47 protein-coding genes and 1 tRNA gene are annotated in these 57671 nt (G+C 59.5%); 26 read left to right on the plus strand and 22 right to left on the minus strand.

Annotated elements, in window-relative coordinates:
- Positions 1–41: 41 nt before the first annotated feature.
- The 4 genes from EI291_RS03365 to EI291_RS03380 all read left to right on the plus strand — a co-directional run bounded on the left by EI291_RS03365 (position 42) and on the right by EI291_RS03380 (position 5331).
- Positions 42–704: a LutC/YkgG family protein gene (locus EI291_RS03365; RefSeq protein ID WP_125417953.1), complete on the plus strand. Its 663-nt coding sequence runs from the start codon at positions 42–44 to the stop codon at positions 702–704.
- Positions 679–1467, plus strand: coding sequence for a UDP-2,3-diacylglucosamine diphosphatase (locus EI291_RS03370; protein WP_125417955.1), 789 nt, complete (start codon positions 679–681; stop codon positions 1465–1467). The genes EI291_RS03365 and EI291_RS03370 overlap by 26 nt, the downstream gene beginning before the upstream one ends.
- A gap of 58 nt (positions 1468–1525) precedes the next feature.
- Positions 1526–2359: a hypothetical protein gene (locus EI291_RS03375; RefSeq protein ID WP_148103372.1), complete on the plus strand. Its 834-nt coding sequence runs from the start codon at positions 1526–1528 to the stop codon at positions 2357–2359.
- Between the two features lie 350 nt (positions 2360–2709).
- Positions 2710–5331, plus strand: a complete 2622-nt coding sequence (locus EI291_RS03380) for a S8 family serine peptidase (protein WP_125417959.1) — start codon at positions 2710–2712, stop codon at positions 5329–5331.
- 365 nt (positions 5332–5696) lie between these two features.
- On the opposite strand, the gene EI291_RS03385 is transcribed toward EI291_RS03380, so the two are convergent.
- Positions 5697–6503, minus strand: coding sequence for a M57 family metalloprotease (locus EI291_RS03385; RefSeq protein ID WP_125417961.1), 807 nt, complete (start codon positions 6501–6503; stop codon positions 5697–5699).
- A 395-nt stretch (positions 6504–6898) separates the two neighbouring features.
- On the opposite strand from EI291_RS03385, the gene ricT reads away from it, so the two are divergent.
- Both ricT and EI291_RS03395 read left to right on the plus strand, forming a co-directional pair.
- The gene (gene ricT, locus EI291_RS03390) at positions 6899–8470 is read left to right on the plus strand and encodes a PSP1 domain-containing protein (RefSeq protein WP_125417963.1); all 1572 of its coding nucleotides are present in this window, start codon (positions 6899–6901) and stop codon (positions 8468–8470) included.
- A gap of 11 nt (positions 8471–8481) precedes the next feature.
- A complete protein-coding gene (locus tag EI291_RS03395; RefSeq protein WP_125417965.1) occupies positions 8482–8970 on the plus strand; it encodes a gliding motility lipoprotein GldH in 489 nt (162 codons plus the stop codon).
- Positions 8971–9042: 72 nt separating this feature from the next.
- On the opposite strand, the gene EI291_RS03400 is transcribed toward EI291_RS03395, so the two are convergent.
- Complete coding sequence (locus tag EI291_RS03400) at positions 9043–9234, minus strand: cold-shock protein (RefSeq protein ID WP_125417967.1); 192 nt, start codon at positions 9232–9234, stop codon at positions 9043–9045.
- A gap of 137 nt (positions 9235–9371) precedes the next feature.
- On the opposite strand from EI291_RS03400, the gene EI291_RS03405 reads away from it, so the two are divergent.
- Positions 9372–10289 carry a hypothetical protein gene (locus tag EI291_RS03405; RefSeq protein ID WP_125417969.1) on the plus strand — a complete coding sequence of 306 codons (918 nt, stop codon included), beginning with the start codon at positions 9372–9374 and terminating at the stop codon, positions 10287–10289.
- A 54-nt stretch (positions 10290–10343) separates the two neighbouring features.
- Here the strand turns inward: EI291_RS03405 and EI291_RS03410 are convergent, their stop codons facing one another.
- The gene (locus EI291_RS03410) at positions 10344–11216 is read right to left on the minus strand and encodes a hypothetical protein (RefSeq protein WP_125417971.1); all 873 of its coding nucleotides are present in this window, start codon (positions 11214–11216) and stop codon (positions 10344–10346) included.
- A gap of 170 nt (positions 11217–11386) precedes the next feature.
- Between EI291_RS03410 and EI291_RS03415 the strand changes: the two genes are divergently transcribed.
- Entirely contained in the window at positions 11387–12172 is a 786-nt protein-coding gene (locus EI291_RS03415; protein ID WP_125417973.1) for a phosphatase PAP2 family protein, read from the plus strand.
- Between the two features lie 75 nt (positions 12173–12247).
- Here the strand turns inward: EI291_RS03415 and EI291_RS03420 are convergent, their stop codons facing one another.
- Both EI291_RS03420 and EI291_RS03425 read right to left on the minus strand, forming a co-directional pair.
- The gene (locus EI291_RS03420; protein WP_125417975.1) at positions 12248–13309 is read right to left on the minus strand and encodes a ComEA family DNA-binding protein; all 1062 of its coding nucleotides are present in this window, start codon (positions 13307–13309) and stop codon (positions 12248–12250) included.
- Between the two features lie 79 nt (positions 13310–13388).
- Positions 13389–14366, minus strand: a complete 978-nt coding sequence (locus EI291_RS03425; protein ID WP_125417977.1) for a hypothetical protein — start codon at positions 14364–14366, stop codon at positions 13389–13391.
- Between the two features lie 126 nt (positions 14367–14492).
- Here EI291_RS03425 and EI291_RS03430 point away from each other — a divergent pair, with 126 nt between their 5' ends.
- The 3 genes from EI291_RS03430 (at position 14493) to EI291_RS03440 (ending at position 22220) form a co-directional block, all read left to right on the plus strand.
- Entirely contained in the window at positions 14493–15065 is a 573-nt protein-coding gene (locus EI291_RS03430; RefSeq protein ID WP_125417979.1) for a DinB family protein, read from the plus strand.
- 269 nt (positions 15066–15334) lie between these two features.
- Positions 15335–21577: an alpha-2-macroglobulin family protein gene (locus tag EI291_RS03435; protein WP_125417981.1), complete on the plus strand. Its 6243-nt coding sequence runs from the start codon at positions 15335–15337 to the stop codon at positions 21575–21577.
- A 208-nt stretch (positions 21578–21785) separates the two neighbouring features.
- The gene (locus EI291_RS03440; RefSeq protein WP_125417983.1) at positions 21786–22220 is read left to right on the plus strand and encodes a hypothetical protein; all 435 of its coding nucleotides are present in this window, start codon (positions 21786–21788) and stop codon (positions 22218–22220) included.
- Between the two features lie 99 nt (positions 22221–22319).
- Here the strand turns inward: EI291_RS03440 and EI291_RS03445 are convergent, their stop codons facing one another.
- The 5 genes from EI291_RS03445 to EI291_RS03465 all read right to left on the minus strand — a co-directional run bounded on the left by EI291_RS03445 (position 22320) and on the right by EI291_RS03465 (position 25918).
- Positions 22320–22970, minus strand: a complete 651-nt coding sequence (locus EI291_RS03445) for a hypothetical protein (protein WP_125417985.1) — start codon at positions 22968–22970, stop codon at positions 22320–22322.
- 321 nt (positions 22971–23291) lie between these two features.
- Positions 23292–23618 (minus strand): 2Fe-2S iron-sulfur cluster-binding protein, encoded by a 327-nt coding sequence (locus EI291_RS03450; RefSeq protein ID WP_125417987.1) that lies wholly within the window; start codon positions 23616–23618, stop codon positions 23292–23294.
- Between the two features lie 93 nt (positions 23619–23711).
- Positions 23712–24728, minus strand: a complete 1017-nt coding sequence (locus EI291_RS03455; RefSeq protein ID WP_125417989.1) for an NAD(P)/FAD-dependent oxidoreductase — start codon at positions 24726–24728, stop codon at positions 23712–23714.
- Positions 24729–24986: 258 nt separating this feature from the next.
- Positions 24987–25060 (minus strand) — tRNA-Arg (locus EI291_RS03460).
- A gap of 147 nt (positions 25061–25207) precedes the next feature.
- Positions 25208–25918, minus strand: a complete 711-nt coding sequence (locus EI291_RS03465; RefSeq protein ID WP_125417991.1) for a TVP38/TMEM64 family protein — start codon at positions 25916–25918, stop codon at positions 25208–25210.
- Positions 25919–26092: 174 nt separating this feature from the next.
- On the opposite strand from EI291_RS03465, the gene EI291_RS03470 reads away from it, so the two are divergent.
- From EI291_RS03470 to EI291_RS03480, 3 genes are all read left to right on the plus strand, one after another.
- Complete coding sequence (locus EI291_RS03470) at positions 26093–27232, plus strand: cystathionine gamma-synthase (RefSeq protein WP_125417993.1); 1140 nt, start codon at positions 26093–26095, stop codon at positions 27230–27232.
- A 141-nt stretch (positions 27233–27373) separates the two neighbouring features.
- The gene (locus EI291_RS03475; protein ID WP_125417995.1) at positions 27374–28090 is read left to right on the plus strand and encodes an SGNH/GDSL hydrolase family protein; all 717 of its coding nucleotides are present in this window, start codon (positions 27374–27376) and stop codon (positions 28088–28090) included.
- Positions 28091–28722: 632 nt separating this feature from the next.
- Positions 28723–31467 (plus strand): TonB-dependent receptor, encoded by a 2745-nt coding sequence (locus EI291_RS03480; RefSeq protein WP_125417997.1) that lies wholly within the window; start codon positions 28723–28725, stop codon positions 31465–31467.
- Positions 31468–31550: 83 nt separating this feature from the next.
- On the opposite strand, the gene EI291_RS03485 is transcribed toward EI291_RS03480, so the two are convergent.
- Together EI291_RS03485 and EI291_RS03490 are read right to left on the minus strand one after the other, a co-directional pair.
- The gene (locus EI291_RS03485; RefSeq protein ID WP_125417999.1) at positions 31551–32999 is read right to left on the minus strand and encodes a T9SS type A sorting domain-containing protein; all 1449 of its coding nucleotides are present in this window, start codon (positions 32997–32999) and stop codon (positions 31551–31553) included.
- Positions 33000–33051: 52 nt separating this feature from the next.
- Positions 33052–34059 carry an OmpA/MotB family protein gene (locus EI291_RS03490; protein WP_240635348.1) on the minus strand — a complete coding sequence of 336 codons (1008 nt, stop codon included), beginning with the start codon at positions 34057–34059 and terminating at the stop codon, positions 33052–33054.
- Between the two features lie 162 nt (positions 34060–34221).
- Here EI291_RS03490 and EI291_RS03495 point away from each other — a divergent pair, with 162 nt between their 5' ends.
- The 7 genes from EI291_RS03495 to EI291_RS03525 all read left to right on the plus strand — a co-directional run bounded on the left by EI291_RS03495 (position 34222) and on the right by EI291_RS03525 (position 40924).
- Positions 34222–35274, plus strand: a complete 1053-nt coding sequence (locus EI291_RS03495; protein WP_125418001.1) for a class I fructose-bisphosphate aldolase — start codon at positions 34222–34224, stop codon at positions 35272–35274.
- Between the two features lie 255 nt (positions 35275–35529).
- Positions 35530–36417, plus strand: a complete 888-nt coding sequence (gene accD, locus EI291_RS03500) for an acetyl-CoA carboxylase, carboxyltransferase subunit beta (protein WP_125418003.1) — start codon at positions 35530–35532, stop codon at positions 36415–36417.
- A gap of 232 nt (positions 36418–36649) precedes the next feature.
- Complete coding sequence (locus tag EI291_RS03505; protein WP_240635350.1) at positions 36650–37387, plus strand: OmpA family protein; 738 nt, start codon at positions 36650–36652, stop codon at positions 37385–37387.
- A gap of 363 nt (positions 37388–37750) precedes the next feature.
- On the plus strand, positions 37751–38455 hold the full coding sequence (locus EI291_RS03510; RefSeq protein ID WP_125418005.1) for an OmpA family protein: 705 nt from the start codon (positions 37751–37753) through the stop codon (positions 38453–38455).
- Between the two features lie 89 nt (positions 38456–38544).
- Entirely contained in the window at positions 38545–39306 is a 762-nt protein-coding gene (locus EI291_RS03515) for an endonuclease III domain-containing protein (protein ID WP_125418007.1), read from the plus strand.
- 91 nt (positions 39307–39397) lie between these two features.
- Positions 39398–40381, plus strand: coding sequence for a radical SAM protein (locus EI291_RS03520; protein ID WP_125418009.1), 984 nt, complete (start codon positions 39398–39400; stop codon positions 40379–40381).
- Positions 40382–40408: 27 nt separating this feature from the next.
- Positions 40409–40924, plus strand: a complete 516-nt coding sequence (locus EI291_RS03525) for a gamma carbonic anhydrase family protein (protein ID WP_125418011.1) — start codon at positions 40409–40411, stop codon at positions 40922–40924.
- Between the two features lie 99 nt (positions 40925–41023).
- On the opposite strand, the gene EI291_RS03530 is transcribed toward EI291_RS03525, so the two are convergent.
- A complete protein-coding gene (locus EI291_RS03530; RefSeq protein WP_170172481.1) occupies positions 41024–42355 on the minus strand; it encodes a hemolysin family protein in 1332 nt (443 codons plus the stop codon).
- A 229-nt stretch (positions 42356–42584) separates the two neighbouring features.
- Here EI291_RS03530 and EI291_RS03535 point away from each other — a divergent pair, with 229 nt between their 5' ends.
- The 5 genes from EI291_RS03535 to EI291_RS03550 all read left to right on the plus strand — a co-directional run bounded on the left by EI291_RS03535 (position 42585) and on the right by EI291_RS03550 (position 47464).
- On the plus strand, positions 42585–44783 hold the full coding sequence (locus EI291_RS03535; RefSeq protein ID WP_125418013.1) for a protein-disulfide reductase DsbD family protein: 2199 nt from the start codon (positions 42585–42587) through the stop codon (positions 44781–44783).
- Positions 44784–44913: 130 nt separating this feature from the next.
- Entirely contained in the window at positions 44914–45123 is a 210-nt protein-coding gene (locus EI291_RS22590; protein ID WP_148103373.1) for a hypothetical protein, read from the plus strand.
- Positions 45124–45389: 266 nt separating this feature from the next.
- A complete protein-coding gene (locus tag EI291_RS03540) occupies positions 45390–45875 on the plus strand; it encodes an AsnC family transcriptional regulator (RefSeq protein ID WP_125418015.1) in 486 nt (161 codons plus the stop codon).
- A gap of 302 nt (positions 45876–46177) precedes the next feature.
- Complete coding sequence (locus EI291_RS03545; protein WP_170172482.1) at positions 46178–47065, plus strand: energy transducer TonB; 888 nt, start codon at positions 46178–46180, stop codon at positions 47063–47065.
- 93 nt (positions 47066–47158) lie between these two features.
- Positions 47159–47464, plus strand: a complete 306-nt coding sequence (locus tag EI291_RS03550; RefSeq protein ID WP_125418019.1) for a hypothetical protein — start codon at positions 47159–47161, stop codon at positions 47462–47464.
- A gap of 88 nt (positions 47465–47552) precedes the next feature.
- Here the strand turns inward: EI291_RS03550 and trxA are convergent, their stop codons facing one another.
- From trxA to EI291_RS03590, 9 genes are all read right to left on the minus strand, one after another.
- On the minus strand, positions 47553–47882 hold the full coding sequence (gene trxA / locus EI291_RS03555) for a thioredoxin (RefSeq protein ID WP_044003005.1): 330 nt from the start codon (positions 47880–47882) through the stop codon (positions 47553–47555).
- Positions 47883–48103: 221 nt separating this feature from the next.
- Positions 48104–48472, minus strand: coding sequence for a hypothetical protein (locus tag EI291_RS03560; RefSeq protein WP_125418021.1), 369 nt, complete (start codon positions 48470–48472; stop codon positions 48104–48106).
- Between the two features lie 122 nt (positions 48473–48594).
- Complete coding sequence (locus EI291_RS23005; RefSeq protein WP_205701556.1) at positions 48595–48990, minus strand: DUF1731 domain-containing protein; 396 nt, start codon at positions 48988–48990, stop codon at positions 48595–48597.
- A 24-nt stretch (positions 48991–49014) separates the two neighbouring features.
- Positions 49015–49524, minus strand: coding sequence for an NAD-dependent epimerase/dehydratase family protein (locus EI291_RS23010; protein ID WP_205701557.1), 510 nt, complete (start codon positions 49522–49524; stop codon positions 49015–49017).
- A gap of 87 nt (positions 49525–49611) precedes the next feature.
- The gene (locus EI291_RS03570) at positions 49612–50130 is read right to left on the minus strand and encodes a GbsR/MarR family transcriptional regulator (RefSeq protein ID WP_125418023.1); all 519 of its coding nucleotides are present in this window, start codon (positions 50128–50130) and stop codon (positions 49612–49614) included.
- A gap of 83 nt (positions 50131–50213) precedes the next feature.
- Positions 50214–50627 carry a hypothetical protein gene (locus tag EI291_RS22595; protein ID WP_148103374.1) on the minus strand — a complete coding sequence of 138 codons (414 nt, stop codon included), beginning with the start codon at positions 50625–50627 and terminating at the stop codon, positions 50214–50216.
- A gap of 86 nt (positions 50628–50713) precedes the next feature.
- Positions 50714–54430: a DNA polymerase III subunit alpha gene (gene dnaE, locus EI291_RS03580; protein WP_125418027.1), complete on the minus strand. Its 3717-nt coding sequence runs from the start codon at positions 54428–54430 to the stop codon at positions 50714–50716.
- 177 nt (positions 54431–54607) lie between these two features.
- On the minus strand, positions 54608–55393 hold the full coding sequence (locus EI291_RS03585; RefSeq protein ID WP_125418029.1) for a LysM peptidoglycan-binding domain-containing protein: 786 nt from the start codon (positions 55391–55393) through the stop codon (positions 54608–54610).
- 33 nt (positions 55394–55426) lie between these two features.
- The gene (locus tag EI291_RS03590) at positions 55427–57619 is read right to left on the minus strand and encodes a LysM peptidoglycan-binding domain-containing protein (protein WP_125418031.1); all 2193 of its coding nucleotides are present in this window, start codon (positions 57617–57619) and stop codon (positions 55427–55429) included.
- Positions 57620–57671: the final 52 nt, after the last annotated feature.

Raw genomic sequence — 57671 nt, forward strand, 5'->3', positions numbered from 1 at the left:
CCTGATTTCAGCCCCGCCCGAAACCCCGTACCTTTACTGCCATGTCGGATACCTCGCGTGATATAGTGCTGCGCCGCATTCGGGAATCGTTACGCCAGCCGGCTTCGCAGCCGGAGCGGCCGGATTTTGCGGAACCGTTGCATCCCCGGCCCGCTCCCGGCGACGACCTAGCGGTGCTGTTCGCCCAAAGCTTTGTACGGGTGGGGGGTGTTTTTTTCTTCTGTGAGTCGGTAGAGCACTTCTACGATCAACTCTTTGCCTACAAGCAGGAGAAAAACCTGGAGTACCTGTACGTGTGGGAGCCGGAGCTGAAAAAGCTGCTGCACGAGGGCAACATCGTATTTCAAGGCGACGAAACCGATTTTCAGGACCACGCGGAAGCCGGACTAACCACGTGTGAGGCCCTGGTGGCCCGCACCGGGAGTGTGCTGGTATCGGCCGCTACGGGTAGTGGCCGCCGCCTGAGCATCTACCCCGATCAGCACCTGATTCTGGCCCGCACCTCACAGGTGGTAACCGACATTGCCGATGGCCTGAAGCTGCTGCAGCAAAAGTACGGGACCGACAAGCTGCCCTCCATGATGTCCCTGACCACGGGACCCAGCCGCACGGCGGATATTGAAAAAACGCTGGTGCTGGGCGCGCATGGCCCGCGCAGCATTGTGCTCTTTTTACTGGATGACGCGCCCGCCGCAACTACCTGACCTGGCTTTGCCCCCCGGCCGCCGGGTGTACTTTGCTTCCGATTTTCACTTGGGTGCCCCCGATGCAGCCCGCTCCCGGGAGCGGGAGCAACGTATTGTGCGCTGGCTCGACGCGGCTGCCCGCGACGCGGCGGCCATTTACCTGCTGGGCGACATCTTCGATTTCTGGTTTGAGTACCGCCACGCCATTCCGCGTGGGTTTATCCGGCTGCAGGGTAAGCTGGCGGAACTCACGGACGCCGGTATTCCGGTGACGTTCTTCACCGGCAACCACGATATGTGGATGTTCGATTACTTCACCCAGGAGCTCAATATTCCGATCCTGCGGCACCCGGTGAGTCAGCGCATCGGTGGGCACCAATTCCACATCGGCCACGGGGATGGCCTGGGTCCCGGCGACCACACGTACAAAATGCTGAAGCGGGTATTTGCCTCGCCGGTGGCGCAATGGCTGTTTGCACGGCTGCATCCCAACCTAGGCATTGGCATTGCTAACCGCTGGAGCCGGCACAGCCGCCTGCAGAACGGCGTGGCCGACGAGCAGTATTTCGGCGAAGATGAGTGGCTGCTGACCTATTGCCGGGAAGTGCAGCAGCAGTTTCCCCACGAGTATTATGTATTCGGTCATCGCCACCTACCCCTGGATGTGGAAGTAGCTCCCGGCAGCCGTTACGTGAACCTGGGAGAATGGGTCAATTATTGCTCCTACGGCGTATATGATGGGCAACAGCTGGCACTTCGGCATTATGAAACGGTCCGTTAGCCGGTGGAAATGCACTGGGGCCGCGCTGGCACTGCTTGTCTTGCCGGTAGCTGAATTGTTGGCTCAGACTACTGCCCCGGCCGCCGATTCTGTTGCTCCGGCCGGGCAGGCGGCTCCGGTGGTGAGCTTGCCCGGCACCGCTGCTCCAGCCGGCGCAGGGTGGCAGTTGGTGCGCACCATCAGCCTGCCGCAGCCGGGCGCCGCTTCCCTCGACCGGCGCGGCAATTTCTACGTGACGGATGCGCAAAACAACCTGCATCAGTACAGTCCCGATGGGCAGGCCCTGAATACGTACTCGCCGGCGCAGCCAGGCCATACTATGCAGGTAGAAGCCTGGAATACGGCCAAAGTGCTGGTGTTTTATGATGACCGGCAGCAACTGGTGCTTCTTGACCGGTTTCTGGCCCCTATTTCGGAGCTGGCCCTCCCGGAGTATCTCGACGGGCAGGCCCGCGTGGCCACACTGGCCCCCGACGACCGGTTCTGGCTGCTCAACGAATCGGACCTGACGCTGCGGCAACTAGACGTCAACCAGAAGCGCTTCACCATTACCACGCCGCTGGATCTGCTGATTGGCCGCTCCCGGCCCGATTTCCGGTTTTTGCGCGAGTATCAGAACAACCTGTACCTGGTGGACCGCACCAGCGGTGTATATGTGTTCGATAACCTGGGCAACTACCGCAAAAAGCTACCGTTCACTGGTCTGACGCACGTGGGCTTCCGGGGCGACGAGCTTTATTATCAGACCGCCGACGAGGTGCATTTTTTTCACTTATACACATTCCAGGAGCGGATGCTGCGGTTACCCGTCGCGGGTGCCACGCAAGTGCTGATGAGTGAGCAGTACCTGTATCTGAGCTTACCTACGGGAGTGCAGGTGTACAAAATGTAGGCTGCCCGCCTGAGAGGCTACTCCCGGATAAAACGCAAGTAGTAACGTAGCCTTCTTCTGCGGGAAACAACTAGAAGTTGATTGCAGGGGCCAGGGTTGCTAAGATGGGTATTGATGCAGGCCGTGGTGCTACGGCTACCGACAACAGTTTTCATTGGGAAAGCAAAAGGTTATCCATTCGTTGGCCTTGTTGGTGAAGCCTGCGGTGCAACGAGTTGCAATGCCAAAATTTCGCCTTGGTTGGCAGCCCCTGGGCGAAACGAGCCGCTTGATTTCTGCCTACATTTGAAAGTAGCCGCCTTGGTGGCTACCCGCCGCCACTCTGCTCTGTCACAACCAACTCTGCCCGTATGTCCATTGCCGAATTTTGCCGCACTGGCACGCTATTCCTGTTGTTTAGCACAAGCACAGTGGCGGCGTGGGCGCAGCAAAAGGTAATGCCCTCTGCCAACCGGCTGGCACCCGGTCTGGATGTCGGCACCACGCGCCGGGTGCTGCGGGTAAGCGTTACTGATGAGGCGGCTTTTCGGCAGTGGCTGGGTCAGGCGTATCCGCAGGCTGTAGTGCGGCCCGAGGCCGGCTACGCCCGGCTGTTGCGGGTACAGCAAGTGCCCGCCTCGGTGCTGGCGGCCTGCCCCTGGGTAGGGTTTGTGCAGGCCGCTGACCGACCCGCCCGGCCCGAGCGCCAGCTCAACGGTGCCGACCTTACGGCCAACAAAGTAACCGCTGTGCACGCCCGCTACCCCCGCATTACGGGTCAGGGGCTTACGGTTTCAGTAAAGGAAAGTCCGTTAGATATCAATGATATTGACTTCAAAGGGCGTCTGGTAAATCCCGATCCGCAGGCCCAGTTGCTGAACTCGCACTCCACCATCATGACTACCCTGATTGCGGGCGGTGGTAATTCCTCTCCCAACGGCAAAGGGGCGGCCTGGCAGGCCCGGATAGCTCAATCCAGCTATGATAACCTATTGCCCGACGATGGACCGGGGCTGGCGGCGCAGGGGGTATCGGTGCAGAACCACTCGTACGGGGTAAGTGTGGAGAACTTCTACGGCCAGGAGGCCCGTGCCTACGACCAGCAGACCCGTCAGTATCCCAGCCTATTACACGTGTTTTCGGCCGGCAACTCTGGCAACCAGCCGGGACCAGCTGGTACGTACGCGGGCCTGGCGGGTACCGGCAACATTACTGGCGAGTTCAAGAATTCCAAAAACAGCCTGAGCGTGGGCGCTACCGATGCCCTGGGCCAAGTCGCGCCGCTCAGTTCCCGCGGCCCCGCCGCCGATGGCCGCGTGAAGCCCGAACTGGTAGCCTTCGGCGACGGGGGCTCCTCCGATGCCGCTGCGCTGGTATCCGGAGCTAGTCTGCTCACGCAGCACGCCTATAAGGAGCGGTACGGGACGCTGCCTTCAGCTGCTTTGGTTAAAGCGGTGCTGCTGAATACGGCCGACGACACCGGCCGCCCCAATGTGGACTTTACGGCGGGCTATGGCCAGCTGGACGCGCTGGGAGCCGTGAAAACAATGCTGGAAGGTCGTTTTCGGGAAGGAACAATTACGCAGGGCGACAGGCAGGGAATATCTATTCCGGTGCCGGTCGGTACCCACCGCCTGAAAATCACTCTGGCCTGGACCGACCCGGAAGCGGCTGCCAACGCGGCTACCGCGCTGGTAAATGACCTGGATATGACCCTGGTGGACAGGAACGGTACGCAGGTATGGCAGCCCTGGACGCTCAGCTCGTATCCGCACCTCGATTCGCTGGCGCTGCCCGCCCGCCGCCGACCCAACCACCGCGACAATGTGGAGCAGATTACCCTGGAGAATCCGTCGGCCGCAGGTGCCTATATGGTGCAGATCAGTGGATTTCGGGTGGCGCAGGGCCCACAGGCGTACAGCCTTACCTACGAGTTCGAATCGGACCTGACGTGGGTGCATCCTTCCAAAGCCCGTAACCTGCGGGCGGCCGAGTCGGCGCTGCTGCGCTGGCAGTGGGCGGGGCCGGCCACGGCAGCCCGGCTGGAGTACCGACCCATCGGGCAGACAGCTTGGAGTGTAGTCAGCCCTTCGCTGGACCTGGCCCAGCAAACCTTCCGCTGGACGGCTCCCGCCACCACCGAAGTTGCTCAGCTGCGGCTCCTGACCGGCGCAGGCGCCACCGAGTCGGATACATTTTTCGTGGCGCGCCCCCTCATGCTGGATGTAGGCTACAATTGCCCCGATGGCACCCTGCTTACGTGGAACCGGGTGCCCGGCGCGTCGCACTATCAGGTATATGTGCTGGGGGCCACCCAACTGGAGCCCTTCCGGCTGCTGTCGGATACAATGCTGCTGCTTACGCCCGCTGAGGCTGCGGCCCGGTACTATGCCGTAGCCCCGGTTATCCGGGGGCGCACCGGTGAGCGAGGCAGCACGGTAAATGTCACGCAGGCTGAGTATGGCTGCTACATCCGTTCGTTTCTGCCCCGGCAGGCAGTAATGGACACGGTGCAGTTCAATCTGATACTGGGCACCACCTACCGGCTCCAGACCATTGCACTGGAGCGCCGCAACCCCGATGGCAGCTTTACCAGCGTGCAGACCCTCACGACCAACCTGCCGCTCGCCACGCGGCTCACCGATCCGCAGCCGCTACCTGGTGGGGCGGGGTACCGCGTCCGGCTACAGCTCAGCACCGGCCAGACGGTGTATAGTCAAGTGGAAGAAGTGTATTTCGTGCCAACTGTGACCGATGTGCAGGTGTATCCGGTGCCTGTAACCGCCGGAGAACCACTTACTGTGGTGGGGCCTCCCGATAAAGCGTTGCGCGTGCGGTTGTTTGATGTGGTAGGCCACCTGCAACGTGACCTGACCACCGACGACAGCATTATTAAAGCACTGGATACACATGGTCTGCGGCCCGGGACCTACCTGCTGCGCATAAGCATACCGGGTGGCCGCGAAATTACCCGGCGCATCCTGATATTATAAGCCAGCCGGTTGGCTGTACAAAAACGGCTCCGGAGGTTACTCAACTCCCGGTATTCCACCCTGCAGGTTGCCGCCGGCCGCATCGGTAAACGATTTGCGTGAAGCTATTATGATAAGTAATATGTTGTAATTCAATTGGATGAATCAACTGCAGTGCCGAGGGGCGTAGCTGCATGTCGTAGCTGAGCAGTTTCATGCAAATGATGACACCCAAAGGAATATTCTTGTGCCGTGCTGATGGCTGTCTGAATCGCTCCTCACGGTAACGCAGGTAAACGGCAGAGTGAGCCGCCCGTACGTAAACACAAAACGCCCCCGACTCAGCTGAGTCGGGGGCGTTTTGTGTTTACGCTAAGCTGGGTAGCCTAGTAGAGGTAGTTGAGGGCAGTCCGGTCGTTGGTGTTGAACGGACGGCTAACGCCGTTCCCCACGCAGGCCAGCATCCACGAGTTTGGATCAGCGCCCGAAGGAGTACCGGGAATGAGGATAGCACCAACCGTGCTGGCTCCTTCGTTGGAGGCAGCGCCACCGCAGCTATATGCACGGTTGAAGTAGTCGGTGTGACGCAGACCAATGCAGTGGCCCATCTCGTGTGCCATGATGGTAGCAATGTAGCCCACGTTGGTGCTGTTGATTACCGAAGGCGACAGTTTGAAGCCGGGAGCAGGGTTGCCACCCGAGGGGAAGCCACCCGACTGACCGAGTACGCCGGCACCCAGGTATTGCGACGTGATGGGCAGATCAGCAGTGCCGGACGTGATGCGCGTGAAGCGCAGCTGCAGATTTTCGGCGTTGTAGCGGCGGATGGCTTCATCAACGGCCGATACGTAGGCAGAGGGGAAGCTGCCAATAAGCGTAACCGTCAGGGTGCGGGGCAGGCGCGTTACCAGATTGGTCGTGCGGTACTGCTCATCTTCACCAACGCGCAATACTTTGTAATCGGGCTTGCTGGCCAGCATTTCGTTGGTCAGCAAGATGTCGCCTTCTACGCGCACACCGCCGTCTACCTTCTGGGCACCAGCCGTCGTGAAGCCTAGTGCCTTGATCTGAGCCATGGTAGATTCCGAAATTTCATTCTTTACCTCAACATTGGCTTTTTCCTGACACGAAGACAGCGACAGGCTGGCAACTGCCAGCATAGCGAGCGGGGCGAGTACTTTAAGTGTTTTCATGTGTTTTGGTTGTGGATTGGTTGAAGAACGTGGTAAACATAGGTTTATATTGATGATATTTCAAAATATTGCCTGTATAATTATCAAAATTATATACGCAGTTTTTGTCTATGGTTGAGTTTGCTGGGCTGTGGTGAATAGTACTATATGGCTTTATGAATTTTTAATGAAAATAGCATTTGCACAGCCTGAGGCCCTGAAATTGGCGTGGCCGCAGGGGGGGGATACAAGCTCGTTCGGACTGGTTTCGTGGTGGATCAGCAGGTAAAAAAAAATATGCTGCGGATCCCCGGTTTTTACGCTCAGACACGGCCCCGGCTATTTCTCTATCTTTGTAAACAACCGATTTCGTGCGGCTCCCTTTCCCGGCCGCTTTACCATAGATCTTCCAAGCCGTGGCTTGCTCATCCTGCTCCTCCTCCGGTGGGGGCTGCTCTACTACTGCTAAGGGCTGCGGCTCTAAAGGCAGCTGTAGCAGTGGCTGCACCCGCCTTAATGTATTCGACTGGCTCCAGGACCTGGATGTTCCCAGCGACTTTAAAGAGTTTGACCTTGTAGAAGTCCGCTTCAAGGGCGGCCGCAAGGATTTCTTCCGCAACAAAAGCCGCCTGCCACTCATTACGGGTGATGCCGTAGTGGTGGAAGCGACCGGGAATGGCTGGCACCTGGGCCACGTGTCGCTGAAGGGCGAACTGGTGCGCTTGCAGATGAAGAAGAAAAAAGTGCCCCTGGACTCCAAGGATATCCGGCCCATTCTGCGCGTGGCTACCGAGCAGGATGCCGAACGGTGGCAGGCCGTGCGCGACCTGGAAACCGGCACTATGTTCCGGGCCCGGGCCGTAGTAGATGAGCTACGCCTGAAAATGAAGCTCTCCGACGTAGAGTACCAGGCCGACCGTACCCGCGCCACCTTTTTTTACTCCGCCGACGACCGGGTGGACTTTCGGGACCTGATCAAGCGTCTGGCCGATGAATTCCGCGTACGGGTAGAAATGCGCCAGATTTCGCTACGCCACGAGGCGGGCCGCCTGGGCGGCATTGGCTCCTGCGGACGGGAGCTGTGCTGCTCCACCTGGCTCTCCGATTTCAAGAGCGTAAGCACCACCGCTGCGCGTTACCAGAACCTGAGTCTGAATCCGGCCAAGCTCTCGGGCCAGTGCGGGCGCCTTAAGTGCTGCCTTAACTATGAGCTGGATACGTACCTGGATGCGCTCAAAGACATTCCGCAGGTGCAGCGCCCCTTACTCACGGAGAAAGGCGAGTATATGCTGCAGAAGACCGACATCTTCAAGCGCAAGATGTGGTTTGCCATCCGTGGCGACAACAACTGGGTGATAGTGCCCACGGAGCGGGTGCGGGAAGTGCTGGAGATGAACAAGCGCGGCGAAAAGCCCGAAAGCCTGTTGCCACCCGTGCGGGAGGAAGAAAAAGCCCCCGAAGTAACGGCCATCGTAGAAGGCTCCTTGGAGCGCCTCGATGATAAGATCAAGGCTTCTAAACGCAGCAAGCGTGGCAAAAAGAAGAAGGGCGATGAGGTAGCAACTCCGGCCGCAGCCAGCATGCCGGGCCGGGCCGGGCGCTCCGGCCGTTCAGGAGTAGCTCCTGAGCCCCGGGCCGCCAGCCTACCCGAAGCACCTGAGGAAACTGCCGGGGCTGATGCTCCGGAGGAGCGCGCCCGGCCCCGTGGAGCCGCCGCGCGGCCGCTCAACCGCCGTGGTCGTGGCCGCGGCGAAGGCAAACGCTCTGACACTCCCCGCTCCGCCGAAGGTGGTAGCCCGCCCTCTGATACGCCCCGGCCCACCCGGGAGGCGAGCAGCCGGCCGCCGCGCGCGGCCGGTGAAACCTCCGGCGGCGCGGCGCGTTCGGGTGGCGAGGGCAGCGAAGGACGCCGGGGGCGTTCTGGTCGTCGGGGCGGCCGCTCCGGTAGGGGCGGTGCTGCTGAAGGATCTACGCCAACTGCTTCCTAATCCGTGTTTTTATGCGTTTTCTGCTCCGTTTAACTCCGGTTCTGTTCGTTGGCCTGCTGGCATCCTGCAACCCGAATGAGATCTACGAGAAGAACCAGGACCTGAAGTCGGCCGTGGGAGATGCCTACGTGTGGGCCGTACAGGACAAGCCGACTTTCGAGTTCGAAATTCCGGATACCACGCAACGGTACGACGTGTATTTCAACGTTCGGAACGCGGCCGATTATGAGTACTACAACCTCTACGTGCGGCACACGCTGACCGGGCCCGATGGCAAGCCTGTGTCGCGGCTGCTGCACCAGATGCTGCTGATGGACCCCCAGACCGGGGAACCCCGGGGCGACGGATCCGGCGACATCTTCGACCACCGGTTTCTGGCCCTGCCCAACCAGAAGTTTCACCAGACGGGCCCCTACAAGATTATGCTGGAGCAGTACATGCGCCAGGACCAACTGCGCGGTATTATGGCCGTGGGTGTGCGGGTGGTGAAGCGTCCATAATGCTGCTCCATATGCCATAAAAAAGCCCATTGGATGCACCAATGGGCTTTTTTATGGCATATGGAGCAGCAGCTAAATCCGCTCCACCTTCACGGCGTTCTGGCCCTTGCGGCCGTCAATCACGTCGAAAGAAACACGGTCGTTTTCCCGGATTTCGTGAACCAGGCCGGTTTGATGCACGAAAATCTCCTGGCCATTCTCATCCTGGACGATGAAGCCATAGCCTTTCGATTCATTAAAAAACTTCACTTTGCCGGTTTTCATAGCGGGTGTAAGCGGTTGTGGGTTGAAAGAATGGCGGTAAATCTACACCGTTTTCCAGATTGGCAAAAGCCTGTGAGCGGAACGCCCTGGCGTAGGCTGCGTATGAAACGGGTAGTTTTCACTTGTCTCGCCGCACCATGTCTGACGCAACCACTCCCGATACGCCCGCCAACGAGCAGGCGGCCAATCAGAAACCTACCCCTTCTTCCGCTCCGGAGGCCAGTATGCCATCCGAGCTGCACACCCCCGCAAATACTACCGGCCAGCAACCGTTTGCCGAGGATGCCAACCACGAGCAAAACGAAGTAGCCGGAGCCAGTCGGGGGGAATTTGGGCGGCAGTCGGACCAGGGACTTACGCAGGGCGGCTACGGCAATGAGGCCAGCCGGGGTACGGCCACCTATGCCGGTACTGTGGATACACCGGCGGCTACTACCGGCTACATTGGCGAGCGGGAGCAGCGCCCGGCCGGAATTGCTTCCGAAGAGAATGGCAGCTTTGGGACGCAGGCCGCCGGGGCAGCAGTGCCGGCAGGCTCCGCGGTGGGCACCCACTTCGCCAACGATAATGCCGCACCCCAGGGTCCTGACTCTGGCTTTGCGGCTAACTACGGTACCTCCTCATTGGGCGGCACAACTGCTTTCGATGCTCAGCCTGATGCCGGCCGGCGCAATCAGCGCGAAGACTATACCCCCAACCACCCCGAAGGCGGGCCGCAGGGCCTGCGCACCGGCGCGGCACCTACAAACAACACGGAGGATGCGGCCGACGAAGCCGAAGGAGCGCCTGCCACCGGGCCTCGCAGCGGGTACACTGCTGCCGGATCACCCGACGCGCAAGGCGGCACTGAAAAGGGCTTTGGCTCCAAAGGCGGCTCCTATAACGATGAGTACGATGCCGCTGCTCCCGATCAGCCAAGCGGCTCACCTGCCCGGGGTGATTTCGACCGGAAAGATGGAGCCCGAAATTACGGCGGTGCTTCGGACGACCGTACGCAGGTTGAACAGTCGCCGGATTACGGTGCTGCCCCCGGCCATTCCGGCTCTCCTGACTAGTGGGATATACAGTCTGTCACTGTACTACCATCAACCAGCCTGCCTGCGCCAGCTTTACTGCTGAGTTGGCAGGCTGGTTGATTTCCGACTAGTGAGAAACAGTCGGCCTTTCTCGTTGCTGAAAATAAAATCGTGGTTGTTAATGAATACCAGCGCTTCGGCCTGTCCGGATTTCGGAATGGCAACCGTGGTTTTCAGCCCATCAAACAGTCGGCGGCCAGGCATCCGCTCAAATTGAAATACGTAACCGGCCCCTAATAGTGCCACCCGATGCCCATCGGGACTAATATCGGCGGCGGTAACCCAGGTAGGCAGGCGCAGGCTGTCAATGAGGCGGGCAGTGTAGCGGCCTGGCTGGGCGGGCACCACATATTGCTTTACCATGCCGCTGGTACCCCGGTTTTTAGTAAAGAGGTAGAGGCTATCCTGATAATAATAAAAGGCCTCACAATCGAAGTTTCGGCGGGGCTTGCGGGGCGGAAAGGCGTGTTGATCGGGATAAGTGATATGAATAGTATCTACCTGCCGAAGCTCAGGGCCGCTGAGCCGGTACACCCGCAGGTTGCGGCGCTTGTTCTGGTTGTTCCCGAAGTCGCCGATGTAAAGGCGGTGAGTTTCATCCTGCGTCAGATCTTCCCAGTCGATATTCTGCAGCGGCTCCAGGTCTAGGGCCTGCAACAGGTCGCCCTGACGCGTTACGCGGTAAAGACGGGCCGTATTGCCCCCGTCGGCATGGGTCCACAGGTCGCCTTCGGGGCCAGCGTTTTCCAGGCCGGAGCTTTCCCGGGCGCGGGAGTTGATACGGCCAATTTCAGTTACAGTGTATTGGTCAGTGGCATCGGCAAAGGAGCCACGGCCCTGGTCGGAGGAGCAGCCCACGACCGAAACCAGCAGAAGGGAAATAGAGAAGCGTGCGAAAACAAGCATAGCAAACGGGGCCGGCCGCCTACATCAGCCGAGTTTCTGTCAGCTTACGCCGAGCAGGTGAATTCAGCCGCCGAAATTGGGAATTTTACCGGTTTCGGCCGTTAGGGTCTGGCGGGGTAAACCGGTATCTTGTTGGCAGGAACCTCCTCACACTTCGCTGGCTGCCTGGTATGCGCACCTTTCTTTCTGTACTTATCGGCTGTTGTGCAGTGAGCCGCGCGGCTCTGGCCCAGGTGCCCGCCGCCCCCGACTCCGTGGCTGCTCCGGCCCGTCTGCTGCCGGCTACCGCTTGGGTGAAACGGCCGGCCGTGTGGCGGGTGGCTGTGCCCGTAACACTCGTAACACTGGGCTACCTCAGCCGCAATGAGAATGTGCTGGATGAAATGAAGGAGGAAGTACACGAAGAAACCCGCGAACATTTTCCCAATTTTCACACCGGCCTCGATGATTACTCGCGGCATTTACCCATTTGGGGGGCGTACGGGCTGTATGCGGTTGGGATGAAGGGGGATCGGGGCGTGGTGCCATTTACCGTGTGCTACGGCTTGTCGCACGCCCTGAGTACGGGTATTGTCAGCCACCTGAAACACATCAGTCGCACGCAACGCCCTGACAACCCCGCTGATTTCAGCTCTTTCCCTTCGGCGCATACGGCGGAGGCCTTCATGACGGCCACGCTGCTGCATGAGCAGTTTGGCAAGGACCGCCCCTGGGTATCGGTGGCGGGCTACAGCGTGGCTACGGCCACCGGGGCCATGCGCATGCTCAACAACCGGCACTGGGTAACGGATGTACTGGCCGGAGCCGGCATCGGGTTTCTCTCGGCCGAAGCCGTGTGGCGCGTGTACCCGGCGGCGGCGCGGTTGCTGCCCGGCAAGCTGGGGCAGAAGCTGCTATTAGTACCTACGTACGCTCCCGGCGGCACCGTGGGAGCCGTGTTGATGCTTCACAACTGACCTGACGGTTACCCGGGGCGGTAAGGCTTGGCGGCTTGGCTCTACCTACTTCATTACCATCTTAAAGTTATGGCCTCAGCGCAACATCAGGTATGGCTGCAGCTTTTCAAGCGTAGCCTCATCCAGCACGCGGATCTGCCGCAGGTCGGCGGGCTGGCGAAACGGGCCGTGCTGCTGCCGGAACGCCACCAGCACGCGCGCCAGCCGCTTACCCACGTACGGGTGCGCCTGTAGCTCCTCAAATGAGCCATTGTTCACATCAATAAAAGCAGGCGCAAACCCCGGGGCTACGAACGTGTACTTGCGCAAGCTGTCCACCAGGTCGGGGGCGTCGCGCAGGGCGTAGATTTCGGCAAGCTGATCTTCCCGCAGAAAGCCACCCAGCCGTTGCCGGTACTCCACCACGCGCCGGGCATAGCCGCGCCCGATTCCCCGAATCTGCATCAGTTGGGTGGTATCGGCCGTGTTCACATCAAAAGCAGCCAGCCGCGTCGGCTTGCGGGCAAAGCGGCCGGGCGTAGCCTCGAACGGCTTCCGGTCGGGGTAGCGGTTAGGATATTGGCCAGGCTGCGTGCGGGCGTAGGTTCCGGCCTCGTGCGGGGGCAGCTGCTCCGGTAGCTGGATGTAAGGGGCCAATCGGGCGTAGGTGGTATCGGAAAGGCCGTAGGCTTTACGAATCTGCTCCTTGGCTTTAAAGCCGCCCACTGCGGTTCTGTATTTCACCAGCCGCTCGGCCAGCCAGACCGGCAAGCCCCGCGCCTGCCAGTCGAGGGCCGTAAAGGCGTTGGGGTTGAACGGGGCCAGCGCCACCTGCGGCACCCGGGTACGGGCCGCGTAGGCCCGCTTCGGGTAGCGGCTGGTAGACCGGGGCCGCGTGGTGCGGCGCGCGGCCAGCTCGGCGGCCCATTGATTAAGCTGCTGCTGATCCGCGGCCGGGTTGTACTGCGGCAGGGCCGGCCGCAGCAGCGTGGGCAGCCACAGCCACAGCACCATCAGTAGCAGCAGCAGGACAAAGCCGGACGTTTCGCGGCGGGAGAAGCCGAAGTAGCGGCGCAGCCTCCGTTGGAGCGGCTGCAGAACAGAACGGCGGGGTACGGGCGGTTGAGCAGGTGCCGGGCGCTGGGCGGGGGCAGGCATAACAGGATAAGCGTTAGTAGCAAATAAGGCTCCTGAGTTTAGAAGGAAATCCCCACAAAACCAAGCCGCGCCCGTGCGCTTACTTCCTGATTTTCACGTCCACCTCATAGCGGTAGCGCGGCGGGCCGCCCAGCGGAATAGCGAAGAAGGGCAGCGCCACCGCGTACTGATCCGTGACGTAGAAAACCAGGTCGTTGGTAGCTTTGGTGAGGGACGTGAGCTGCAGGTCCAGGGAGAGGCCGTGCTCCTTTTCCGCTATCTGGTGGGTGCTGCTGGCCCACACGTTATCCTCGCTCACCTTGGCGGGGTGGCCGTTTTTGGCCACGCTGAAGATCTTCAGGCCCACGTCGCCATCCACATCAAAGTTGCTTTGCTTGATGCTGACCACCTGGTCATTCACAAAAGGATAGAGGTGGGTTTTGGCCCGTTTCTGGGGCGAGAGACGGAAGCTATACTCGTAGGTAAAGGCGTTGCCGCCCTCCACGGGCACGTTTTGGGTAGGGGAGGTGCTTAGGAAGTAGCGGTACAGGTTGCCGTCGTCGCCGGCTTTGCCCTGGGCAATGAGCTTGAACACGTAGCCGTCAAACTCTTTCACAAACTCGCCTTCCAGCGGATTCAGTGGCCCGAAGGTATACCACTTGTTGTCGTAGGTTTTTTCAGCTCCGAACTTGACCTGCTTCAGCAGCGTACCCGCCCGGAACTGGCCTTTGGGCTCGGTGGCGCGGGCATCGGGGGCGGAGTGAGTGCCGGGGCCGCCGTAGAGGCTGAACTCGGTGGTGGTATTCCACCCAAACTTGGCCTCGTCGTACTGGCCGCCGCAGTCGGGGTCGAACACGCGGATATACACGGGCTGGCGGTTCTCCTTCGGGACAAGGAAAAAGAAGGTCTGGGTGAAATCGTCGTCGCCCCAGCTTTTATCGGCCTGATTGCCGAAGGTGACCAGAAAGGCAATGTTCTCGCCGGGATTGGGTACGGCCTGGGCGTGGGCCGCCCGCGTTGCAAAAAGAAAAGCAGCCAACAAGAAGCCACCCAGGGCCCGCAGAAAAGACAATGCCATACCCCGAAAGTACCGCCCGCGTCGTAAATTCGGCAAAACACTCGGCCAAATGGCAGTTTGCATTGCCGAAACCGCGCCGGGCCCGTATCATTACACCATATTCTGCCTACCCACTCGTTATTTCCTATGGCCACTGCCACCCGTACAACCGATTTTCTGGATGCCCTGGCTGCTGATGTAGAGCGGGTGCGGGAAGTGGCCAACCGCCGCTTCCGCCCCCTCACCGACGACCAGCTGAACCGGGGACCCGGACCCGGCAAATGGAGCGTAGGCCAGTGCCTGGAGCACCTCAATATTGTGGGTGGGTTATATCTACCGGTTATCAACCGCAAAGTAAAAGCCGCCAAAGAGCGAGGCTCCGCACCAGCTGATACGGTAGCCCACGGCTTTTTTGGCCGGAAAATGACGGAGGCCATGCGGGCTTCGGCCACCGAGAAACCCATGAAAGCCCCGCAACAATACGCGCCCAGCGGCTCCCGGCTGCCCCGTACGGTTATTGAGGTATTCAGCCGACAGCTGGATGAATTGAGCAACCTCATCGAGCAGGCCCGCCGTATCAATGCCAACGCCGTGCGCATTCCCAATCCCATTATTCCGCTGCTGATTCCGCGCCTGACGGACGTGCTGGAATTGCTGGTAGAGCACATCAAGCGCCACATCGGTCAGGCCGAGCGGGTGCTGGACAGCCGGGAGCTGTAAGGAGTTGTTGAATCAGAACCAGAAGAACGTCATGCTGGGCGCAGCCGAAGCATCTCTACCGCTCCGTTAGATAGCATTCAACGAAGCGGTAGAGATGCTTCGACAAGCTCAGCATGACGTTTCACTATTATCAAAAAAGTCCCGTCGGCTGTGTGCCGGCGGGACTTTTTTAGTTGATGCCCGAAGATTTCGCTGATATCCGTATGGAATCCGGCTCAGCCTAGCATCTGGGTTTTTACCAACTTGCCCCGCTCATTCGTTCCTACTGCATGCGTCCTTTCCTGTTAAGTGTACTCGTCCTGCTGATGTTCTTTGCCACCGGCTCCTCCCAGACGACCCCGCCCGGCGCGGGCGGCCCCAGTCCTGCCACCTGGAAAAAGATTGACCAACTGCTGGCCCGCGACCAGACGGCTTCGGCCGCCAAACTGCTGGAGCCACTCTACCAGCAGGCCCGCCGCCAGCAGAATACCCCCGAGCACCTGCGCACGCTGCTATACAAGCTGCGCCTGCTGGAAGCCCGGGAGGAAGAAGCCGACGTGCAGGCCATTCAACTGGTGGAGCAGGACTTGCAAACGGCCCAGTTTCCGGCCCGGCCGGTGCTGCATAGCCTGTTGGCCCAGCTCTACGCCCGCTACTACGACAACCACCGCTACCAGCTCTACGACCGGACCCGCACCAAACCCGACACCGCCGACCAAAGCCGCCAGGACCTGCGCACCTGGGATGCCGCCCGTCTCGGCGCGGCGGTGGTGCAGCACTACCGCGCCTCGGTGCAGGAGGAGCCCCGCCGCCAGCAGCAGCTGAAACTGGCCACGCTGGGCTACCTCAGCCGTGGCGGCAGCACCGAAGGCCGCGCGTTACGCCCCACGCTCTACGATTTGCTGGCCCACCGCGCCGTGGAAGGTCTCGGCAACGATGAGCTGTATATCACCAAGCCCGCCCAGCAGTTCGAGCTGATGGACGCCGCTTTGTTCGGCCCCGCCCCGGAGTTTGCCCGCCTAAAGCTGACGGCTCCGGCCGCCGATTCGCTGAACGGGCAGTTCCACGCGTTGCAGGTGATGCAGCAGCTACTGGCGTTCCGCCTCCAGGACGCCGCCAACCCCGCCGCTTTGGCCGACGCCGACCGGCTGCGGCTGGAATTCGTGCACGAGCATGCCACGCTAGCCACCAAAGCCGAGCTGTACCGCGCTGCCCTGGCCCGCGCCGCCGAGACGTACAAAGCCCTACCTATCAGCACGGAGCTGCGGGTGCTGGAAGCCGGTACCTGGGAAGAAACCGACCCCGCCAAAGCCCACGCGCTGGCCGTAGCTGCCGAGAAGCAGTTCCCAAAATCCCGGGGCGCGCAACAGGCCGCCGCCCTGCGCCAGCGCCAGGAGCGAATGGAGCTGGCCTTCACCACTGAGGACGTGCTGCTGCCCAACCAGCCCTGGCAGCTGCGCCTGACGGTGCGCAACGCCCCTCGCCTGTACGCCACGGCCTACCGCATCAGCAATGCCCAGGTGCTGCGGCAGCTGGAGCGGCCCGAACTGTACGAGGATAAAACCTGGCAGCAGCGCTACGCCCGCGCCCTGGCGGCCCAACCCGCCGCTACCTGGACGTTGGACGTGCCCGGCCCCCGGGACTTCCGCAGCCACACCGTGCAGCACGCCGGCCCGGCTTTGCCGCTGGGGCACTACCTCATCGTGCTGAGCACCGCCGCCAGCAACCCCACCAAAGAGCAAGCCGGCGCGGTAACGGCCTACAGCCAAGTGCAGGTAAGCGAGCTGAGCTACGTGCGCCGCAGCGCCGACCGCACCGAAGGTCCCGAGTTGCTGGTACTGCACCGCCAGAGCGGTGCCCCCCGGCCCGGCGTGCAGGTGCTACCGTTCCTAACTACCTACAATCAGGAGGCTCGTCGTCATCAAGTGCGGCGCGGACAGCCTACGCAAACCAGTACCGAAGGGCAGGTGAAGATTCCAGTAAGCACCTCGTCAGATTACACGCAGTTCAATCCGGCCCTGTTGAGCCAGGGTGCCGACTCGCTCTGGACGGAAGACCTAGGTCATTTCTACTCTCGATACAATGAGCACACTAGGCCGGAAGAAGCCCAACTGCGCACTTTCCTGTACACTGACCGCGCCATCTACCGCCCGGGCCAAACGGTGTATTTCAAAGGGATTCTGACGGAAACGCTAGCCGGCAAATCGAAGCTGCTGACCAAGCGGGCCGTGAGTTTACGGCTGGTGGATGTGAACGGGCAGATGGTCAAGTCGCTCGATTTCGTCACTTCCGAGTTTGGCTCCTTCCACGGCTCCTTTGTGCTGCCGACGGGGCTGATGAATGGGGAAATGACGATTCAGACCCAGTTTGGCAGCATTAGCTTCGCCGTAGAAGACTACAAGCGGCCCACGTTCCAGGTGACGTTTGAGCCGGTGAAGGGCACCCCGGTGCTGGGGCAGCCTGTAACGGTGCGCGGCAAGGCCACCGCCTACGCCGGTCAGCCTATCGACGGGGCCACGGTGAGCTACCGGGTGGTGCGGCGCACGTTCTGGCCCTTCTTCGGCCGGGGCATCTACGGCGGCGGCCGGCCCGAGCAGGAAATCCTCAGTGGCACCGCCCGCACCGATTCGGCCGGGGGCTTTACCATCACCTTCGTTGCCAAAGGCGAGGACCGGAAACAGGGCAAGCGCGGCGGCTGGGGCCCCGGCTACGCCTTCGAGGTAACGGCCGACGTGACGGATGCCGCCGGCGAAACCCGCACTGGCACCCAGCGTGTGAGCCTGGGCACCGAGGCCCTGACGCTGCGCCTGGAGCTGCCCGAGCTGCTGAACCGCGCCGAGCTGCCCACACCCCGCCTCCTCAGCACCAACGCCGCCGGCGAGGCCCAGCCCGCCCGGGGCCAGCTGCGCCTCTACCGCCTCACTCCCCCCGCCCGGCCGCTGCGCCCCCGCCTCTGGGAGCAGCCCGCGCAGGAAGCGTTGAGCCCGGAAGAATTTAAACGCCGCTTCCCGCTGGATGCCTACGGCCGGGAAGACAACGACAGCACCTGGGCCCGCACGCTGGTGCTCACCCAGGACTTCGACACCGATAAAACCCCGCTGCTGCCCGCCCTGCAAACGGCCCTGGTGGCCCAGCAACCCGGCCGCTACCTGCTGGAAGCCACGGCCGCTTCGGCCGCCGCTGGTCAGCCCGAGGCCCGCGCCGAGCAGCGGTTCACCCTGTTCGACCCCGCCGCCACCACGTTGCCCGTGCCTACCACCGACTGGTTTGTGCCCTTGCAGGATAGCATAGCGCCCGGCCAGACGGCCCGCTTCCTGGTGGGCAGCTCTTTGGATGGGGCCCGCGTGCTGCTGGAAGCCGAGGCCAAGGGCCAGACCCTGCGCCACGAGTGGCTGACGCTTCGTGCCGGTGAGCAGCGCGTGGTGGAAGTGCCCGTGCCTGCCGCCCTCGGCGAAACCCAGCTCTACGTGCACCTCACCCAGGTGCGCGACAACCGCCTCTACACCCACACGGCCCAGGTGCAGGTAGCCACGCCGCCCGCCCCGCTGGTGCTCAGCATTGCCACCTTCCGCGATAAGCTGCAGCCCGGCCAGAAGGAAACCTGGCGCGTCACCATCCACCAAACGAATGGTAAACCCGCCGATGCCGAACTGCTGGCTACGCTCTACGATAAGTCGCTGGACGTATTCCGCCCCCACGATTTCACCGCCCCGGAGTTCTACCGACCCTACTTCCCGCCCACACTGGCCTGGCAGGGTCGCTTCGGCACGGAGGAAGGAGAGGAGCTGTTTGACGGGCAGTCGTACGTTGGCTATCCAGATGGTGTGCTATACCCAGAGTTGAACTTGTGGGGGTATACCTCAGAGCACACGCTCGTAGTGGAAGAAGTAGTTGAGACCAAGGCATATCCAGTAGCAGCAGCTCCGGCGGGCCGGGTAATGCTGCGGGGTGCTGTGGCCCTTGCGCAGAAGAAAGGTGTTGTCAGTTCTCCTAGGTTTGGTGATGCGGCCGACGCTGTAGCTGCCCCTGCTCCGCCCGCTGCCCAGCCCGACCTCAGCACCGTGCAGGCCCGCAAGGATTTCCGGGAAACGGCCCTGTGGATGCCCGCCGTGCGCACCAACGCGCAGGGCGAAACCGTGCTGGAATTCCAGCTGCCCGAAGCCGTGACGCGCTGGCAGCTGCTGGCCCTGGCCCACGACCAGCAACTGCATACCGGCCTGCTGCGCCGGGAGCTGGTCACGCAAAAGAGCCTGCAGGTAACGCCCAACGCCCCCCGTTTCTTCCGGGAAGGGGACCAGCTGACCTTCTCGGCCAAGCTCAGCAACCTCACCGCCCAGGCCCTCAGCGGCACCGCCCAGCTCCTCCTGCTCGACGCCCGTACCCAGCAGCCCCTGGAAAGCCAGCTCCTCAAAAGCCCCGCCCAGGTCAGCTTCAGCCTCAGCGGCAACCAAAGCCAGGCCGTGAGCTGGAAGCTGACCATCCCCGAAACCGCCGAAGGCCAGCTTCCCCTCGAAGCCATTACCTACCGGGTAGTAGCACAAGGAAAATCGGAGGAATTAAAAATTAAAAACGAAAAATTAAAAGCTGGACGAAAGGCCCGTAAAGAGGCCAAAAACGAGCAACAAGCAACTAGAAACCAGCAACTAGAAACTTTCTCCGATGGCGAGGAAAACACGCTGCCGGTGCTACCGAACCGGGTGCTGCTAACCGAAACTCTGCCGCTGGCGGTGGTGGGGCCGGCTACCCGGGAGTTTGAGCTGAAGAAGCTGACCAGCACCACCTCCGGCACCCGCCGCAACTACTCGCTCACGCTGGAAATGACGCCCAACCCGGCCTGGTACGCCGTACAGGCGCTGCCCTACCTGATGGAGTACCCCTACGAGTGCTCGGAGCAGACTTTCAGCCGCCTCTACGCCAACCTGCTGGCCGCTAAAATCCTGCAGAGCAACCCCCAGCTGCGCACCACGCTGGCCGAATGGCAGCGCGCCACCCAGTCCGGCGACAAAGCCGTCCTTACCAGCAAGCTGGAGCAAAACCAGGAGCTGAAAAATATACTGCTGCAGGAAACGCCCTGGGTGCGCGACGCCCAGAACGAAACCGAGCGGATGCGCCGCCTCGCCGAGTTGTTTGATGAGCCCCGCCTGAAAGCCGAAACCGCCCGCGCCCTCACTAAGCTGAAACAGATGCAGTTGCCCGACGGCTCCTTCCCCTGGTTTGAGCGCATGCCCGCCGACCGGTACATCACCCAGCTCATCGTGGCCGGCTTCGGCAAGCTGCAGAAGCTGGGGGCTTTCGATGCTGGGCAGGACCCCACCGCCCGCCAAATGCTGCAAAACGCTGTGGCCTACTTGGATGGGGAGTTGCAGGATGACTACACCCAGCTCCGCAAGCAGCCCAAGGTAGATCTGAAGCAGGACCACCTCGCCGATCTGCAGGTGCAGGCCCTGTACGCCCGCAGCTTCTGGCCCGCGCTGGCCGTGCGAAAGGAGGCCCAGCCGGCCCAGGCGTACTACCAGCAGCAGGCCGCCACCTACTGGCCGGGCCGCACCCGCTACGAGCAGGCTCTGATGGCACTGGCATTGCACCGCGCCAAAACCCAGCCCGCCGCCGTCAAAAATATTCTCACAGCCTTACAGGAAAACGCCCTCCACTCGCCCGAGCTGGGCATGTACTGGAAAGACGTGCGCGGCGGCTACTATTGGCGCGAAGCCCCCACCGAAACCCAGGCTACCCTCATTGAAGCCTTCGATGAGGTGCTCAGCGACCAGAAATCGGTGGATGAGATGAAGCTGTGGTTGCTCAGCCAGAAGCGCGTGCAGAACTGGGAAAGCACCCGCGCCACCGCCGATGCCTGCTACGCTTTGCTGCTGCGGGGTTCCAACTGGCTGCAATCCACCCAACCCCTGCAGGTAACGGTAGGAGGGAAGCCCGTGCATCCCACCAGCCAGCAGGCCGGCACCGGCTACTACAAAGTAACCTGGCCCGCCGCCGACATCAAGCCCGCCCAGGGCCGCATAACGGTGCAGAAGCCCGACGCCGGCGTGGCCTGGGGCGGCTTGTACTGGCAGTACTTCGAGCAGCCCGATAAGGTAACGGCCGCCGTGGGTGGCCTGCAGCTGGAGCGCCGCCTGTACCGGGAGCAGCGCACCGCCGCCGGCCCCGTGCTGGAACCCCTCACCGCCGCCACGCCCCTGCGCGTGGGCGACGTGCTGGTGGTGCGCCTCGTGTTGCGCGCCGACCGGGACCTGGAGTACGTGCACATGAAGGACCAGCGCGCCGCCGGCCTGGAGCTCATCGGTCAGACCTCCGGCTACCGCTACCAGAGCGGCCTGGGCTACTACGAGAGCCCCCGCGACGCAGCCACCAATTTCTTCATCAGCTACTTCCCCAAGGGCACCCACACCTTCGAGTACCGCCTGCGGGCGGCCCAGGCCGGAAACTTCTCCGGCGGCCTCTCGCAGCTGCAGTGCCTGTACGCCCCCGAGTTTACGGCCCACTCGGCCGGCACGCGGGTACAAATTGTCGGGCAGTAGGGAGAGGGAAGCGCTATTGCGTGCTGAAACAGAGTACGCGGGGTTTTGCCGTAAACCGCCACTGCAAAACCCCGCGTATTCCACCCCGAACCACTGCGTGAAAACACGCAAGGTTTGGCCTGCCCGCCAACGGATTGTACATTTGCAGTTCGTTTGGTTTTAAGTAAGGATGAAGTTGTTACAACGAGTTGCTTTTCTACTGCTGGCATTGCTATTAAGCACTGCCACGGCCTTCGCTCAGGATGAAGCCAAAGCCACCGCTACCCCTACTCACCTGCCCGGCGAGGAAAAATTATCGGCTCAGGAGCGCGCCGAGCGGGATTTTCTGATGCCCGTACGCCGCAAGCAGGCCGCCAAGCTGCGGGCCACCGCAGAGGAAGTTGGGGTGCACCAACCCGCCATTGAAGCCACGGCCCACAACCTGGAAGCAGCCGTGCCGGAAGCTGAAAAACTGGCTCCGGTAGCGGCCCCCGAAGCCAAAGCCGCTCCAGCCGTTGTGCACCGTCGTACCAGCAGCACGCATCGTCGGCACACCAGTACGCACCGCAGTAGTAGCCGGACCTCTTCGCGCAAGAAGACCACGGCGAAAAAAACGAGCTCCAAGAAAACGAGTACTCGGAAAAAGAGCACGCGTCGCCGTTAGCGCCTACTCAAACCCCAGCAAAAAGCCCTACCGATGCATCATCGGTGGGGCTTTTTGCTGAACAATATAGTGGCTGGTACGGGGCCGTTGATGATGCTGTCATTTCGCATCTGTGTCGTCTTCCGCCGGATCGGGCGGGGCGACGTGGTAGCGTGGGGTACGCCAAGGGGCTAAACGGTTTTGCACTGAAGTCAGCCGCCAGCCGTATCCAATCTGTGCTGTGGCGTAGGAGCCCCGGTGGCGAGTAGTAAGGTTGCCTGATTGGACAGCCCCCGCGGCATCCAGGTAGTCCAGCCGCCGGGTGTCAACTTCGGCCAGCGGCAATAGTCCGCGCTGGTAATCCAGGCTTACCAGTAGAAATTGCCGGCTCGTGAGGGCATACTGAACCTGGAAGGAGGCTCCTATCAACGGCGTCCAACGGCGAGGGTACTGTGTGTGCAATAGTACCAGCGGCTGATCAGGCTCGGGCCAGCCGGTAGTATTACCGCCCACCGTGAAAATCCAGTTTTCATCGGTCATGAATCGGTTGAGTTGATAGCCGTAACCAACGCTCAGGCCGGCATCCACGTGCCAGCGCGGCCCCCAGGTCAAAACGTCGAGATACTGTAGCCCTACACTGGTGTGCAGCAAACCTCCGGAGCCAAAACCCGCACTCTGCCGTCCGTATCCGCTCCGGTAGTGCAGCATGGGCGATAAGCCGGTAATATGTTGAGCTACACTGAGGCCCAGGCGCGAAGTTAACGGCAGCATGGCCCGTAGTTGTGCGGCCAGCTGGAATGAGCCCCCGGCACTAAAACCCGGTGGCACAGCAGAAGGTCCAAGGCTGGCAGCAGTCAACGATATTCCTATACTGCCGCTAATTTCTGGAGTGCGCTGGGCCTGGGCCGATTTACCAATCAAGCTACTAAGTATCAGCAGCCCGCTGCACTGGGATATAAAGCGGATTCTCATATACAATCGGGTAACAAACCGATATGCTAACGGCCAGATGGTAAATACTCTTATATAGCTATAAAAAAACAGCACACAGTATGAGTTGCGTGCTGTTTTTCGTTCGTACGGTTTCCGCTGTTACGCGTCCTGGGGCATGAGGCGCACTACCAGCCCATCCATGCGCGGGTGCAGTCGGATCTGGCAGGAGAGGCGGCTGCCCTGCGTCATCACCGGCAGGCTTTCCAGCATGGCCAGCTCGTCGTCGGAGGGCTCGGGCAGCTCGGGGCCGGCCAGCACTTCCACGTGGCAGGTGCCGCACAGCGCCATCCCGCCGCAGGTAGCCTGAATATCGTAGCCATCGGCCTTCATCACCTCCATCAGGCTCAGACCCATATCCGTCGGGGCCTGAATCTCGCGCCGCTGGCCGGGCGCTTCCTCCACATATACGCGTACGTCGTCAGTCATAAGTATTCAGTTGTCAGTTACTAGTTGCCGGTTGCCAGTGCAGGTATTCCTAAAGAACAACCTGACAACTGACAACCGGTAACTGGCAACTGCTTACAGAGTAGGTACCCCGTTTACGGTGGTGTACTTAAGGGTGTATTTTTTGTCGGGGTAGATGTACTTGAAGGCACCCTGGCACATGAGGGCCGCCTCGTGGAAGCCGCAGAGGATGAGTTTGAGCTTGCCGGGGTAGGTGTTGATGTCGCCGATGGCGTAGATGCCGGGCTCCGAGGTGGAATAGTCCAGCGTGTTCACCTTCACAGCGTCATTCTCAATTTCCAGGCCCCAGTCGCCAATCGGGCCGAGCTTGGGCGTGAGGCCGAACAGCGGAATAAACGAGTCCACGTCTACCTGCTCTGCCTCGCCGGAGTTGGCCGTGATGGTCACGGCGTTGAGGCGGCCGTTGCCGTGCACGTGCGTTACGTTGCTGCTCAGCACCAGCTTCACCTTGCCGGCCTCGTGCAGGTGCTGCACCTTCTCGGCCGAGTCGGCTGCGCCGCGGAAAGTGGTGCCGCGGTGTACCAGCGTCACTTCCTTCGCCACGTCGGCCAGGAAAATGGTCCAGTCGAGGGCCGAGTCGCCACCGCCGGCAATGACCAGGCGCTGGTCGCGGAAGGTTTCCGGGTCGCGCACCATGTAATACACGCCTTTGCCGCCCTCAAAATCGGTAAGGCTCTCAATGGCGGGCTTGCGGGGCTCAAACGAGCCCAGGCCGCCGGCAATGGCAATGGCTTTGCAGTTGATTTCGGTGCCGTCGATGGTGGTTACCACAAACGAGCCATCTTCCAGCTTGCGGTAGCCTTCAACCCGCTCGCCCAGCGTGAAGGTGGGGTGGAAAGGCTCAATCTGACGCATCAGGTTGCTCACCAAATCACCGGCCAGTACCTCCGGAAAGCCCGGAATGTCATAAATCGGCTTCTTTGGGTAAATCTCGGAAAGCTGACCACCTACCTGGGGCAGGGCGTCTACCACGTGGCAACGCAGCTTCAGCAGTCCGGCTTCAAACACAGCAAACAGCCCCACCGGGCCGGCCCCGATAATGCAGATATCGGTGGAAATGGAATTGGTCATGCAGCAACAGCGAAAAACGAAACAAACGGGCTCTGATGTCCCAGGCATAACAGCCAAACACCCCAAATCGTTGGCCTTAAGCCCCGATTTGGTGGTCGCAGCGCGTTACGCGGGGACAAAGATAGCAGTCAGCTTCCAGCCCCTGACAGGAAGTCTAAACTATATGCAGCCGGTGAGCGATGCTGCCCTTCCGGCAACGCGGCCGTAGCCCCTGCGAGCAACAAAAAAGGCTCCCAGCGCAGTGCTGAGAGCCTTTTGTGGTCGTGTAAGGAGTCGAACCTTAAACCTTCTGATTCGTAGTCAGATGCTCTATCCAATTGAGCTACACAACCGTTTTGGTTACCGCTGCGAAACCGTTGTTCCGTTTTGGTTGTGCAAAGATAGCAGGGAAAAATCCGCCGGTGCAAGCCGCTAGTTAAAATACGTTCGAAAAAATCCGGCTAAAGATGGCAAGATGCTGAATTTCAGCTGGATTTTTTTCAGGGTTTTTCTGCGCCTTTCGCTAATGCGCGATTCAAAGCCCGGTTGAACAGGTAATACAGCCCGAAAACCGACACGGCCAGCAGCACCGCCACCAATACTTTGCCCATTGTGCCCGTGTCGGGGTCCTGAATGAGCAGCAGCACGTCCTGGGCTTTGGTGCCGAGCCAGTAGAAAAACAGGGTGCGCGGTAGCATGCCAATCACCGAAGCCGTGAGAAACTGCCGCTGCGGTACGCCTACCACGGCCAGAATAAAGGTGATGAGGGCAAACGGCAGCACCGGGGAGAGGCGCGTGAGCAGCACCAGTCGCCAGCTATCTTGGCGTAGCTCATGCATGACGTTGTGGGCCTTCGGAAACCGCTCCAGCAGCCCGATGAGCTTGCCCTGGTCGAGGGAGCGGGCGATGAGGTAGCCCGCGTAGGCCGCCACCATGTACGTGAGCAGCATGCCCGGAAAGCCGGCCCAGCCGAAGTAGAAGCCCGTCACTAGCACCACCACAGTGGTATGGGTGAGGGCAAACGTCATGGTAAAGGCCACCACGGCGAAATATAGCAGCATCTGCCAGGCGGTGGGGTGAGCCAGCCAGTTCTGGTTTTCGTGCAGACCCCAGGCGAGGGCGCTGTCGCCGAGCAGCGGCAGCAGCGTGAGCAGCACCAAAGACAGCAGGGTGGACTTGTTCTGAGAAAAGAGCTCTTTGAAAAAGGACATAGGCAGCAGCAAACGGGCCGGCAGTAGCCGGCCGGCCCGAAGGTAAGAACGTATGAACGGTACAGAAGGCTACACGGGCTCAGGGGCAGCAAAGAACATACTGCCAAAACCCCGCTACCTTTGCCCCGCAATCTGTCTGCCACCCATTTCTCCATAGTTTCTACGCTCATTTTCATGAAATTCGGAACCAAGGCTATCCACGCTGGCGTGCACCCCGACCCCGAAACCGGGGCCATCATGACGCCCATCTACCAGACCTCGACCTATGTGCAACGCTCCCCCGGCGACCACAAAGGCTTTGAGTACTCGCGCACCCACAACCCCACCCGCACCCAGCTTCAGGATGCGCTGGCGGCGCTGGATGGCGGTAAGCACGGCCTGGCATTTGCCTCGGGTATGGCGGCCATCGACTGCATTGTGAAGCTGCTGCAGCCCGGCGACGAGGTCATCAGCACCAACGACCTGTATGGCGGCTCCTACCGTCTGTTTACCAAGGTGTACGCCACCTATGGCATCAAATTTCACTTCGTGCCCATGCACGACATGGCAGCCGTGGAAGCGGCCGTGACCGAGCGCACCAAGCTGATCTGGGTGGAAACGCCCACCAACCCGCTGCTTAACGTAATTGACATTGCTGCCGCCTCGGCCGTGGCCAAGAAGGCCGGTGCTTTGCTGGTGGTGGATAACACATTCAGCACGCCCTACCTGCAAACCCCGCTGGAGCTGGGTGCCGATATGGTGATGTACTCGCTGACTAAGTACATGGGCGGCCACTCCGATACCGTAATGGGTGCCGTGGTGGTGAACGACGACGAACTGCATCAGCGCCTGAGCTTCTACCAGAACGCCTGCGGTGGCACGCCCGGCCCCCAGGACTGCTTCCTGGTGCTGCGCGGCCTCAAAACTCTGCACGTGCGCATGCAGCGCCACTGCGAAAACGGCCGCAAAGTAGCCGAGTACCTTAAGGCGCACCCCAAAGTGGAGAAGGTGTACTGGCCCGGTTTCCAGGACCACCCCAACCACGCCGTGGCGGCCAAGCAGATGCGCGACTTCGGGGGCATGATTTCCTTCGTGCTGAAGGGTGACCGGAAGGAGGACGCCATTGCCTGCCTCGAGAAATTCCAGCTGTTCTCTCTGGCCGAAAGCCTGGGCGGCGTGGAAAGCCTCTCGGGCCACCCCGCCACCATGACGCACGCCAGCATTCCGGCCGAAGAGCGCCGCAAAGCCGGCCTGTCCGACTCGCTGATTCGCCTGAGCGTGGGCATCGAGGACGTGGAAGACCTCATCGACGACCTGAAGCAGGCCATTGGCTAAGCCATTGGCTGCTGCCAGCAATACAAAGCGCCCCCGCAACCAAACAGGTGCGGGGGCGCTTTGCGTTAGTGACGTGCCGTCGGAGCCGGGCAATCTGTCGGCAACGGGCTGTCGTATGTGTCCGGGTTAATTTCGTTGCTAATGCTGCTTCATTTTCGTTGTATCTGGTTGTTACTGCTGGTGCTGGTGGGGTGCGCGGAGCCATCTTCGGCACCCGCCCCCAGCCCGGCTCCGCCCGCTCCTGTGCCCACCACCCCGACCAATACGGTCAGCTACCTGGCGCTGGGCGACTCCTACACCATCGGGCAGAGCGTACCGGCCGCCGACCGATGGTGCGTGCAGCTGGCCCAACTGGCTCAGGCCGAAGGCGTGCAACCACCTGATATCATTGCCCAGACTGGCTGGACCACCGGGGAACTGCAGCAGGCCATTGTCGCGGCCAATGTGCAGAAAACATACGGACTAGTGTCGTTGATGATTGGCGTCAACAACCAGTACCGGGGCCTGCCACTGGACACATACCGCACCGAGTTTCGGCAGCTGGTTCAAACTGCCATTGGGTTTGCCGGCGGTCAGTCTCGCCGCGTATTCGTGCTGTCCATTCCCGACTGGGGCCAGACCCCGGCCGGGCGTGGCTACTCCCAGGCCCGTATCAGTCAGGAAATTGACCAGTTCAACGCCGCCGCCCGGGAGGAATGCGCAAAAGCCACAGTGGAGTTTGTGGACATTACTGACCTTACCCGCGCCACCAACTTCGACCCGGCCCAGTTTGCGCCGGATGGCCTGCATTACTCCGGGCTGCATATGCGTCAGTGGGCCGGCCGGGCGTTGCCCGTTGTGCGGCAAATAGTGAAGTAAGCGCGCAGCATCGGTCATAAATTATCGTTTTGATGAGGGGGAAGCAGACATCGGTTCGGCCGCTGGAAGCCGTCGGGCCGGATGCCGTTGTTTCGTCGTTGTTCGGGTGTCAGCAAACGGAATTTCTAATCCCAGCCCACTGGCGAGAAACAAAACCGCCGGCTGGTTGTACTACTCGCACTTACCTCGAAAGCCGCTGGCTTCGGGGGCGTTTTTAGCTTTGCCGCGTGAAAAATTACCTCTCAGCCGCCCTTGCCCCGCAGGATAGCCGGTTGACAACCGCCCGCTTTTCCTCTGTCATCACCGTTCAGCCCGGTTGCCGGGTAGGCGTGGGGTGCTGTTGCTGTTGTTGAGATGAGTCAATGGCCGGGTTAAAAACGTCTGAGCCTTTTTTACCGGTAGTATTTCTGAGCTGAGTGCGGCCAGCCTAGTGCTGATGTAGTGCGTATGCGGCTTGAAAGGCCCTTGAAAGAAACCGGCCTCTGTTTTACTGACCTGCGGTTACTGACTGATAACCGGCTTCCCTGTTGCCGGAAGCTGACTTGGCCAGTGTGTTGGTGATGTTGTTTGCTTCTGTCTCTGAGTGCTACTAAGGTGGCCGTGGCAGTTGATATTCCCTTTTTTCTTTTGTTATGAAGCACCTGTTCTCCCCACGTTTGGGGCTGGTAACGGCATTGTCGTTGACCAGCTTTGCTGCTGTTGCCCAAACTATCAGCGTATCGGGCCGCGTGACCAATGCGGCCGGCGAAGGCCAGCCCGGCGTAACGGTACTGGAGCGTGGCACCAGCAACGGCACCAGCACCGATGCCGACGGCCGCTACCGCCTGGAAGTTGCGCCCACCGCCACGCTGGTATTTTCGGCCATTGGCGCCGCCACTCAGCAACTCCCGCTGAGCGGCCGCACCAGCCTGGATGTGCGCCTGCAGGACAATGAAACGGCCCTGAATGAAGTGGTGGTAACCGGCTCCCGGGCCACCGAGGGCCGCTCCAATATCCTGACCACGTCGCCCGTCGATGTAATTGCAGCCCGCGAAATCCGGGCCTACGCCCAGACCGACGTCACCCAGATTCTGACATACATTGCTCCCTCGTTTCAGAGTAGCCGCCAGACTGTAACTGATGGCACCGACTTCGTGGACCCCGCCACGTTGCGCGGCCTGGGCCCCGACCAGGTGCTGGTGCTGGTGAACGGCAAGCGTCGTCATACTTCGGCCTTGGTGAACATCAACGGTACGCCAGGCCGCGGCTCGGTGGGTACCGATATGAACGTAATTCCGCCGGCTGCCATTAAGCGCATTGAGGTACTACGCGAGGGTGCGGCAGCCCAGTACGGCTCCGATGCCATTGCGGGCGTTATCAACATCCAGCTCAAGGACGATACTACCGGCGTGAACGTGAGCAGCACCGTGGGCCAGACGGTGGAAGGCGACGGGGAACTGGTGCAGGCCGACGCCAACGCCGGTTTCGGGCTGGGCCGCCGGGGCTTCGTGAACGTGAGCGGGCAGTTCAGCAACCGCAGCTACGTGGACCGCAGCCGCCCCGATACGGCCCCGCTGATTTACCTGGGCAGCAACGGCAATTACCCCGGCGGTCTTTCCGACCAGCAGAAGCGCGACTTGAAGGCTCAGGACGATGCGTTGGTGGCGGAGCGGGGCTACAACCGCCGCAACATCCGCGTCGGCAGCTCCGACGTGCGCACCTACGGGGGCTTCCTGAATGCGGCCTATGATCTGGCCCCCGGCCTGGGCCTGGAAGCTTACGTAACCGGCGGCCTCACGCGGCGCACCGGCCGGGCCGGAGCCCTCTACCGCCTGCCCAACCAGGCCACCCAAAGCGACCTGACGATTTACCCCAATGGCTACCTGCCCTTCATCAACAGTACTGTGGATGATGCCTCTCTCATTACCGGGGTGCGGGGGCAGGTGTTGGGCTTCGCGGCCGACCTGAGCAACACCTACGGCCGCAACAGCCTGCGCTACGACGTAACCAACTCGCTCAACGCCTCGCTGCCCCAGGGAACCAGCCCCAGGGAGTTTTACGCGGGCACGCTCATTTTTCAGCAGAACACCGTGAACCTGGGCTTCTCGCGCAAGTTCACCAGCGTACCCGTGCTCAGTACCCTGAACGTGGCGTTCGGGGGCGAATTCCGGGCGGATATGTTTGAGATTGAGGCGGGCGAGGAAGGATCTTACCTGGCCGGCACGCGCACCGTGAACGGGGCCCGCGCTGCCTTCGGAGCCCAGGGCTTCCCCGGCTACAAGCCCCAGGACGCCGCCAGTCACACCCGCACCAACGTGGCCGGCTACGTGGATCTGGAAAGTGACATCACCGAGAAGCTGCTGGTGAGCGTAGCCGGCCGGGCCGAGCGGTATTCGGATTTCGGCAACAACGTGAGCGGCAAAGTGGCCGCCCGCTACAGCATTCTGCCCGATGTGGCGGTGCGTGGCAACCTGGGCAACGGCTTCCGGGCCCCTTCGCTGCAGCAGCGCTACTTCACCAACTCCAGCACCCAGTTTACCAGCGGGGAGCTGCGCGAGGTGCTTACCACCAACAACGATGACCCGCTGACCCGGGCTTTCGGTATTGGCTCGCTGAAGCAGGAAAAATCGAAGAACTACAGCCTGGGCCTCACGGCGCGCGTGCTCCGGACCATTACCCTCACGGTGGACGCCTACCAGATTGACATCAAGGACCGGATTGTGCTCAGCAGCCAGTTCAACCGCAGCAACGCCGCCGTCAACCAGATTCTGGGCACGCTACCGGTACAGGGTATCCAGTTCTTCGCCAACGCGGTGAACACCCGTACCCGTGGCCTGGATATTGTGGCGGCTGAGCGGCTGCAACTGGGCCCTGACAGCCGCCTGACTCTCACGGCCGCGGCCAACTTCAATGAAACTAAGGTGCGCAGCTTCAACAGCTCGCCCTTCATTGATGCCAATCCCAGCCTGCAGAACACGCTGTTCGACCGCGCCCAGCGGGCCCGCCTCGAAAACGGCCAGCCCCGCAGCAAAATTAACCTCAGCGCCGACTATGGCTACAAGATTTTCAGTGTGAACCTGCGCACCGTGCGCTTTGGGGAAATCCAGACCAAGGATGCCAACCCCGACCGGTCCTTTATCGACCAGACCTTTGCGGCCAAGTGGGTAACGGATTTGGTGCTCAGTGCTCAGGTAATCAAGAATGTAGGCGTCAGCATCGGGGTCAACAACCTGTTCAATATCTACCCCGACCGGCTCTACCAGGACCCCAACAACAATGAACAAAGCCTGACCTACTCCACACTAGACGCTACCAACCGGGGCCGTTTCCCCTACAGCTCCAACCAGTTCGGCTACAGCGGCGCCTTTTACTTCGGCCGCGTGAATGTGTCGTTCTAATGGCTGGATGGCTTTTCGGCTGAACACAAAACGGCCGGCTTCCTGTGCAGGGAGCCGGCCGTTTTGTATCTGATGATGTAGAGTTACTCGCGCAGCAACCGGAACTGCTGCTGTCCATCGGCGGTGCGGGCTATGTACAGGCCTGGTGCCAGTGCGGCTGTAGGTTGCCACTGCACGTGGCCATCGGAGCGGCTGGTAAGGTGGGCTACTGCGCGGCCCAGACCATCAAATACTGTAATGAGCTGCGTGCCGGGCTTTGGCAAGGTAAATTGTACCTGTTCGCGGAAGGGGGTGGGGTAGGCCGCAAGCAGCGTGGCTTTGGGTACGGCAGAGCCTGTAACGACCCGGTTTGTCACTTCAATTGTAACGGCCCGAATTTCTCGACCAATCTGTTGGCAGAAATCATCGGTAACTGACACTGCAAACGAATAACGGCCCAACGGTAGAGACGTGGGCACCTGCCAGGTAAAACGTCCCTGCGTAGCGGATATGTTTTGGATGGTGGGGAAAGTAGTGGAAGGATACAGTGCACTGTACAGCAAAGGCGCAGAGCTGCTGAAACGAAGCGGCTGCCCAACATCAGGGTCGGTAGCTGTGAGGGTCAGGTCAATGGTTTGCCCAGGGTTTACAGGAATGGGCCGCGTGAAGTCTAGAGTGGTATTCCCACGCTGCAGTGTGGTGAAATGAGGATTACTATTAGTTGCCAAAGCGGCTCGTGCAGTATATAGCATATCATATTGGATACTGCCGATTTTAGTCCAGATACCGTTGAGGCGTCGAAATTCATTAGCCTGAATGACAACTATGTAGTAGCCTTGTACAAGAGTGAAGGGAACCGTCTCCAGTACGCCAGTAATGGCATCGAGCCGAAAGTGGGACGGTTGGTAGAAGCCGGCGGCTGGCTGAGGGCAGCTTTGCGCAGTAAATCCCTGCTTAGGCGTTACAAACTCGTAGGCAACAGAATCACCATCAACTTCGGCCGCTTTTGCCGTGAACTGATGATACTGGCTGCCATTGAGGTTGAGTATATCGGTAGAAACAAATTCAGGCGAATTGTTAACCAAGCCAGTTGAGTTATCCAGAGTTGCGAAGATGGTGCCACTGGTAGTTACGGAGTACGTGATATTGATGATACCTTCCTTTCGGTTGGCATTATCAATCAAGAGTGTCCACCGGTTTGGTGGAAGAGTAACTATACCAGTGTACAGGTTTTTTTTGATGCCAAATGAGCCGCATTGAGTGGACCCTAGTAACTCGACACGCTGCCGAGGTATTTGTAGCGTAACATCATGTTGCAAGGCGGTAGCACACCCATTCTCCAGATTGGGCAAGCAATGCAGGTTTGTTAAGGGCTCATCGGCCACGTTGGGCGAAGCATCTGTGTACAAAATAACCTGCACCTCATACTGATTGGGCTGTGGAAGGTGGCGGTAGGTGATGGTACCAGCCAGATAGTGCGTGGCATGAGCGGCCAAGCTACCGCATAGCAACAGAGCGCAGATAATCAGGCGGGGAATAAAAGAGGGCTGCATAGCTAGATAGATGTTAGTATATTGAATAATAGCAATAAAAAACTAAAATGTTCTACTTCCCACCCGCCGTGGAGTTGCTGTCCAGAATCTTCAGCAGCTCGTTGAGCTTAGGCGTCAGGATGATTTCGGTGCGGCGGTTCAGGGCCTTGTTCTGGGGCGAGTCGTTGGCGGCAACGGGCACGTACTGGCTGCGGCCCGAGGCCGTTACGCGCTCCGGGGCTACACCGCCGGTAGTGAGCAGGCGGGCAATTTCGGTGGCGCGCAGCACGCTTAGGTCCCAGTTGTCCTGCATAGCCCCGGCCGGACGGCTGAAGGGCACGTTATCGGTGTGGCCTTCCACTACCACGTTCACATCGGGTTGCTGCTGCAGCACAGTAGCCAGCTGTTTCAGAGCTTCCTGGCCCTTGGGGTCAACCTTGGTGGAGCCCGATTTGAACAGGAGCTGCTCGGAGAGGGACACGTACACTTTGCCGTCCTTCATCTTCACCTGCAGATCGGTGCCCTGGAAGCCGCGCAACGCGTTGCTCACGCTGGCTTTAAGGGCATCCACAGCCCGGTCTTTTTCGGCCAGGGCTTTCTGCAGCTCAGCCAGCCTGGCTTCTCGGGCTGTGAGGTCGGCGGTGAGCTTGTCGATGTCGGCGCGGCTCTTGCGCAGGTTGGTGTCCAGCTCGCCCAGCTCGGCCTCGCGGCGGGCCAGGTCCTTGGCAACCTTATTATAGTCGGCCGATTTATCGGCCATGGCCCGGTCCGAGTTCTTCAGCAGCTTGTCGTAGCTGTCGGTAAGCTGGGCGTTGAGCTGGCGTGTGCGGCGCAGGCTGCGGCCGGTTTCAGTGGAGTCATCTACCAGGCGGCGGGTTTCCAGGCGCAGCTGGGCCACTTCATCCGAGGATTTTTTCAGCTCCGCTACGGCTTTGCGGTATTGCTGCTCTGATTCGGTTTTGGCCTGCTCGGTGGCGGCTTGGCGGGCTTTCAGGTCGTCGTATTTCTTGGAGGCCACGCAGCCGGGCAGGGCCGAGGCGGCCAGCAGCGTACAGAAAGCAAAAGCGGGAAAGTGTTTCACAGGCGGAAAGAAATCAAGCGAGAAAAGCGGAAAGGCCGAACGTGTAGGTTAGTGGCTTCCGGGCGGCAAGGTAAGGCCCCGGCGGCGGATGTGCTACCGGTAGCTACCGGAGCAGCAATTACGTAAACGGCTGGTTCCGCATCTTTCCTAACATCTTCCCTCATGGCTTCCATCCTTGATAAACTGCCCGCCGAAACGGCCGCCCTACTGGACTACCAGTGCCACACCTTCCCGAAAGAACAGCTGCACCAGCCCGGCTCCGATTTTCTGGACCGGTGCTTCGTGCCTGGTAACCGCACCCCACAGGTGCTGCGCAGCCTCGGTCAGCTCTACCACCACGGCCGCCTGGCCGGCACCGGCTACCTGAGCATCCTGCCCGTCGACCAGGGTATTGAGCACACGGCCGGCGCTTCCTTCGGGCCCAACCCAATGTACTTCGACCCCGAAAACATCATCAGGCTGGCCGTGGAAGGCGGCTGCAACGCCGTGGCTACTACGTTCGGCACGTTCGGGACGGTGGCGCGGCGCTACGCCCACAAAATTCCGTTTCTGGTCAAAATCAACCACAACGAGCTGCTGACCTACCCCAATAAGTACGACCAGATTCTGTTTGGCTCGGTGGAGGAAGCCTGGAACCTGGGTGCTACGGCCGTGGGGGCTACCATTTACTTTGGCTCCGAAGAGTCAGGCCGGCAGATTCAGGAGGTGTCGGCGGCGTTTGAGCGGGCCCACGAGCTGGGTATGGCCACGGTGCTGTGGTGCTACCTCCGCAACAACGCATTCAAAACTGCCGACAAGGATTTCCACGTGGCCGCCGACCTGACCGGGCAGGCCAACCACCTCGGTGTTACCATCGGGGCCGATATCATCAAGCAGAAGCTGCCGGAAAACAACGGCGGCTTCTCGGCCCTGAAGTTCGGTAAAACCCACCCGGCCATGTACGAGCAGCTCAGCACCGAAAATCCCATCGACCTGACGCGCTACCAGGTGGCCAACTGCTACATGGGCCGCATCGGCCTCATCAACTCCGGCGGGGAAAGCCTGGGGGCCGGCGACCGGGACGCCGCCATTCGCACGGCCATCATCAATAAGCGCGCCGGTGGGCAGGGCCTTATTTCGGGCCGCAAAGCCTTCCAGCGGCCCTTCGCGGAAGGGGTTGACCTGCTGCACGCCATTCAGGATGTGTACCTGGATAAGCGGATTACACTGGCGTAGGACAGAACGTCAGTTCAAGTGCAGCCGAGGAATCTCGCGTGCTGATGCGGCAAAGGTACTCCTAACGTCAGCACGCGAGATTCCTCGGCTGCGCTCGGAATGACGTACCCACCTGTTACCTGCGTCACTATCTTTACCTTTATTCGCATTTCGCACTGTTGGATTCTGCCGTAACTTGCACCTCGGCAGTGCAGGCCGTACTCTGTTTGCGGCCTGTACGCACTCCTCTCCATTGACTCAAGCACCCCTCTCCATATGTCATCTTGGTTTAAGCGCAAAGAAAAAGGCATTGTAACGCCCACGGAGCAGAAAAAAGAGACGCCCGACGGCCTCTGGTACAAGTGCCCAGAGTGCAAAACCGTGGCCACCATGGCCGAGCATAAGCGCCTGCTTTCTACCTGCGGCAACTGCGGCCACCACGACCGGATTGATGCCGCCGACTATTTCGAGTTTCTGTTTGATAACCACCAGTACCAGGAGCTGGACGCCGATATGCACTCGGCCGACCCCCTTCACTTCGTGGATACCAAAGCCTATCCGCAGCGCGTGGCGGCCACGGAGCGCAGCACCGGCCTGAAGGATGCCGTGCGCTCGGCCCACGGCCAGATGAACGGGATGGGCCTGGTAGTAGCCGCTATGGATTTCAAATTCATTGGCGGCTCCATGGGCTCAGTAGTAGGAGAAAAGATTGCCCGGGCTATTGACTACGCCCGCCAGAACCGCCTGCCTTTTCTCATGATTTCGCGCTCCGGTGGGGCCCGTATGATGGAGGCTGGCTTCTCGCTGATGCAGATGGCCAAAACTTCGGCCAAGCTCGCGCTGCTCTCAGAAGCCGGTTTGCCCTACATTTCCCTGCTCACCGACCCCACTACGGGCGGCGTAACGGCTTCCTTCGCCATGCTCGGCGACTTCAACATTGCTGAGCCGGGCGCGCTTATCGGGTTTGCCGGCCCCCGGGTTATCAAGGAAACCATCGGTAAGGACTTGCCCAAGGGTTTCCAGAGTGCCGAGTTTGTGCTGGAACACGGTTTCCTCGATTTCATTGTGGATCGGAAGGAACTGAAAAATAAACTCACCGAGCTGCTGACGATGCTGAAGCCGGTGGAAGTAGCTGCTGCTGAGCCGGCTACCATCACAGGATAGGCAGTACTGCGCTTTGCTGAAAATTTTCGGCAATCTTTTTGGCTAAAGCCCGTTAGATGCGCATTCGGCGCATTTAACGGGCTTTTTCTGAATCAGGCCAAGGCTTGGGCATTCTTTTCAGGAATGGTATAGAATCAAATCTATATTCGCCGAACATTTTTAACCGAACCGCAGTAAGAACCTGCAAAACCAATCAAACTGCTCTCTTCTCACCACCAAGTTTTCTCTTCCTATGACTTCTCGCAATTCGCTTCTGACGTTGTTGATGGCCTTCGTGCTTTTCGTAAGCTCCTGCGCCACTACCCGCAACCCTAACATTCCGGAGGCTGATACCAACGGTACGGGTCCCCGCAAAACCGGCATGAGCAAAACCGCTAAGGGCGGCATCATCGGGGCCGGTGGCGGTGCCGTGGTAGGCGGCGTGCTGGGCCGCGTAATTGGCGGTAAAAACGGCACGGCTGCCGGCGCTATTATTGGTGCTGCCGTGGGTGGTACCGGTGGAGCCCTCATCGGCCGCAAAATGGATAAGCAGGCCGAAGAGCTGCAGCGCGACATGCAGAACGCCAAAGTGGAGCGCGTAGGCGAGGGTATCAAAATCACCTTCGACTCGGGTATCCTCTTCGATACCAACAAGAGCGACCTGCGCCCTGCTTCGATGACCGAAATCCAGAAAATGGCTGAGGTTCTGAAGAAGTACCCCGATACCAACGTACTGATTGAAGGTCACACCGATGCCAGCGGCTCGGACGCCATCAACCAGCCGTTGTCGGAGCGCCGGGCCCAGGCCGTGGCTAACTACACTACCTCGCAGGGTGTCGATGCGGCCCGTATCACTACCCAGGGTTACGGCTCCAGCCAGCCCATCGGCGACAACAGCACGGTGGAAGGCAAGCAGGCAAACCGCCGCGTAGAAATTGCCATTTTCGCCAACGAAAAAATGAAGAAGGCTGCCGAGAAAGGCACGCTGTAATTCAGAGGCACCTGCCAACAGAAAAGCCACTTCTTCGGAGGTGGCTTTTTTTGTGCCCCTCAAGCACCAGGGAGTTGCCGGGTACTGATTTGCTTAACCAGAGTGGCTGCTTGCAATACCGGTTACTGGTGATTTAACTGGTTGATGCTAAGGATAGATAATCAAGTTGCGAGAATGGTAAAATAGTGCTGAAAGCATATTTGCGCAGTATTTTGATAATTTTCCGACTGCAGAATCGTTTTTGGCAAGGTGGTTGCAAAACCTTCCTCACAAAGGCAGCAGCCTCTCACTGGTTTTTGTACTGATCCTTTTTGCTGCTTTTCCCTTTACTTCACACCAACACACTAACCTCCCCCAAACCTCATGAAGAACCTTCGTTCATTATTCGTCCTGATGCTGGCAGTGCTGCTGCTGGGCAGCAACTATGCCGAGGCTCAGACCACTACTACCAAAAAGCCCTGGAGCAAAACCGCCAAGGGTGCCGTAATTGGTGGCTTGGGTGGTGCAGCCGGTGGTGCGGTGCTGGGCCGCGTAATTGGCGGTAAGTCGGGCACGGCTAAGGGTGCTATTATCGGTGCCGCCGTAGGTGGTGCCGGTGGAGCCCTGATTGGCCGCCGCATGGATAAACAGGCCGCTGAATTGCAGCGCGAAATGGCAGGCGCTAAAGTAGAGCGCGTAGGTGAGGGTATCAAAATCACCTTCGACTCGGGTTTGCTGTTCGCCAAAAACTCGTCGGCCCTGACGGCTACCGCCCAGGACAACATCAAGGAGCTGGCTAAGACCCTCATCAAGTACGGCGACACCAACGTAATTGTAGAAGGCCACACCGACAACACCGGTACCGATGCCATCAACAACCCCCTGTCGCAGCGCCGGGCCCAGGCCGTGGCCAACTACACCCAGCAGCAAGGCGTTGATGCCTCGCGCTTCACGGTAACCGGCTACGGCTCTACTCAGCCTATTGCTGATAACTCGACGGAAGCTGGCCGCGTGGCTAACCGCCGCGTAGAGGTAGCCATTTTCGCCAACGAAAAGCTGAAGAAGGCTGCTGAGAAAGGCACCATCTAAGCATAGTAGTCAGAATTTTTTCAGGCGGCCCCGTCACCGGTTTGGTGGCGGGGCCGTACTGTTTGCAGTGCTTCTGTCATTTGTGCCCTATGCCTGCCACCTACGCTTCCTCGCCCGCCGAGAAAACCCAGGAAAACCACGCCGCGCTCAACCGGTTTTACCCGCCCCTGACGCTGGATAAGCCGCGCCGCTCACCCATGCGGGAGCTAATTTCCACGGTGTTGTCGCACCGCACCACCCACGCCGACGAGGAGCTGGCCTACGACCGGATGCTGGAAGCTTTTGGCGACTGGGCCGGCGTGCTGGCTGCGCCCACCGCGGAGTTGGCCCACGCCATCCGGACCACCCGCTGGCCCGATACCCAGGCCCCGCGTATCCAGGAAATTCTGCGCCGCATCAAGGCGGAGCGGGGCGAGTTCAGCTTGGATTTTCTATCTGACTGGACGACGGAGCAGGCTATGGACTGGCTGAACGATATGCCAGGCATCGGGCTGAAAACGGCTTCCTTGGTGCTGCTGTTCAACTTCCATAAGCCCGTGCTGCCCGTCGATGCCCATGTGCACCGCGTGGCCCAGCGCGTGGGCATGATAGGACCCAAAGTATCGGTGGAGAAGGCGCACCAGCTGTTGCTGGAGCAGCTACCCAAGGATGCCCTCACGCTGCTCAACTTTCACAAGCACAACTACTGGCACGGGCAGCAGATCTGCTTTTTTCTGAAACCCAACTGTGCCCGGTGCCCGCTCAAAGGCTTTTGCAACTATTATCAGGAGCACTTCGGCCCCGCTACCCTGGAGGCCCTGGCGGCCACGCCGGCGCACTGGGATGAGGCGTGGGGTAAACTGCCGCATTAATCTTTTTGCTGTTAGCTGATAGCGGTTAGCTGTTAGCTTTGGGGCGGCATTGCTGCTAACAGCTAACGGCCATCAGCTAACAGCTCAAAAAATGCGCTTCGTAAATCACCCGGTCCTGTGCAATTACTACGTCACGTACCGGTGCAATGCCAAGTGCTCCTTCTGCGACATCTGGGAAAAACCCTCGCCCTACATTACCCTGGCCGATGTGGAGCAGAACCTGCGCGACCTGAAACGGCTGGGCGTATCGGTGGTAGACTTTACGGGCGGCGAGCCGCTGCTGCACCGGCAGATTCACGAGTTTGTAGGGCTGGCCCACGATATGGGCTTTATCACCACGCTTACCACCAACTGCCTGCTGTACCCCAAATACGCCGAGCGGCTGCGGGGCAAGGTGGATATGCTGCATTTCTCTCTGGATGCCTCCGAAAAGGAAGTGCACGACAAGGGTAGGGGCGTAGCCTGCTTTGATTTTGTGCTGGAAAGCATACGGGTAGCCCGGGAGTTGGGCGAGCGGCCGGATATTCTGTTCACGGTATTCCGCGAAAACCTGGCCGACCTGGAAAAGGTGTACCGGGAGATTACGCAGCCCAATAAGTTGATGCTGATTTTGAACCCGGCCTTCGAGTACAACTCGGTGGAAACCGGCGAGCAGCTCACGGCGGAGGAGCTGGATTACCTGTCGGCCTTGGGGAAGCGGCCGGGCGTGTACCTGAACGAGGCCTTTATCCAGCTCCGGCGCGACGGGGGCAACCACGTGGCCGCGCCGGTGTGCCGGGCAGCCAGCACTACGCTGGTTATTTCGCCCAGCAACGAACTGGTGCTGCCCTGCTACCACCTGGGCGAGCAGAAATTCCCGATTGAGGGCCGCCTGCTCGAGCTATACAACTCCGCGCCGGTGCAGCAGCTGGCGGCGCTGGAAGGCCGGCTGCCGCAATGCGAAGGCTGCACCATCAACTGCTACATGCAGCCCAGCTTCGCCGTCGAAACCAGCAAATACTTCTGGCAGGCGCTGCCCAGTACCCTCAAGTACAACTGGGAGAAAGGCACCTGGAAACGGATGCTGGCCCGCTAGATTTTTTCACCATACACTGACCACCGCATGCCCGCTCTCATTCTGCCCGTTCAGGGCAAACACCCGCAATTCGGCCCCGACTGTTTTATTGCCGATAATGCCACCGTGGTGGGCGACGTGACGCTGGGACGGGGCTGTACCGTGTGGTTTCAGGCCGTAGTGCGCGGGGATGTGAACAGCATCCGGGTCGGCGACGAAACCAACATTCAGGATGGTGCCGTGATTCATTGCACTTATCTGAAAGCGGCAACGGTTATCGGCTCCCGCGTCAGCATCGGACATAAGGCCATTGTGCACGGCTGCACCGTGCAGGACGACGTGCTCATTGGCATGGGGACCATTGTGATGGACCGGGCTGTGGTGGGGGCTGGCTGCATTGTGGCCGCCGGAGCCGTAGTGCTGGAAGGCACCGAGTGTGAGCCGGGCTATTTGTACGCTGGTATCCCGGCCCGCAAAATCAAGCCGGTAACCGAGGAGCAGCGCACCGGCATGCGCCAGACGGCCGCCAATTACCAGATGTACGCCGGGTGGTTCCAGCCATAGTAGTAGTACCACCCGGCTATGTTTCGGTAACGATAGGCACCCATAAAAAAAGCTCCGTCAGGTTCCTGACGGAGCTTTTTTGCGGTTTAGCTACCGGACTTACAGCGCTAATGCTTCACCGGTATCTTCTACCTGTTCCTCGGCATTGGTTACCCGCAGCTGCACCAGTTCCACGGCGCGGCCGGCGCGTTTCAGCACCCGGAACTCGTAATTGTCGAGCACAGCCACGTCGCCTACTTCCGGAATGTTGCCATACAGCACGTTGAGCAGGCCGCCCACGGTTTCGTAGTCGTCGCCTTCGGGCAGGGGATAGGGCAGGTATTCGTTGGCGTCGGAAATGGGCGTAGAGGTATTGACGCGGTATTCGCTTTCCGACACCTTCTCTACTACCGGCACCTCGTTATCATATTCGTCTTGGATTTCACCTACCAGCTCTTCTACAATATCCTCCATGGTCACAATGCCCGATACGCCGCCGAATTCATCGGATACCACGGCCATGTGCATGTGCTTGCGCTGGAACTGGCGCAGCAGGCGGTTGATTTTCTTGGTTTCGGGCACGAAGTAGGCAGGGCGCATAATCTTGGCCAGCTCAATGGGCTCCTGGCGGCGGATAATCTGCAGCAGATCCTTCACGTAGAGCACCCCCACAATGTTGTCGATGTTGCCCTCATACACTGGAATCCGCGAGAACCCCTCGTTGTACACGGTTTCCAGCACGGCATCCTGCGGCGTGTTGATATCAATGGCCGAGAGCTTGGTGCGGGGCACCATAATCTGCTTCACCATCCGGTCGTTGAACTCAAACACATTTTCCAGCAGCTCGTGCTCCGATTCCTGCAGCTCCCCGCTCTGCTTGCTCTGGTCCAGCAGCAGGCGCAGCTCCTCCGAGGTATGCACCTCATGCTCGTGCACGGAGCCCACCCCGAACAGGCCCAGCACCAGGTTCGAGAGCTTATCGAGCAGCCAGATAAAGGGGAAAGTAATAAAGGCAAAGGCCCGCAGCGGAATAGCAATGGCAATGCTTACGTTTTCCGGCTTTCGGATGGCCAGTACCTTCGGAGCCTGCTCGCCCAGCACAATGTGCATGGTAGTAATAAGCGTGAAGGAGGTGCCAATGGCAATCTGATGAACCAGTGTCGGGCTCACGGTAAGCCCCAGCTTGTCAATAATGGCCAGCACTACTTCGGCTACTACACTCTCGCCTACCCAACCCAGGGCCAGTGAGGCTACCGTAATACCTAGTTGCGTAGCTGAGAGGTAATAGTTGAGGTCGTGCAACATGCTCTGCACGAGCTTGGCCAGGCGGTTGCCGCTCTGGGCCTTGATATCTATCTGCGACGGCCGAACCTTGACGAAGGCGAATTCTGCTGCTACAAAAAAGCCATTCAGCAATACCAGCAGAATGGTCAATACTACATTTAAAGCCATAGGTGCGGAAGCCTGACTCGACCGGTCGGCCTTCCATTGTAAGGCAAAAATACGACATTCGACGCAAGCGGTTGGAAAATACCGCGGTTTACCTAAATATATCCGCATCGGCCGCCGGAAGCTACATCTGGCCTTCATGCGGAAAAACTACTTTTCACAGTTGGCTGTTGCCGTTTCTGCCGACCTTTACGTTTCGGTTCCGACTAGTCCGTCGTTTTACTTTCGCTTCATGCTCCGCCGATCCTCTTTTCTGTTTTCGTTGCTGCTCATCGTGCTATTGTCCCTGGGGGCTACGGCGCAGGTATTACAGCCTACCAAGCTATCCACGGCCCTCAGCAAGCCCACCGCCAAAGTAGGCGAGGAGCTGGACCTCATCGTGACGGCCCGCATCGATGACAAGTGGCACCTCTACGCCACCGACTTCGACCCTGACCTGGGGCCTACGGTTTTCACGTTCACCTTTGCCAAAAGTCCTGCCTATGAACTGGTGGGTAAACCCAAATCCATCGGGGCCACCAAGCACTACGACGATATTTTCAAGGGCAACGTCACATATTTCGAGAAGACCGGTCGCATTACCCAGCGCATCCGGGTGCTGCAGCCCGGTCCGCTCACCATCAAAGCCGAAACCGAGTTCCAGAGCTGCACCGACGTGGACGGCCGCTGCATTCCCGGTGAGGAAAGCCTAAGCTTCGGGCCCATTGAGGTAACCGGCACCGCAGCAGCCCCTGCCACTCCGGCTCCGGCCAAAGGCAGCACCGGCACGGTAGTACCGGCTGCAACGCCAGCTACGGCAACCAGCACTGCTTCCGCTGCCGATACGGCGGCTACTACGGCCGCAGCTGCAGCTACAACAACTGCCGTAGCCCCCATCACTGAGGCGGCTCCGGCTGCTGCAACTGCACCGGCTGCGGCTCTGGCAGCACCAGCTACTGCGGCTGCCGCTGCTTCAAGCCAGGGTGGCAGCCTGTGGGGCTTCGCGCTGCTGGCGTTTATTTCAGGGTTAGGCGCACTGCTCACGCCTTGCGTATTTCCCCTGATTCCGATGACGGTTTCCATCTTCACTAAGGGCTCCGCCAACCGACAGCAGGGTATCCTGAAGGCCGTGTTCTATGGCCTTTCCATCGTGTTTATTTACGTAGTGGTGGGCCTGCTTACCACGGTGCTGCTCGGTGCCGACGGTCTGAACCTCATCAGCACCCATTGGCTGCCCAACCTTATTTTCTTCGTGGTGTTCGTGGTATTCGGGCTGTCCTTTCTGGGCCTGTTTGAAATTACGTTGCCCCACGGGATGGTGAATAAGATTGATGCGCAGGCGGACAAAGGCGGCTGGGGCGGTGTGTTCTTCATGGCCCTAACCCTGGTAGTAGTGTCATTTAGCTGCACCGGGCCCATTGTAGGCTCTATCCTGGCAATGGCCGCCCAGGGCGAGCGAATTCAGCCGGTTATCGGCATGCTGGGCTTTTCCCTGGCCTTTGCGTTGCCCTTTATGCTTTTTGCGTTGTTTCCAACGTGGCTGAAAGGCCTGCCCAGCTCCGGCGGCTGGCTGAACACGGTAAAGGTGACGCTGGGCTTTGTGGAGTTGATGCTGGCCCTGAAGTTCCTGAGCATGGCCGACCTGGCCTACCACTGGAACCTGCTCCCCCGCGACTTATATCTGGTCCTCTGGATTGCGCTGTCGGGTTTGTTGGGCGTGTACCTGCTGGGCCACTTTAAGCTCTCCCACGATTCCGACTTGACGCACCTGAGCGTAGGGCGCCTTCTGATGGCGGTGCTGGCCTTCAGCTTCATGACCTATTTGATTCCGGGCCTGTTCGGGGCCCCACTGCCGTTGCTGGCAGGCTACCTGCCACCCCAGAGCCGCTCCGATTTTTCGGTGGCCGGCGGTGGTGCGGCTGCCGTGCCGACCTCCCTGCCCAGCGCCCAGTGCGAAGCGCCCCGCTATGCCGATTTTCTGGAACTGCCCCACGGCCTGTCTGGCTACTTTGATCTGGAGCAGGCCAAACGCTGCGCCAAGGCTGCCAATAAGCCCTTGTTCATTGATTTCACCGGTCACGCCTGCGTAAACTGCCGCAAAATGGAAGCTACCGTCTGGAGCGACCCGCGGGTGCTCAAACGCCTGCGCGAAGATTATGTGGTTGTAGCCCTGTACGTGGATGACAAGCAGGAACTGCCCCGCAACGAGTGGTATACCTCCGCCCACGACCACAAGGAAAAAACCACGCTGGGCAAGAAGAACGCCGACTTACAGCTTACCGGCTTCAACGTAAATGCCCAGCCCTACTACGTACTGCTCGACCCCAACTCCCCCGCCGACCTAAGCCACACCCTCGCCACCCCGGTAGCATACGAGGATAATGTGAGCAACTTTGTGAAGTTTCTGGATGCCGGCCTGGCCCGTTACAAGCAGCAGGTAGCCGCCCGTTAAGCGGCCCATGCAAGCTTTCAATGCAAAAAACTCCTCCCGAATAATTTTCAGGAGGAGTTTTTTGCATTGAAAGCTTACAGCATTCTACGGAAGTAATGCAACCAGGTAAGGCCTTTTTTGCCTATATACTGTGCAATTCTTACAAGAAAACCTGACCTTTGCGGCCGAAAAGGAAAACCGGCCCACGACAGAAAACGAAGTGGAAGGTGATAGAACGGTACGGGTACAGAGAGAAAAAGAAAAGGCGGCACCCACCCAGATGCCGCCTCTCGATTCAGAACGTACCCACCCAGATACGCCCCGTTTTTCCTCCTCACATAATCCACCCTTTTTGCTGTAGAAGAAGGAGTCGAACCTCCACGGAGTGGTTAGCCGGCCGCCGGACCAGTTTTTCCCGAATCTCCACCCCCGAGAGAGGAGGGCGTGTCTGCCAGTTTCACCATTCTACACTGTTGAAAACAATCCGCCGCCGCTTGCGTTGGATTATGACAAATGTACTAGCTTGATCTAAGTAATAAAATAATTTCAGACATTTGCAGGAAAATTTACATACTTTTTAAAAAAGAAAAACTTTCATTGAAATATAGGTAATCAACACCCTGAAAAATGGCCCGTAATTACGAACTTGACGACACCGACCGGAAGATTCTGGCCCTGTTGATTGACGATGCAAAAATGCCGTACACTGAAATTGCCCGAAAGGTGCATGTTTCAGGCGGAACAGTACATGTTCGGATGGCCCGACTGGAAGAACTAGGCATTGTGCAGGGCGCAACGCTTAAGATTGATTACCAGAAGCTTGGCTACGGTGTGCGGGCATTTCTGGGAATTTATCTGCAGAAAAGCTCCGTGTACGAAAGTGTAGTGACGGCCCTGCGTCTGATTCCGGAAGTTGTGAGCATTGACTTCACGACGGGTGCCTACGGCATCTTTGCCCGCCTGATCTGCCGCGACACCAACCACCTGCGGGAAGTGCTGCACGAACAGATTCAGCTGATTGAAGGTATTGAACGCACGGAAACGCTTATTTCGCTGGAAGAAGCCTTTAACCGGCCCATCCAACTGCAGGAAATAGAGGAGGACGCGGGCTAAATCTGGGTTCAGATTGCCTCTCAGCAGTATGCCGCTGCTCCAGTTGTGGAGTAGCGGCTTCTGTGTTTTACACGGCTCCGTAGCAGCCCGCATTGCCTGAAAATAGGCGGGCTCCCAGCCAGAATAGCATTTTTCGGTTGAAGTTGATTGCTTGCTTGGGCCTTGATTCGTAGAGGGTTATATTTCGTATATCCGTGCAGGTATTTTAATCTGGCAACTCCATGAGGATTCAGTACGCGCTTCTCTTGTCTGTAGCACTGTTTGCCCGGTCAGGCCAGGGGCAAAGCCTGCCGGCAGTGTATTTGAATGACCGAGATGAGGCCACGGTGCCCGATAGTGCTACCCACTACCGGCTTGTGGACCGCAAAAATGAGCTGCTGGGCACGTACGCCATGCGCGAGTACGCGTTGTCGGGTACGCTGCTGCTGAAAGGCACGCTTTCTTCCATTGACCCCCCGGTACGCAACGGACTGCTGACGTGGTACCATCCTACGGGTAGTAAAGCCGCGCAGGTACATTACCACGATGATGAAGCCGACGGGCTCTATCTGGGCTGGTACGACGACGGCCGCGTAAGTCAGCGCGGCGACTATGCCGACGGACAGCGCGTAGGCCGCTGGATTACCGTACACCGCAACGGCCAGAAACGCTCAGAAGGGCGTTACAACAACGGCCGACCAGTGGGGGAGTGGCGCTACTACTATGATACGGGAGAACTAAGTGCTATTGAAATGCCTGACCGCCACGGTAAGCCTTTGGCCCTGGCTTTCTTCAATAAAGATGGCTCGCCCTACATGGGCCGCGTCCGCACCCGGGAGTATCCGCAGTTTCCGGGGGGCGAGGCGGCATTGCTGAACTATATTGAGCGCAACACGGCTTACCCGCGCAACATTCGCCGAAAGGGAATTACTGGCAACGTCTATGTCAGCTATACGGTGGGAGAAGATGGCCGCGTGGGGCAAGTGCGCGTGGTACAGGGCCTGGCCCCTGATGCCGACCAGGAGGCCCGGCGGGTAGTGGCCAGCCTGCCACCGTTTGAGCCGGGGCGCGAGTACAACCTGCCCACAGCCATGACGTTCACTATCCCTATTCATTTTGCCCCGAATTTTTCCTTAACCTCCGGTGTAAAGCCACCCCAGGTGCCGCCCTCCGAGGCCCGGGCAGCGGCTCCCGACCCGGAAACTGAGTAGCTGATCCGGAAAAATCTGTAGTGGGGATTAAACTTCGGTAACCGGCGTCCTTCTTACTGGCAAAAGCAACCCTCACTACACACGCAGTTTACCATGAAGCGCTTCTCATTTCTCGCCGTTACCGCTCTGTTGTTCAGCCTTGCCGCCAGTGCGCAGGTTGCTCCCCGCCGCCACGACCAGGCCCGCATCCGGCAGGGCGTACGCTCCGGCCAGCTGACCCGCGCTGAGGCAGTACGCGTAGAAGCCAAGCAGGCACAAGCTGCTCAGGCCCGCCAGGGTGCCCGCGCCGATGGTATAGTAACACCCGATGAGCGGAAGGTAGTACGCCGCGAAGAACGCCAGGCTGACCGGGCCCTGTACCGCCAGAAGCACGACGGTCAGACGCGGATAGTACGCTAACTCTGGCCCTGAACTCATTCAAGGAAATACAAAAGCGCCCCGGTCTGCCAGCAGACCGGGGCGCTTTTGGTATGTGTCAGGCTAGGGCTTAGGCCGTAACCTGCGCGTCCAGCTTCTGGGCCAATACGTGCTTCGGAACGGCACCTACCTGCTTATCCACAACCTGGCCGTTCTTGAACACCAGCAGCGTGGGGATGCTGCGGATGCCAAACTTGGCGGAAGTCTGGGGGTTCGAGTCAACGTCAACTTTGCCGATAACGGCTTTGCCTTCATATTCGCCGGCCAGCTCTTCTACTACCGGGCCCACCATGCGGCAGGGGCCGCACCATTCGGCCCAAAAGTCTACCAGTACCGGCTTATCGGAGTTGATAATCTGGTCGAAGTTAGCATCGGTAATTTCGATGGCTTTATGTCCCATAATTGTAGGGTTTTTGATGAAATGTGTCTGTACGCTTGTCTGAGCACCTTGTACGTACAAGCGGGCCGCAAGGTAGCAGATTGCGTTCCAACAAGCAGCGCGCCGGAAAGTTCACTTCGGCCAGAGTGGCAGAAGTCTGGCTGAGTCAACGCAGTTGCCCGCTACTACCGGCCCGCATGCAGGCCGGTAGTAGCGGGCGGTATTCGGCACCCGATATTAGATTAGGAGTGATAAGCCCGGGCATATTCCTGCGCCCGGTTGCGTAGCTTATAAAACACATAGAGGTTGAAGAAGTGCATGCCGCCCAGAATCAGAATGATGGTGCCGATTTTGATGCTGAGCGTTTCCACGCTGCCCTGGTAGCTGGTTACGGCCTCCGTGGTGCGTAGCGTGAGCGTGGCATAGCCGATATTGACGAGGTAAAAGCCCGTCAGCAGCAGCTTGTTCACGGAGTCAGCCAGCTGCTCATTGCCATGAAAAATATCGACCAGAAACAGCCGGCCGTTCTTGAACAGCGTGCGGGCCACCCAGATGGTCAGCAGCACCGTAACGGGCAAATACACTCCGTAAACCAGCAGATAGTAGTTCATGACGTTGAAAGGTTTGAGGGTGAAAAAATGATAAGTGACAGGTAAGGTGTTTTGCGGGAGAAGCTGAGCCGATTTTGCTGCTGATGACCTCAGTTGGTGCCTGGAGTCTCTTCCAAAGCCAGCTAGCCAGCGGAACCAATCTGCGGAAGTAACTCATGCAGAGCGGCGGGGCAGTTGGGGAAGCGGAACCGGAAGCCCGCTTCCAGTAGCCGCTGCGGTGCCACTTTGCGGCTTTTCAGGATTAGCTCGGTTTCGGTGCGTAGCAGAAAGGCTCCGATTTCCAGCAGCCACCGGGGCTGCGGCAGGTGCCAGCGGGGGCGGTAGTGATGGTCGAGCAGGGCGTTGAACTCATCGTTGCGGATGTGGTGTGGGGCACACAGGTTGAATACGCCCTCCAGAGCCGGAGTAGCAACCAGAAACTCCACGGCCCGGCAGAAATCTGTGGCGTGTAGCCAGCTTATCCACTGCTGCCCGGTGCCCTGGGGGGTACTGGGGCCGCGCCGGGCCAGTCGGGCCATCACGGGCAGCGCCCCACCATCGGCTCACAGCACAATGGCCGTCCGCAGCGCCACGCGCCTGGTGGGCAGCACGGGGGCGAGGTTGAACTCTGCTTCCCACTGCTGTGCCACCATCTCGGAGAAGCCGCGCCCGATGCGTCCGGCAGCCTCCGTGTTGGCCGGGGCCGCGCCGGTCGTGTCTTCGTAAATGGTAGCGGTGGAGGAGTTCAGCCACACGGCCGGCGGGTTCTGGCACTGCGCTACAGCTTCGCCCAGCACCCGCGTACTCTCGGTGCGGCTGCGTACAATGGCGTACCGGTTGACAGCGTGGTAGCGGCAATCCACCGATTTACCGGCCAGATTAATGAGAGCCGCCGCTCCTTCCAGCATCTTGGCCCAGGGCCCGAGCGTGCGGCCGTCCCAGGCTACCTCCCCAAACCGCTTGGCCCGGCGGGTAAGCGTGAGCACCTCATAGCCCAACTGCCGAAAATGCAGCGCCAACTGCCGACCCAAAAAGCCCGTGCCACCGGCTAGTACCAAAAGAGGCTGGTTCATGAGAGATGAATTGAGAAATTAGAATGATATATAGTTTCGAACTTTCAATAAAAAATGAAATAAACAAGCAAAAAAATAAGCCGCCCGCTACCCGGGACGCATCAGCTTCATGAACGTGCTCAAAAACCAGTTTTCATCAGCCTTAATGAGGGTGGAAGCAGCTTTGTCAGCAAACTCGGCGAAGTTCTGGATACTACCAATCATCTGGGTGAAGGCCGCCGTTTCTTCTGGTGTAGCCGTGGGAGTAGCTTCTACTTGGCTGATTTCGCCTAGCACGCGCATGATGGGTTCCAGCTCCCGCTTGCGGCGCTCTTTCAGGATAAGAGTGGCTACGCGGTGAATGTCTTTCTCGGCCGAGAAAAATTCCCGCCGCTCGCCCGGCCGCAATTCCTTGCGCACAATACCCCAGTCCATGAGGGCCCGCACATTCAGGTTCACGTTGCCCCGCGAAATCTGGAGCTGCTCCATGATATCCTCGGTGCTGAGCGAGCCTACGGAAACCAGCAGCAACGCGTGCACCTGCGCCATCGTCCGGCTCACGCCCCAGGCCGAGCCCAGGGTGCCCCAGCCTTCAATGAACTTGCTTTTGGCTTCGTCGAGTTGCATGGTTCAAATGTAGTAGAGTATTTCAAACTTTCAATAAAAATTGAAAGAATATTTCAAGATGAGTACAGTGCTCTGCAGAAAGACTATTTCATTAGTGCTGTGGCATCATTGTGTGCTTTTAGGAATGCACGCCTATCATCATTGAAATCAGCAGAATCCATACGCACATAGCGTATAGTTCCAGCAAATATCAAGGTATCCTCCAGGCTGCTGAACATTATAGGAAGTTTATAGCCTGTGCAGCCTTGAGTAAGTGTAATAGAGTCGCCAGAGGGGCTGAATTGTGCCGTGCGAACCCCCGAAAAGTGTACAGTCACTAAATGAATGCGCTCCTTGATCTTTATGAAGCAGATGCTCTCATTTGGCTCGCCTGATAAAGAAGCTGTTGAAACCGGACGCCATGCTCCCAGCACTGCCGCTTCAGCAACAGAATGCGGCTTGGTGCAGCTACTCATACAAAGCAAGCTACCTAACACCAATAAAATATATATAGTCATTGAAAACGGTGTTGATGAAAATAAAGGCGGCTACTGCTTGAATATAAGCAGTAGCCGCCTCATGTGACTAATGGTATGCTACCAACCTATATCAGCTGGCAGGCGTCGATTTCCATTTCGCGCATTTTGCGGATGAACTCCTTGGGTTCGATGCGGTAGCGGCGGGAGTAGGTGTCCACGGTGAGGTGCTCGTGGGGCTCGGCAAACTTGATTTCGAGCTTCTTGGAGCCGGCGCAGCCTTCCACGGCCTCCATGAAGCGGTCCATGAAGGGCTCCGTGATGGTGCGTAGGTCCAGCTGCACGCGCACGCCGTTGGCGAGCTTCTCGGCCACGTTGAACAGCGGTTCCATGGTCAGAATCTTGAACTCGAACTGGTCGGAGTCGCGGAAACGCTGGGCATACTTGCCGCGGATGTACATGGGCGGCACCTGCTCCTTATCGTAGTTGCGGGGGTTGATGAGGTTGCTGAAGCGCGAGTAGTCGTCGCGGAACAAAGCCAGGTTCAGTGATGACTCGTAGTCTTCCACGCTGAACGACACGAAGGGCTGGCCGGTCTTGGTGGTTTTGAACATGACGTTGGAAATCAGGCCGGCTACCGTTACCTCGCGGTTTTTGTAGTTCTCCACCTTGTCCAGCCCGCAGGTGCAGTAAGAGTCGATTTCCAGCTTAAAGTCGTCGAGCGGATGGCCCGAGAGGTAAAAGCCTACCACTTCCTTTTCGCGGCGCAGCAGCTCGGTGGTGGGCCAGGGCTCCATGTCCTGCACTTTGGGCAACGGCATGGCCACGGCCCCGAAGGCCCCGCCGCCAAACAGGCTTTGCTGGGCGGAGTCCTGGTCGGCCTGGTACTGCTGGCCCATTTTTACGGCCTTGTCGATGAGGTTCTGGTCGCCGGCCGGGGCCTCCACAAACTGGCGGCGGTGGTACCGTTCAAACGAGTCAAACGCCCCCGAGAGGGCCAAGCTTTCAAACGTCTTCTTGTTCACGGCGCGCAGGTTCACGCGCTTGGAGAAGTCGAAAATATCGGTGTAGGGGCCTTTTTTGTCCCGCTCGGCCACAATGCTTTCAATGGCGGCCTCGCCCGCGCCCTTCACGGCGGCCATGCCGAAACGGATCTGGCCCTTTTCGTTTACGTTGAACTTGAGGATGGATTCGTTCACGTCGGGACCCAGTACGGGCACGCCTTGGCGGCGGGCTTCCTCAATGAAGAAGGTCACCTTCTTGATGTCCGACATGTTGTTGGTGAGTACGGCGGCCATGTACTCGGCGGGGTAGTTGGCTTTCAGATAACCAGTCTGATACGCTACCACCGAGTAGGCGGCGGAGTGGGAGCGGTTGAAGCCGTAGGCCGCAAACTTCTCCATCACGTCGAACACCTCGTTGGCTTTTTTGGCCTTGATGCCGTGCAGCTTTTCGGCGCCTTCGCAGAATTTCTCCCGCTCCTGGGCCATCTTCTTCATGTCCTTTTTACCCATGGCCCGGCGCAGCAAATCGGCCCCGCCCAGGGAGTAGCCGGCCAGAATCTGGGCCGTCTGCATGATCTGCTCCTGGTACACCATGATGCCCTGCGAGTAGTTCAGGATGGGCTCCAGCAGCTCGTGGGGGTAGTCGATTTCCTCGCGGCCGTGCTTGCGGTTGATGAAGTTCGGGATGAACTGCATGGGGCCCGGACGGTACAGGGCGTTCATGGCAATCAGGTCCTCAATGTTGGTAGGCTTGAGGTCCTTGAGGTACATGCGCATGCCCTCGCTCTCGAACTGGAACGTGCCGATGGTGTCGCCGCGCTGGTAGAGCTCGTAGGTTTTGGGGTCGTCGAGCGGAATGTCGTCGATGTTGATTTCGACGCCGTGGTTTTTCTTGATGAGCTCCAGGGCATCGACGATAATCGTCAGCGTCTTCAGCCCCAGGAAGTCCATCTTGAGCATCCCGGCACTCTCAATCACCTTGCCGTCAAACTGCGTCACCAGCAGGTCCGAGTCCTTGGAGGTGGAAACGGGGATGTACTTGGTAATGTCGTCGGGGGCGATGATGACGCCGGCAGCGTGGATGCCGGTGTTGCGCACCGAGCCTTCCAGCTTGTGGGCCAGGCGCAGAATCTGCCCGCGCAGGTTGTCCGGCGCCATATCGCGCAGGATATAGTCCAGCTCCGGGTTTTCGGCAAAGGCCCCGGCCAGGGTGGTACCGGGCTTTTCGGGCACCATCTTGGCCAGCTCGTTGGTCTGGGGCAGGGGCAGCTCCATGGCCCGGGCCACGTCCTTGATGCTGGACTTGGCGGCCATGGTGCCGAAGGTGATAATCTGGGCTACCTGCGTTTTGCCGTACTTATTTACCACGTAGTCAATGACTTTCTGACGGTTTACGTCGTCAAAGTCAATGTCGATATCGGGCATGGATACGCGTTCCGGGTTCAGGAAACGCTCGAACAGCAGGCTGTACTTGATGGGGTCGATGTTGGTGATACCCACGCAGTACGCCACGGCCGAACCCGCCGCCGAGCCCCGGCCCGGTCCCACGGCCACGCCCATGTCCCGGCCCTTGTTGATGAAGTCCTGGGTGATGAGGAAGTAGCCCGCAAAGCCCATCGTTTCAATAATGCGCAGCTCGTAATCTAGGCGCTCCTCAATTTCGGGCGTGCGCTCGGAGTAGCGGGGCGGCTTGGTCATCGTGACGATGCCCTTGCCGGCCGAGGGCCCGAATGCTCCCACGTAGGTCAGCTCGCGCAGAAACTCATCGGCGTTGGCGAAAGCCGAGGGAATGGGGAAGTTGGGGAGCAGAATGTCGCGCGCCAGCTTCGGGGGCGTGATTTTATCGACAATCTCGTTAGTGTTGTCCAGGCTTTCCGGCACATCCTGAAATAGACGGCCCATTTCCTCCTGGCTCTTGAAATAGAACTGGTCGTTGGGGAAACCGAAGCGGGAGCGGGGACGGGGCATCTGCGCTTCCTCGTCGATGCGCATGAGCTGGCGGCGTACCTGGTCATCGGAGCTGGCCAGGGGGCGCAGGTTGTCGAGGTGGTCGTAGAGCACCTTATTCTCGCCGGAAACCAGCCGGAAATACTTGGTTTGGAAGTCGCCCACCGGAATGCTGTGCTCCTCGCCGGTATTCACGCACAGCAGCAGATCATGGGGCGCAAAGTCCTCCTGATTCACGTAGTGCGAATCGTTGGTGGCAATGACCTTGACGTTGTACTTCCGGGCCCACTTCAGCAGAATCTGGTTCAGGTCCTCCTGACTTTTGCCGGTGTTGTCGATGTTCTCGATGCCGTGGCGCTGGATTTCGATGTAGTAATCCTCGCCAAACACATCCAGCCACCACCGCAGCTGCTTCTCGGCTTCTTCTTCCGATTTCCAGAGCAGCGCCTGCGGAATTTCGGCCCCGATGCAGCAGGAGGTGGCAATCAGGCCCTCGTGGTACTGCAGCAGCAGCTCCTTATCAATGCGGGGGTACTTGCTATACACGCCCTCAATAAAGCTCATGGAGCAGAGCTTGGCCAGGTTCTGGTAGCCGGCTTGGTCCTTGGCCAGCAGCAGCTGGTGGTGGCGCACATCCCGCTCGCCCTTTTCCCGGCTGAAGCTTTTCTTGTGGCGGTCCTCCACCAGGTAAAACTCGCAGCCCACAATGGGCTTCACGTTGTACTTATTGGCCTCGGCTACGAAGTTGAAGGCCCCGAACATATTGCCGTGGTCGGTGAGGGCTACGGCCGGCATACCGTCGGCCTGGGCCTTTTTCATCAGAGCTCCGATGCTGGCCTGACCATCGAGCAGGGAGTATTGGGTGTGGCAGTGCAGGTGCGAGAAAACGGGCATGGGCAAGCAGCTCCGCGCCGTTAGGGCCCGAAGCGGAAAGTAAAGTTACCCACGAATCCGCGGCCGGGAAAGAGTGCGCGGCAAGGGATTTTGGCGTATCATAAAAGAAAAGGACGGCTATATAGCCGTCCTCTTTTGAAGCATGCTGCCAGTGTAAACCCTGGACTATGCCTGTGCTTACCGGCCGCCTTCTACCACCAGCACTTCTCCGATTTTTACTGAGGGTTCTGTCTTATCGTTCCACTGCTGGAGCTGGGCGGGGGTGGTGTTGTACTGGCGGGCAATGCTGAACAGGGTTTCGCCCTTCTGCACCGTATGATGATGACCAGCTAAGCTGGTTTTCGGGGCTGCCGCGGCTTTGGCGGCGGGAGCGGTGGCCGGCTTGGCAGTAGCCGGGACGAGGCTGTTGGTGTTCGGCTGAGCTTTGGCCTTCGCAACTGCTGGCGCGGCGGGCATGGTTATGGTGCCCATGGGGGCAGCTGCTGGAGCTTTGGCCGCCACGGGCTTGGCCGTGCCCATGAAACCGGAGGCGTGCAGCCGCTCGGCCGCGGCCTGCAGCTCGGGGGTTTTGGCGGCGCGAGCGTCGAAGCCGGTGTATTGAGAGCTGCGCAGCAGCGTATTCAGCTCTACCTGCCAGGGCTGTTGGCGCAGCCGCTGGGCCAGGCGCAGCTGTTGGTCACGGGGCAGGCTGGCAGTATAATGGCTCAACCGTTGATTCAGCACCGGAATTTCCACCAGGGCGGCGTCAATCAGTTGGGCTGCTTTGGCATCATTGGGTTCGAAGTAGATGGCCCGGAGCCGCCGCACGCTGGTTTCCACCAACCCCGACATTACCCGCACGGAATCCTCGGAAAGAGTCTGGGCTGGAGTGGCTGGTTGAGGAGTAGTTTGTTGAGCCTGAGCGGAAAAAGAAGCCAGAAGGCCGGCCACAGCCAGCACTGAGGGCCAAAAAGGAAAGCGCATAAAAATGAGCCGGAAAGAAAACGGGATTAAAAACTAGTTGGCTGGCTTGATGAGCAGCACCTCGCCGGGCTTTACCGAGAAGTCCGGCTTATTATTCCACTCCATTATCTGCTTGATGGTAACGCCGTACTTGCGCGACACGCTGTACATCGTTTCGCCGGGTTGTACCGTGTGTTTCACCTCGGCCGGAGCCGCTACGGGAGTTGATACGGCTGGTTTGGCAGCGGCTGGGATGGGCTTAGCGCTGGCCGGAGCGGGTGCTGGTGCAGCCTCAGGGTTGGGGGCGGTAACCCGCAGCACCTGACCAATGCGCAGAGCCGGTTGTTGGGGCAGGTTGTTCCAGAGCACAATATCGGCCGGGCGCAGGGCGTAGCGGCGGGCTACGGAGTACAGATTTTCCTTGGGCTGAACTGTGTGCAGGCCGTTGGCCGGAACGGGTTCAACGGCTGCTGGCGGTGCTGCCGGGGCGGACACAGGAGTAGCCGGGCGCGGGGCTGGGGCCACAACCGGGGCCGGCGTGGGTGCCGGTGTGGCCGTAACTACCGGTGTAGTAGCGGCCGGAGCCGTTACCACGCGCGGAGCCGGAGCAGCCGGCCGGGGCGCGGGTTCCGGGGCTGGTTCCGCATCCGTGGGCTCGTCGGCAATGGGAGCGGAAGCTGGCAGGGACTTTTTGGGCAGGGGAGCAGCTGTTACCGGGGTCGGCGCGGGTACTGCCCGGACTGGTGCGGGGGGCAATTCGTTCAGGTTTTCGGTGTGCTCGTCGGTGGCGCTGTCGGGCTGCACTACCACGGTGGAATTGTCGTCCTCTACGGCATCCTCCAGTATCCGACTGGAGTTGGCCGTACCGCCCATGTAGGGTTCCGTATCGTCTTGCTTCTTTTTCTTTTCCGGCTGTTTGGCAGGTTGCGGGGTGGCCGCCGGTGCGGCACTGACCGGCTTTTCGAAGGCGGCCAAGGCTGCCGAGTTGCTACCGTCGGCATACTCCACGGGCACGTTTTTGGGGCGGGTGTGCTGCAACCACAGCACGCGGCCGGGGCGCAGCTCCTCGTTGCGGGCCATGCGGTTTTTGCTCCAGATGGCCTTCGCCCGGATGCCGTACTTCTGCGAAATGGTCACGACACTCTCGCCGGGCTGTGCGGCGTGATACTCCACGGCCGCTTTGTCGCGCTTCTTCTGCACGAAGTAGGGCTGTCCGGCCGTGATGTTATCGAAGGCGAACAGGTCGTTGAACTGCATGAACTTACGCAGCTTCACGCCGGCCCGCTTAGCTAGGCTTTCTTTCGTGTCGCCGGGCAGCGCAACCACCGCCTTCAGGCCATTCACGCGCACAAAGTCAGCGTTTTCGGGGTCGGGAGTGGGTTGGTTGAGGAGCTGACCGGCGGTGGCGTTTTTTTGCTGCGCGGCGAGGGCAGTGAGTTGAACCGGGTCGGTAATGGGCACCAGCATGGTGTACACCCGATCGGTGGGAACAGTAGGAGCCAGCAGCCAGCGGTTGTATTTCAGCAGGTCATCGGGGTTCTGCTGCATGGCCTGGGCCATAATGCTCAGGGGCTTGCCGGCCGGGGCCGGAAACTCCTGCAGCATCAGTGGGGGCTTGGTGTTAAGGCCAATAGCCGGCTCGAAGGCAATCTTGTGAGCCAGGAAGGTTAGAATGTACGGGTGCGTTTGCTCCGAAATTTCCATTTCGGCCGCCCCGGCATCGGTGGGCAGGGTATAGGGCTTGGTGCCGGTGAGGCCCAGGTTGTAGCTGAGCAGGGTGTTAGCCCAGTTCCGGAAGGTTTTGTTGTTGCGCAGCAGGTACTGGGCCGCGGCTTTCGAAGAAGCCGTAATGTGCTTGCGCTCATCCACCACTTCATTCATCAGCAGGCCAAAGTCGGCGGCCGATTCCCGCTTGAACTGCCAGTAGCCCACGGCGTCGTGAATGCTCTGGGCATCCCCCTGCAGGCCGCTTTCCTGCAGGGCCAGGAAGTGGAAGTCCAGCGGTAGGCCTTCCTGCTGAAATACCCGGTCGATGATGGGGAAGTAGGCGTCGGCCAGCACCACGCGGGCTTGGAAGGAAGCCGGATGGCGGCGCAGGGCATCAACTTTCTGCTGCAGGGCGGCCCGGCCACCATCGGTAAGGCGCAGGCGCAGGCCCGCTACGTTCAACTGGGCCGGTACTGGCACAGTTTGGGCCGCTACCAGAAGCGGCAGCAGCAGAAACACCAGCAGTATAACTCGTTTCATAAGCGGAAAAAGCAAACAAGCGGAGCCCTCGTGCGCGCTGATTTGCTTGGCC

It is taken from the genome of Hymenobacter rigui (assembly GCF_003944715.1).
Taxonomy (GTDB): Bacteria; Bacteroidota; Bacteroidia; order Cytophagales; family Hymenobacteraceae; genus Hymenobacter; species Hymenobacter rigui.

What these genes read in the sequence shown, in the direction of transcription:
- EI291_RS03410 (WP_125417971.1), bottom strand. Translation starts at nt 11,216, where the DNA reads ATGCTTGTTTTCGCACGCTTCTCTATTTCCCTTCTGCTGGTTTCGGTC.
- EI291_RS03505 (WP_240635350.1), top strand. Translation starts at nt 36,650, where the DNA reads ATGACTTCTCGCAATTCGCTTCTGACGTTGTTGATGGCCTTCGTGCTT.
- dnaE (WP_125418027.1), bottom strand. Translation starts at nt 54,430, where the DNA reads ATGCCCGTTTTCTCGCACCTGCACTGCCACACCCAATACTCCCTGCTC.
- EI291_RS03585 (WP_125418029.1), bottom strand. Translation starts at nt 55,393, where the DNA reads ATGCGCTTTCCTTTTTGGCCCTCAGTGCTGGCTGTGGCCGGCCTTCTG.
- EI291_RS03480 (WP_125417997.1), top strand. Translation starts at nt 28,723, where the DNA reads ATGAAGCACCTGTTCTCCCCACGTTTGGGGCTGGTAACGGCATTGTCG.
- EI291_RS03425 (WP_125417977.1), bottom strand. Translation starts at nt 14,366, where the DNA reads ATGGCATTGTCTTTTCTGCGGGCCCTGGGTGGCTTCTTGTTGGCTGCT.
- EI291_RS03405 (WP_125417969.1), top strand. Translation starts at nt 9,372, where the DNA reads ATGTCTGACGCAACCACTCCCGATACGCCCGCCAACGAGCAGGCGGCC.
- EI291_RS03590 (WP_125418031.1), bottom strand. Translation starts at nt 57,619, where the DNA reads ATGAAACGAGTTATACTGCTGGTGTTTCTGCTGCTGCCGCTTCTGGTA.
- EI291_RS03570 (WP_125418023.1), bottom strand. Translation starts at nt 50,130, where the DNA reads ATGCAACTCGACGAAGCCAAAAGCAAGTTCATTGAAGGCTGGGGCACC.
- EI291_RS03445 (WP_125417985.1), bottom strand. Translation starts at nt 22,970, where the DNA reads ATGCTGCCGTTAACTTCGCGCCTGGGCCTCAGTGTAGCTCAACATATT.
- EI291_RS03385 (WP_125417961.1), bottom strand. Translation starts at nt 6,503, where the DNA reads ATGAAAACACTTAAAGTACTCGCCCCGCTCGCTATGCTGGCAGTTGCC.
- EI291_RS23010 (WP_205701557.1), bottom strand. Translation starts at nt 49,524, where the DNA reads ATGAACCAGCCTCTTTTGGTACTAGCCGGTGGCACGGGCTTTTTGGGT.
- EI291_RS03520 (WP_125418009.1), top strand. Translation starts at nt 39,398, where the DNA reads ATGCGCTTCGTAAATCACCCGGTCCTGTGCAATTACTACGTCACGTAC.
- accD (WP_125418003.1), top strand. Translation starts at nt 35,530, where the DNA reads ATGTCATCTTGGTTTAAGCGCAAAGAAAAAGGCATTGTAACGCCCACG.
- EI291_RS03420 (WP_125417975.1), bottom strand. Translation starts at nt 13,309, where the DNA reads ATGCCTGCCCCCGCCCAGCGCCCGGCACCTGCTCAACCGCCCGTACCC.
- EI291_RS03535 (WP_125418013.1), top strand. Translation starts at nt 42,585, where the DNA reads ATGCTCCGCCGATCCTCTTTTCTGTTTTCGTTGCTGCTCATCGTGCTA.
- EI291_RS03510 (WP_125418005.1), top strand. Translation starts at nt 37,751, where the DNA reads ATGAAGAACCTTCGTTCATTATTCGTCCTGATGCTGGCAGTGCTGCTG.
- EI291_RS03530 (WP_170172481.1), bottom strand. Translation starts at nt 42,355, where the DNA reads ATGGCTTTAAATGTAGTATTGACCATTCTGCTGGTATTGCTGAATGGC.
- EI291_RS03365 (WP_125417953.1), top strand. Translation starts at nt 42, where the DNA reads ATGTCGGATACCTCGCGTGATATAGTGCTGCGCCGCATTCGGGAATCG.
- EI291_RS03430 (WP_125417979.1), top strand. Translation starts at nt 14,493, where the DNA reads ATGGCCACTGCCACCCGTACAACCGATTTTCTGGATGCCCTGGCTGCT.
- EI291_RS03495 (WP_125418001.1), top strand. Translation starts at nt 34,222, where the DNA reads ATGGCTTCCATCCTTGATAAACTGCCCGCCGAAACGGCCGCCCTACTG.
- EI291_RS22595 (WP_148103374.1), bottom strand. Translation starts at nt 50,627, where the DNA reads ATGACTATATATATTTTATTGGTGTTAGGTAGCTTGCTTTGTATGAGT.
- EI291_RS03540 (WP_125418015.1), top strand. Translation starts at nt 45,390, where the DNA reads ATGGCCCGTAATTACGAACTTGACGACACCGACCGGAAGATTCTGGCC.
- EI291_RS03465 (WP_125417991.1), bottom strand. Translation starts at nt 25,918, where the DNA reads ATGTCCTTTTTCAAAGAGCTCTTTTCTCAGAACAAGTCCACCCTGCTG.
- EI291_RS03395 (WP_125417965.1), top strand. Translation starts at nt 8,482, where the DNA reads ATGCGTTTTCTGCTCCGTTTAACTCCGGTTCTGTTCGTTGGCCTGCTG.
- EI291_RS03455 (WP_125417989.1), bottom strand. Translation starts at nt 24,728, where the DNA reads ATGACCAATTCCATTTCCACCGATATCTGCATTATCGGGGCCGGCCCG.
- EI291_RS03415 (WP_125417973.1), top strand. Translation starts at nt 11,387, where the DNA reads ATGCGCACCTTTCTTTCTGTACTTATCGGCTGTTGTGCAGTGAGCCGC.
- EI291_RS03450 (WP_125417987.1), bottom strand. Translation starts at nt 23,618, where the DNA reads ATGACTGACGACGTACGCGTATATGTGGAGGAAGCGCCCGGCCAGCGG.
- EI291_RS23005 (WP_205701556.1), bottom strand. Translation starts at nt 48,990, where the DNA reads ATGGCCCGACTGGCCCGGCGCGGCCCCAGTACCCCCCAGGGCACCGGG.
- EI291_RS03435 (WP_125417981.1), top strand. Translation starts at nt 15,335, where the DNA reads ATGCGTCCTTTCCTGTTAAGTGTACTCGTCCTGCTGATGTTCTTTGCC.
- EI291_RS03515 (WP_125418007.1), top strand. Translation starts at nt 38,545, where the DNA reads ATGCCTGCCACCTACGCTTCCTCGCCCGCCGAGAAAACCCAGGAAAAC.
- EI291_RS03370 (WP_125417955.1), top strand. Translation starts at nt 679, where the DNA reads ATGACGCGCCCGCCGCAACTACCTGACCTGGCTTTGCCCCCCGGCCGC.
- trxA (WP_044003005.1), bottom strand. Translation starts at nt 47,882, where the DNA reads ATGGGACATAAAGCCATCGAAATTACCGATGCTAACTTCGACCAGATT.
- EI291_RS03525 (WP_125418011.1), top strand. Translation starts at nt 40,409, where the DNA reads ATGCCCGCTCTCATTCTGCCCGTTCAGGGCAAACACCCGCAATTCGGC.
- EI291_RS03560 (WP_125418021.1), bottom strand. Translation starts at nt 48,472, where the DNA reads ATGAACTACTATCTGCTGGTTTACGGAGTGTATTTGCCCGTTACGGTG.
- EI291_RS03470 (WP_125417993.1), top strand. Translation starts at nt 26,093, where the DNA reads ATGAAATTCGGAACCAAGGCTATCCACGCTGGCGTGCACCCCGACCCC.
- EI291_RS03380 (WP_125417959.1), top strand. Translation starts at nt 2,710, where the DNA reads ATGTCCATTGCCGAATTTTGCCGCACTGGCACGCTATTCCTGTTGTTT.
- EI291_RS03400 (WP_125417967.1), bottom strand. Translation starts at nt 9,234, where the DNA reads ATGAAAACCGGCAAAGTGAAGTTTTTTAATGAATCGAAAGGCTATGGC.
- EI291_RS03550 (WP_125418019.1), top strand. Translation starts at nt 47,159, where the DNA reads ATGAAGCGCTTCTCATTTCTCGCCGTTACCGCTCTGTTGTTCAGCCTT.
- EI291_RS03475 (WP_125417995.1), top strand. Translation starts at nt 27,374, where the DNA reads ATGCTGCTTCATTTTCGTTGTATCTGGTTGTTACTGCTGGTGCTGGTG.
- EI291_RS03485 (WP_125417999.1), bottom strand. Translation starts at nt 32,999, where the DNA reads ATGCAGCCCTCTTTTATTCCCCGCCTGATTATCTGCGCTCTGTTGCTA.